General features: G+C 42.9%; 46 protein-coding genes and 2 tRNA genes (2 of these 48 cut by a window edge). 17 read left to right on the forward strand and 31 right to left on the reverse strand.

The window, feature by feature from the left end:
• The 3 genes in view from Q8M62_RS08565 to Q8M62_RS08575 are tightly spaced (at most 9 nt apart) and all read right to left on the reverse strand, a layout consistent with a single transcriptional unit that may run on beyond the window.
• Window positions 1-155, reverse strand: partial view of a DUF1080 domain-containing protein gene (locus Q8M62_RS08565; protein ID WP_304900600.1) — the 5' portion only. Its footprint begins 652 nt before the window's first position; the window shows 155 of its 807 coding nt (coding positions 1-155); the start codon lies at window positions 153-155; the stop codon falls past the left edge of the window.
• Between the two features lie 5 nt (window positions 156-160).
• Complete coding sequence (locus tag Q8M62_RS08570) at window positions 161-919, reverse strand: SDR family NAD(P)-dependent oxidoreductase (protein ID WP_304900599.1); 759 nt, start codon at window positions 917-919, stop codon at window positions 161-163.
• A 9-nt stretch (window positions 920-928) separates the two neighbouring features.
• Window positions 929-1,273, reverse strand: a complete 345-nt coding sequence (locus Q8M62_RS08575) for a nucleotide pyrophosphohydrolase (protein WP_175454289.1) — start codon at window positions 1,271-1,273, stop codon at window positions 929-931.
• 161 nt (window positions 1,274-1,434) lie between these two features.
• Here Q8M62_RS08575 and Q8M62_RS08580 point away from each other — a divergent pair, with 161 nt between their 5' ends.
• Complete coding sequence (locus Q8M62_RS08580; protein WP_304900598.1) at window positions 1,435-2,994, forward strand: M81 family metallopeptidase; 1,560 nt, start codon at window positions 1,435-1,437, stop codon at window positions 2,992-2,994.
• 26 nt (window positions 2,995-3,020) lie between these two features.
• A complete protein-coding gene (locus Q8M62_RS08585; RefSeq protein WP_304900597.1) occupies window positions 3,021-3,392 on the forward strand; it encodes an iron chaperone in 372 nt (123 codons plus the stop codon).
• A 2-nt stretch (window positions 3,393-3,394) separates the two neighbouring features.
• On the opposite strand, the gene Q8M62_RS08590 is transcribed toward Q8M62_RS08585, so the two are convergent.
• The 4 genes from Q8M62_RS08590 to rlmD all read right to left on the reverse strand — a co-directional run bounded on the left by Q8M62_RS08590 (window position 3,395) and on the right by rlmD (window position 8,469).
• On the reverse strand, window positions 3,395-4,663 hold the full coding sequence (locus tag Q8M62_RS08590) for an aminotransferase class V-fold PLP-dependent enzyme (protein WP_304900596.1): 1,269 nt from the start codon (window positions 4,661-4,663) through the stop codon (window positions 3,395-3,397).
• 371 nt (window positions 4,664-5,034) lie between these two features.
• Entirely contained in the window at window positions 5,035-6,525 is a 1,491-nt protein-coding gene (locus Q8M62_RS08595) for an ATP-binding cassette domain-containing protein (protein ID WP_304900595.1), read from the reverse strand.
• 163 nt (window positions 6,526-6,688) lie between these two features.
• Window positions 6,689-7,066: a hypothetical protein gene (locus Q8M62_RS08600; protein WP_304900594.1), complete on the reverse strand. Its 378-nt coding sequence runs from the start codon at window positions 7,064-7,066 to the stop codon at window positions 6,689-6,691.
• On the reverse strand, window positions 7,063-8,469 hold the full coding sequence (gene rlmD, locus Q8M62_RS08605; protein WP_304900593.1) for a 23S rRNA (uracil(1939)-C(5))-methyltransferase RlmD: 1,407 nt from the start codon (window positions 8,467-8,469) through the stop codon (window positions 7,063-7,065). The genes Q8M62_RS08600 and rlmD overlap by 4 nt, the downstream gene beginning before the upstream one ends.
• On the opposite strand from rlmD, the gene Q8M62_RS08610 reads away from it, so the two are divergent.
• From Q8M62_RS08610 to Q8M62_RS08630, 5 genes are all read left to right on the forward strand, one after another.
• On the forward strand, window positions 8,468-8,626 hold the full coding sequence (locus Q8M62_RS08610; RefSeq protein WP_305668078.1) for a hypothetical protein: 159 nt from the start codon (window positions 8,468-8,470) through the stop codon (window positions 8,624-8,626). The genes rlmD and Q8M62_RS08610 overlap by 2 nt on opposite strands.
• A gap of 109 nt (window positions 8,627-8,735) precedes the next feature.
• The gene (locus Q8M62_RS08615; RefSeq protein WP_304900592.1) at window positions 8,736-9,548 is read left to right on the forward strand and encodes an SDR family oxidoreductase; all 813 of its coding nucleotides are present in this window, start codon (window positions 8,736-8,738) and stop codon (window positions 9,546-9,548) included.
• Complete coding sequence (locus tag Q8M62_RS08620) at window positions 9,549-13,436, forward strand: AAA domain-containing protein (protein WP_304900591.1); 3,888 nt, start codon at window positions 9,549-9,551, stop codon at window positions 13,434-13,436.
• A 479-nt stretch (window positions 13,437-13,915) separates the two neighbouring features.
• Window positions 13,916-14,251: a helix-turn-helix domain-containing protein gene (locus Q8M62_RS08625; protein WP_304900590.1), complete on the forward strand. Its 336-nt coding sequence runs from the start codon at window positions 13,916-13,918 to the stop codon at window positions 14,249-14,251.
• Window positions 14,245-15,546, forward strand: a complete 1,302-nt coding sequence (locus Q8M62_RS08630) for a type II toxin-antitoxin system HipA family toxin (RefSeq protein ID WP_305668076.1) — start codon at window positions 14,245-14,247, stop codon at window positions 15,544-15,546. The genes Q8M62_RS08625 and Q8M62_RS08630 overlap by 7 nt, the downstream gene beginning before the upstream one ends.
• 85 nt (window positions 15,547-15,631) lie before the next feature.
• On the opposite strand, the gene Q8M62_RS08635 is transcribed toward Q8M62_RS08630, so the two are convergent.
• Entirely contained in the window at window positions 15,632-16,402 is a 771-nt protein-coding gene (locus Q8M62_RS08635; protein ID WP_304900588.1) for a YdcF family protein, read from the reverse strand.
• A gap of 267 nt (window positions 16,403-16,669) precedes the next feature.
• Here Q8M62_RS08635 and Q8M62_RS08640 point away from each other — a divergent pair, with 267 nt between their 5' ends.
• Together Q8M62_RS08640 and Q8M62_RS08645 are read left to right on the forward strand one after the other, a co-directional pair.
• Complete coding sequence (locus tag Q8M62_RS08640; protein ID WP_304900587.1) at window positions 16,670-19,615, forward strand: FAD-binding and (Fe-S)-binding domain-containing protein; 2,946 nt, start codon at window positions 16,670-16,672, stop codon at window positions 19,613-19,615.
• A gap of 145 nt (window positions 19,616-19,760) precedes the next feature.
• Window positions 19,761-21,635, forward strand: a complete 1,875-nt coding sequence (locus Q8M62_RS08645; protein WP_304900586.1) for a carboxypeptidase regulatory-like domain-containing protein — start codon at window positions 19,761-19,763, stop codon at window positions 21,633-21,635.
• 88 nt (window positions 21,636-21,723) lie between these two features.
• On the opposite strand, the gene Q8M62_RS08650 is transcribed toward Q8M62_RS08645, so the two are convergent.
• The 5 genes from Q8M62_RS08650 to Q8M62_RS08670 all read right to left on the reverse strand — a co-directional run bounded on the left by Q8M62_RS08650 (window position 21,724) and on the right by Q8M62_RS08670 (window position 28,396).
• A complete protein-coding gene (locus tag Q8M62_RS08650) occupies window positions 21,724-22,137 on the reverse strand; it encodes a PIN domain-containing protein (RefSeq protein WP_304900585.1) in 414 nt (137 codons plus the stop codon).
• Window positions 22,121-22,393 (reverse strand): DUF6364 family protein, encoded by a 273-nt coding sequence (locus tag Q8M62_RS08655; protein ID WP_304900584.1) that lies wholly within the window; start codon window positions 22,391-22,393, stop codon window positions 22,121-22,123. The genes Q8M62_RS08650 and Q8M62_RS08655 overlap by 17 nt, the downstream gene beginning before the upstream one ends.
• A gap of 317 nt (window positions 22,394-22,710) precedes the next feature.
• Window positions 22,711-25,230 carry a primosomal protein N' gene (gene priA, locus Q8M62_RS08660; protein ID WP_304900583.1) on the reverse strand — a complete coding sequence of 840 codons (2,520 nt, stop codon included), beginning with the start codon at window positions 25,228-25,230 and terminating at the stop codon, window positions 22,711-22,713.
• Between the two features lie 4 nt (window positions 25,231-25,234).
• Window positions 25,235-27,259 (reverse strand): thioredoxin domain-containing protein, encoded by a 2,025-nt coding sequence (locus tag Q8M62_RS08665; RefSeq protein ID WP_304900582.1) that lies wholly within the window; start codon window positions 27,257-27,259, stop codon window positions 25,235-25,237.
• 159 nt (window positions 27,260-27,418) lie between these two features.
• Window positions 27,419-28,396, reverse strand: coding sequence for a GSCFA domain-containing protein (locus Q8M62_RS08670; RefSeq protein WP_304900581.1), 978 nt, complete (start codon window positions 28,394-28,396; stop codon window positions 27,419-27,421).
• A gap of 576 nt (window positions 28,397-28,972) precedes the next feature.
• On the opposite strand from Q8M62_RS08670, the gene Q8M62_RS08675 reads away from it, so the two are divergent.
• Entirely contained in the window at window positions 28,973-29,461 is a 489-nt protein-coding gene (locus Q8M62_RS08675; RefSeq protein WP_304900580.1) for an RNA polymerase sigma factor, read from the forward strand.
• Window positions 29,462-29,472: 11 nt separating this feature from the next.
• The gene (locus Q8M62_RS08680) at window positions 29,473-30,066 is read left to right on the forward strand and encodes a hypothetical protein (protein ID WP_304900579.1); all 594 of its coding nucleotides are present in this window, start codon (window positions 29,473-29,475) and stop codon (window positions 30,064-30,066) included.
• Window positions 30,067-30,161: 95 nt separating this feature from the next.
• Here the strand turns inward: Q8M62_RS08680 and Q8M62_RS08685 are convergent, their stop codons facing one another.
• From Q8M62_RS08685 to Q8M62_RS08710, 6 genes are all read right to left on the reverse strand, one after another.
• Window positions 30,162-30,590 (reverse strand): DUF1801 domain-containing protein, encoded by a 429-nt coding sequence (locus Q8M62_RS08685; protein ID WP_304900578.1) that lies wholly within the window; start codon window positions 30,588-30,590, stop codon window positions 30,162-30,164.
• Window positions 30,591-30,592: 2 nt separating this feature from the next.
• Window positions 30,593-30,982 carry a VOC family protein gene (locus Q8M62_RS08690; protein WP_304900577.1) on the reverse strand — a complete coding sequence of 130 codons (390 nt, stop codon included), beginning with the start codon at window positions 30,980-30,982 and terminating at the stop codon, window positions 30,593-30,595.
• A 239-nt stretch (window positions 30,983-31,221) separates the two neighbouring features.
• The gene (locus Q8M62_RS08695) at window positions 31,222-31,506 is read right to left on the reverse strand and encodes a hypothetical protein (protein ID WP_304900576.1); all 285 of its coding nucleotides are present in this window, start codon (window positions 31,504-31,506) and stop codon (window positions 31,222-31,224) included.
• A 129-nt stretch (window positions 31,507-31,635) separates the two neighbouring features.
• Window positions 31,636-33,708 carry a prolyl oligopeptidase family serine peptidase gene (locus Q8M62_RS08700; RefSeq protein ID WP_304900575.1) on the reverse strand — a complete coding sequence of 691 codons (2,073 nt, stop codon included), beginning with the start codon at window positions 33,706-33,708 and terminating at the stop codon, window positions 31,636-31,638.
• A gap of 134 nt (window positions 33,709-33,842) precedes the next feature.
• Complete coding sequence (locus Q8M62_RS08705; RefSeq protein ID WP_304900574.1) at window positions 33,843-35,150, reverse strand: D-alanyl-D-alanine carboxypeptidase; 1,308 nt, start codon at window positions 35,148-35,150, stop codon at window positions 33,843-33,845.
• 219 nt (window positions 35,151-35,369) lie between these two features.
• Window positions 35,370-37,583 carry a sodium-translocating pyrophosphatase gene (locus Q8M62_RS08710; protein ID WP_304900573.1) on the reverse strand — a complete coding sequence of 738 codons (2,214 nt, stop codon included), beginning with the start codon at window positions 37,581-37,583 and terminating at the stop codon, window positions 35,370-35,372.
• A 224-nt stretch (window positions 37,584-37,807) separates the two neighbouring features.
• Here Q8M62_RS08710 and Q8M62_RS08715 point away from each other — a divergent pair, with 224 nt between their 5' ends.
• Window positions 37,808-38,098, forward strand: a complete 291-nt coding sequence (locus tag Q8M62_RS08715; protein ID WP_370690548.1) for a hypothetical protein — start codon at window positions 37,808-37,810, stop codon at window positions 38,096-38,098.
• A 112-nt stretch (window positions 38,099-38,210) separates the two neighbouring features.
• Here Q8M62_RS08715 and Q8M62_RS08720 read toward each other — a convergent pair whose 3' ends face one another.
• From Q8M62_RS08720 to Q8M62_RS08750, 7 genes are all read right to left on the reverse strand, one after another.
• Complete coding sequence (locus Q8M62_RS08720) at window positions 38,211-40,856, reverse strand: hypothetical protein (RefSeq protein WP_304900572.1); 2,646 nt, start codon at window positions 40,854-40,856, stop codon at window positions 38,211-38,213.
• 38 nt (window positions 40,857-40,894) lie between these two features.
• Window positions 40,895-41,728 (reverse strand): hypothetical protein, encoded by an 834-nt coding sequence (locus Q8M62_RS08725; RefSeq protein WP_304900571.1) that lies wholly within the window; start codon window positions 41,726-41,728, stop codon window positions 40,895-40,897.
• A 51-nt stretch (window positions 41,729-41,779) separates the two neighbouring features.
• The gene (locus tag Q8M62_RS08730) at window positions 41,780-42,289 is read right to left on the reverse strand and encodes a DUF4402 domain-containing protein (RefSeq protein WP_304900570.1); all 510 of its coding nucleotides are present in this window, start codon (window positions 42,287-42,289) and stop codon (window positions 41,780-41,782) included.
• A gap of 173 nt (window positions 42,290-42,462) precedes the next feature.
• The gene (locus tag Q8M62_RS08735; protein WP_304900569.1) at window positions 42,463-42,909 is read right to left on the reverse strand and encodes a hypothetical protein; all 447 of its coding nucleotides are present in this window, start codon (window positions 42,907-42,909) and stop codon (window positions 42,463-42,465) included.
• Window positions 42,902-43,537, reverse strand: coding sequence for a hypothetical protein (locus Q8M62_RS08740; RefSeq protein ID WP_304900568.1), 636 nt, complete (start codon window positions 43,535-43,537; stop codon window positions 42,902-42,904). The genes Q8M62_RS08735 and Q8M62_RS08740 overlap by 8 nt, the downstream gene beginning before the upstream one ends.
• Window positions 43,537-44,052 carry a hypothetical protein gene (locus Q8M62_RS08745; protein ID WP_304900567.1) on the reverse strand — a complete coding sequence of 172 codons (516 nt, stop codon included), beginning with the start codon at window positions 44,050-44,052 and terminating at the stop codon, window positions 43,537-43,539. Before Q8M62_RS08745 ends, Q8M62_RS08740 begins: the two co-directional genes overlap by 1 nt.
• The gene (locus tag Q8M62_RS08750) at window positions 44,052-49,220 is read right to left on the reverse strand and encodes a T9SS type A sorting domain-containing protein (protein WP_305668077.1); all 5,169 of its coding nucleotides are present in this window, start codon (window positions 49,218-49,220) and stop codon (window positions 44,052-44,054) included. Before Q8M62_RS08750 ends, Q8M62_RS08745 begins: the two co-directional genes overlap by 1 nt.
• A 607-nt stretch (window positions 49,221-49,827) precedes the next feature.
• On the opposite strand from Q8M62_RS08750, the gene Q8M62_RS08755 reads away from it, so the two are divergent.
• The 3 genes from Q8M62_RS08755 (at window position 49,828) to Q8M62_RS08765 (ending at window position 50,764) form a co-directional block, all read left to right on the forward strand.
• Complete coding sequence (locus tag Q8M62_RS08755) at window positions 49,828-50,229, forward strand: DUF4174 domain-containing protein (protein ID WP_304900565.1); 402 nt, start codon at window positions 49,828-49,830, stop codon at window positions 50,227-50,229.
• A 107-nt stretch (window positions 50,230-50,336) separates the two neighbouring features.
• Complete coding sequence (locus tag Q8M62_RS08760) at window positions 50,337-50,573, forward strand: hypothetical protein (RefSeq protein WP_304900564.1); 237 nt, start codon at window positions 50,337-50,339, stop codon at window positions 50,571-50,573.
• 117 nt (window positions 50,574-50,690) lie between these two features.
• Window positions 50,691-50,764 (forward strand) — tRNA-Pro (locus Q8M62_RS08765).
• Window positions 50,765-50,907: 143 nt separating this feature from the next.
• Here Q8M62_RS08765 and Q8M62_RS08770 read toward each other — a convergent pair.
• Window positions 50,908-50,996: transfer RNA gene (locus Q8M62_RS08770), tRNA-Ser, on the reverse strand.
• A 224-nt stretch (window positions 50,997-51,220) separates the two neighbouring features.
• Between Q8M62_RS08770 and Q8M62_RS08775 the strand changes: the two genes are divergently transcribed.
• Window positions 51,221-51,475 carry a hypothetical protein gene (locus tag Q8M62_RS08775; protein ID WP_304900563.1) on the forward strand — a complete coding sequence of 85 codons (255 nt, stop codon included), beginning with the start codon at window positions 51,221-51,223 and terminating at the stop codon, window positions 51,473-51,475.
• 243 nt (window positions 51,476-51,718) lie between these two features.
• Window positions 51,719-53,020: a PAS domain-containing protein gene (locus tag Q8M62_RS08780; protein WP_304900562.1), complete on the forward strand. Its 1,302-nt coding sequence runs from the start codon at window positions 51,719-51,721 to the stop codon at window positions 53,018-53,020.
• A 12-nt stretch (window positions 53,021-53,032) separates the two neighbouring features.
• Here the strand turns inward: Q8M62_RS08780 and Q8M62_RS08785 are convergent, their stop codons facing one another.
• The 4 genes in view from Q8M62_RS08785 to recQ are tightly spaced (at most 40 nt apart) and all read right to left on the reverse strand, a layout consistent with a single transcriptional unit that may run on beyond the window.
• Window positions 53,033-53,488, reverse strand: coding sequence for a gliding motility lipoprotein GldH (locus tag Q8M62_RS08785; RefSeq protein WP_304900561.1), 456 nt, complete (start codon window positions 53,486-53,488; stop codon window positions 53,033-53,035).
• A complete protein-coding gene (locus Q8M62_RS08790; RefSeq protein WP_304900560.1) occupies window positions 53,481-54,941 on the reverse strand; it encodes a regulatory iron-sulfur-containing complex subunit RicT in 1,461 nt (486 codons plus the stop codon). The genes Q8M62_RS08785 and Q8M62_RS08790 overlap by 8 nt, the downstream gene beginning before the upstream one ends.
• Window positions 54,942-54,981: 40 nt before the next feature.
• Complete coding sequence (gene purD, locus Q8M62_RS08795; protein WP_304900559.1) at window positions 54,982-56,271, reverse strand: phosphoribosylamine--glycine ligase; 1,290 nt, start codon at window positions 56,269-56,271, stop codon at window positions 54,982-54,984.
• Between the two features lie 15 nt (window positions 56,272-56,286).
• Window positions 56,287-57,671: the 3' portion of a DNA helicase RecQ gene (recQ, locus tag Q8M62_RS08800; protein WP_304900558.1), read on the reverse strand. Its footprint extends 793 nt past the window's final position; the window shows 1,385 of its 2,178 coding nt (coding positions 794-2,178); its start codon lies off the right edge, out of view; its stop codon occupies window positions 56,287-56,289.

Consider the following 57,671-nt stretch of genomic DNA (forward strand, 5'->3'; position numbering starts at 1 on the left):
CCACGGTGTTGGACAAATGTGTACCAGTTATCTAAGTTTTTACCATTGAACAGGATGACTGTCTTCTTTTTATTTGTCGAAATGGTTTGGACTTGACATCCTGTGAGACAAAAACAAATTATGAGAAAGATGTGGAGGGATGTGCAATTCTTCATGTGTTCTATCTAGTTAAAATCCCACCATCTATGGTAAAAGCCGATCCTGTGATCCATGAAGCTTCTTCTGAAACCAGAAATAAAGCCAATGAAGCAATATCCTCAGGTTTTCCAAGTCGTTTCATGAGGGTGTTATTTGCAGTTTGCTGTACGATGGTATTCGGGTCCTGAAAGGCCTTGGCAGAATCCCAAATCATAGGCGTATCGACAGGTCCGGGGCAGATGGTGTTGACTCGAATTTCCGGGCCATAGTCTAATGCCATTTCCTTCACAAGCGCAACCAAGGCGGCTTTACTTGCGCAGTATGCTGCATGATTTGGAAAAGATTTAAAAGCAGCAATGGAACTGTTGACAAGAATCACTCCTTTTCCCGTTTTTTTCATTTCAGGAATCGCAAAGCGACTCAGATAAAATACCGCACTGAGATTAGTCGCCAGTGTATAATCCCATTCTTCCAAGGAAATATCAGTTACTGACCCGATTCCCAAGTTTCCTGCATTGGTGACAATGATATCCAGTTTGCCAAAGTTTCGGATTGCCTCCTTTACCAATTGCTCATTGGCTTGGGGCTTGGAGATATCACCTGCGACAAAAACAGTTTTTTTTCCAGATAAATTGAGTTCTTTTTCAAGAGCAAGACCTCTTTCGGGATCCCTACCACTTAGAATTACATTCGCTCCTTCACGTACAAAAGCCTCCGCCATGGCCATTCCCATTCCACTTGTCGCTCCGGTGACGATGATGGATTTATCTTCTAACTTCATTTGCTTGATTTATTTTAGTTTTTCATTATCCCGATGACGATTGATATCTCGGATGTTTTTCTTTTCGAAGTTCTTCTTCATAGCTTCAGTCAAATCCACCCCGGTTTGGTTGGCAAGGCAGATTAATACCCAAAGCACATCTGCCATCTCGTCTCCCAAGTCTTTGCCTTTGTCAGATTCTTTGAAGGATTGCTCTCCGTAGGTTCTGGACATGATTCGCGCTAATTCTCCGACTTCTTCCATCAAAATGGTCATGTTGGTGAGTTCGTTGAAGTATCTCACGCCGACAGTTTTGATCCATTGGTCAACTTGGGCTTGAGCTTCGGAGAGGGTGATTTCTGTAGTACTTTCCATCTTTCAGTAATTTGATCTGGAAATTAGAGATTGAGGAAAGGGATTCCAAACAGCCTGTTTTTTTAAACTGGAATTCACTCATGTATTTAAGCTTGAAATTCCCCAATTGAATTTGGTTCAAGCTATTTTCTGAGTTAATTCACAATCCAAAACTTTCTTTCATGAAAAAGCTATTACTCCTTGTTTTACTCTCTGCTTTATTTTTTCGCTGTGCGGAAAAAGAATCTGAAAACAAACTTCCCAGAATTGCGATTGCGGGCCTTGCGATCGAGTCCAGTACCTTCTCGCCAGCCTTAACCCATGAAGAAGCATTCAAGGCACGTGTTGATGAAGACGTGTTTACGTTTTATCCATTTTTGGCTCAGGATTCTATAAATAGAAAGCGTGCAGAGTGGATACCAACCTTGAGAGCGCATGCTTTGCCTGGGGGAATCGTCACTCGCGAAGCTTACGAATCGCTCGTGAATCAGACGTTGGACCGACTCAAAGCGGATCTTCCCTATGACGGACTATTCTTTGACATTCATGGAGCCATGAGTGTGGTAGGTTTGGATGATCCGGAAGGTGATTTTATCATTCGAGTAAGGGAAGTCGTAGGATTTGAGACCATCATTTCTACTTCAATGGATTTGCATGGCAATGTATCAATGGTGCTGGCCGAAAACTCCGACCTGATCACATGTTACAGAATGGCGCCACATGAGGATGCGTTGGAATCCAAAAAACGAGCTGTTGAAAATCTGCTGGATCGCCTGGAAAGCGGAAAAGGAAAACCTGCATTCAAAGCTTGGATTCCTATTCCGATTTTGCTTCCCGGAGAAAAAACGAGCACTCGAATCGAACCCGGAAAAGGACTTTATGCTAAAGTGGATCCCGAAACCAAAAAAGCGGGAGTGATCGATGCGGCAATTTGGATTGGTTATGCATGGGCGGACGAACCTCGTAACCATGCAGTGGTGATGGTAACTGGAGACGATGAAAAGCAAGTGAAAGAAAGTGCAGAATATTTGGCCAAAAGCTTTTGGGATGTGAGGGCTGAATTTGAGTTTGTGGCTCCGGTGGCAACATTAGAGGAAAGTTTGAAACTGGCTTTGGCAAGTGAAAAGCGTCCTTTTATGATTTCCGATATGGGAGATAATCCCACTGCAGGAGGAGCAGGGGATGTGACCTGGACTTTGAATGAGTTGTTAAAAAGACCTGAATTTAAGTCCGAATCTGGACCTGAAATGATCTATGCATCCATTCCAGGCCCAGATTTGGTTGCCATGTCCAAAGTGGCCGGAATTGGAAGTCAAGTCGAAGGCAATGTAGGAGCGATGGTAGATAACCGATATGCTCCGCCTATTTTGCTCAAAGGAAAAGTGCTGTCGATCAAAGAAGGCGATCCGGATGCTAATGTCGAAGTAGTGGTTCAAGTGGGTTCCATAAAAGTCATCGTGACTGAAAAGCGAAAGCCGTATCACAAGGAGAAAGACTTCACAGACTTAAATTTGAATCCGAGGAAAGCAGCTATTGTGGTGGTGAAAATCGGCTATCTAGTTCCTGAGTTATATGATATGCGGGGAGACTGGATCATGGCTCAGACTCCTGGTGGGGTAGATCAGGATTTGGATCGATTGGGTCATAAGCGGATCATTCGCCCGATGTATCCATTGGATAGGGATATGGCCGATCCCGATTTGAGTGTGAGATTTTTGCCTAAATCAGGGGAGCGTAAATAATCGATCTAACCTTAAAAAAAAGAGAAATGATGAATCCCAAACCTGAGTCCGTGGATCAGTACTTGAGTTGGTTTTCCGGAGAAATTCGGGAAAGGCTTGAACTCATGCGGGAGACCTTAAAAAATGCATTACCAGATGCTAAAGAAGTCATCAGCTACCACATGCCGGCATTCAAGACCTCGGAAGTCTTGGTTTACTATGCTGTCGCAAAAAATCATTTGGGCTTTTATCCAACTAATTCAGGGGTCGCCGAATTCAAGAAAGAATTGGAGCCGTATAATACCAGCAAAGGAGCCATCCAATTTCCGTACAGCCAAGCCTTGCCCTTGGGTTTGATTGCTGACATCGCGACTTTTCGATTTATTGAAGTGCAATCAAAGCCGGTAAAAAAGAAATAAAATTAGAGGAGAATCGAAGGAAGGGCTTTTAACAAAAGATCAATCTCTTCCTTTGAATTGTAAATGTGGGTGGAAATACGAATTGCATTGACACCAGCTTCGGGGACTTGGCGAACTCTGAATCCTGATTTACTAAGCGCATTTCCTACTTCCTGGTAACTGTGGTGTTTTGGGCGAAAGGAAACCATTGAAATCCTCGATTGGGATTCTACTGAGGAAAGTAATTCGATTTGATTTCCAAATTGAGCTAACCCATTGAATAAATGTTCATTCAATTCCCGTACTCTGAATTCGATTTTTTTCTTTCCGATTTCCTCGTGAAAAGATAATGCTGCCGAAACCCCCTTCATAAGCGATGTGCTCTGTGTTCCATAATCAAACCGATGTGCAGAATCAACATAACCTGTTAAAGTCGGGGGATCGCTAAACAAATCCCATCCTGTGTCACTTCCACCGCCGATGTGATAGGGCTGAAGATGATCAAGCTTTTCCTCATTGACATAGAGGAAACCTGTCCCACTTGGTCCCAACAACCACTTGTGACAACATCCGGCATAAAAGTCACAGTCCAAATCTTTCAGATCCAAATCAAAGGACCCAGCTCCATGCGCTCCGTCTATTGCCGTGAAGATCCCGCGACTTCGGGCAAATTCCGAGATTTCTTTGATTGGAAAAACAAGTCCTGTTGTGCATGTGACATGAGGAATTGCAATGACTCGGGTATTGCGGGTTACGAGTTTTTTGATCAGATCCAGGTTTTCTGACTGCGTGTTGGCCGGAGTAAAAATTTTAAGGTTTATTCCATGAAGTTTTGCTCGGTTAAGCCAAGGCAAGGCATTTCCCACGTGATCGTGATTAGTGATGATCACTTCGTCTCCTTTGGCTAAAGGGATTCCCCAAGCCATGATATTGATCCCTTCTGTGGTATTGTGGGTCAAGCTCAATTCGGAGGTTTTGACTCCTATAAAAGCCGCCAGTTTTTCTCTTTCGATTTCAGTATTTCCATATTCTCCTGAAGAATTAGTATGCGTCAACGATTCTTCCATGGCTTTTTGAACAGGAAATGGCGCAGGTCCAAAAGTGCCATTGTTGAAGTATATTCTGGTTTTGTTCAGTGGAAATTGAGATCTGATCTGATTCCAGAATTGTTCTCCTTCCAATGATTGATTAATCTTAAACGGCTGAAATGCAAAAGCGGAATTCATTCCAACCACACTGGGAATGGCTAAGCCCGCAAAAAATTTTTGAATAAAAGTTCGCCTGCTTTTCATGTGTTTATAATTTGTTTTTCAGTGGTCAGATGGAATCTTCGCATGAATTATAATCATCCCAGTGTGTGACATTCTTGTCATGCTTGATTTCATGTGTTTATAAATTTTTTTAAAGGTCAAACCTGACTGCTTAGGGTAGATAGGCCTGCCTACCGCCTTTAAGCAGGCTAGTATTCATTGGATTGGGTATTTTGAATTAAATAAATCTAGCAATCAATTCTCATGGAAGAACCAAGAACCTGAATAAAATGTACCAAAATGTGACTACCGCGAGATTTTTGAAAACTCAATAGCGGTAGCTGGTACAATTATTTTCAAAACAACAGTTGTTCGAATGAATTTCTATGGAAGCCAGAATGAAAATCAGATACTTATTTCTGCAGGTTAGTATCTAAATTTAAAATCCTATTCACCTGGTGGGGGATATCTTCCGAATAGTGACTTACATAAATGAGCGTGATGCCCGATAAATCGCAGATTTTCTCAATTGTCTTTCTAAAAATCGCCCGCTGCAAAGCGTCCATTCCCTGAGAAGCTTCGTCCAAAATCAAGAGTTTTGGGTCTTTAATCAATGCTCTCGCCATCAAGGTCCAGCGTTGCTGCTCTAAGGGAATTCGTTGGATTAGTAAATCAGCAAAGGACTCCAATTTGAAAAGCCTCATCCAATCTTGAGCTTTTGAATCTTGTTCAAGAGTTGTCTTTTTGAACAAACCCATGGTGTCAAAAAAACCGGATAGAATGACTTTTCTTACCGTTTGGTTGGCTGGGAAAAATCGAACTAACTCCGGCGCGACAAATCCTATTGGTTTTTTCAGTTCCCAGATACTTTCTCCTGTTCCTCTTTTCCTTCCAAAAAGCCAAAAATTCTGAGAATAAGCCTGAGGATTTTCACCGATTAAAAGGCTAATCAGGGTAGATTTCCCCGATCCATTTTTTCCTTTAATAAGCCATCGCTCGCCAGATTCTACTTTCCAATTAATCCCATTCAGAATGGACTTTTCTCCATATCGGATACTTACATCTTTCATTTCAATCACTATTTCGGAGGAGGGTGAAATTGGGTTGATGAGTTTTTCAAGAAGGGAAAGATCCCAAGGAATTTCGGTATTCTCTTTTTTGATGTTAGGGTAGTTCTCTTTTGTCCAAGTTTCAGAAATTCCGCCTGTATCGAGATTTGCGATATGAGTAATTCCATCTGGAATTTCATGAGCTGAAGTTGTAATCAGGACGTGAATTCCCTGCTCAATAATTGTCTTCAAGAAATCCCCAAAAGCCAATCGGCTTTCTTGATCCAGCCCCGTCATAGGTTGATCCATCAGGTAAATTAGTGGATGGGAGAGAAGTCCCAAAGCCAAGCTCAAACGTCGTGTTTCTCCGTTGGAAAGCTTGAGGATTGATTCATCCAAAAGAGTGGTGAGTCGGAGTAATTCTGAGACATTTTCCAAGTTCCAATATCCTGCACCAGCACTTGAATTTTCTGTCAAATATTCTCGAACTGTCGCAGCTTCATCCGACTCAGAGCTGTTGAATCGTTGCTGAAAATAGAAGTTCTGCAGGTTGGATTTATTTCGGAATCGATACTGTTGCGAGACATAAGCCATCAAGTCTCTAAAGCTGCTGACACTACCCTCCTTGGCTTTATTGCTGGTGTAGGATTCTGAAAAAGGTCTCGAAATTTTTCCTTGCGGCAAATGCGTGCTGCCTCGAAGCGTTTCTAAAAATGCGGTAAGTTCCCGACCTGAATCTCCTATGATTGCCCAATGCTGTCCTTCTTGCCAGGTGAAATTGAGCCGTTGAAAAGTGACTTTTCCAAGATAGTGGACTTGCGCATTTTCAACTTGAAGAAGAGTATTGGAGGTCAAGGAGTTAAGGGTTAGGTGATTTTCTTAAATGTAAGCTTTTGTGCTGATTTTGAAAATGATAAGAGTTCACTTTAGATATGGCTGTAAGTTACTATACTTTACTTACTGAAAATCAATAATAAAAAGGGCTTTACCTTAATGATAGGTAAAGCCTATTTTTGAATTAATCATTTGGATATGGGATGTAGACAAAAGAAGTAAACGCCCCATCCATGACAAATAGACAACAGAATTCGTCAGGGTCTTTGTATGCTTTTTTGAAGTCATCGAGGGCCTCCTCACCGATCAAAGTCCGCTGGACAAACTCATCGACGTAGGTGACGAAGTAATTCCAATCGAGGTCTTTTTCAGCTTTTCCGATGAAGATTTTTCCGATAGGCTGCATGTCTTTTGCAATTGGAAAAATCGGGAAATCTGAAAATCCCCGGGAGCGGATTTGATAAGATGCTTCCTTGAGGACGTCTGAAATTTTGACAAAATCACTGGTGATCGTACCCAAATATTTCCCGCTAAGTTCGGGATCGTTGAAATCTGAAATCATTTTTTCAAGGTTAGGAGAACCACATTTTCGACATGATAAGTTTGGGGAAACATGTCCACAGGCTGGACTTTTTCCACCGAATATTTTTCTCCGAGGAGTGCCAAATCTCGAGCTTGGGTTGCCGGATTACAAGAGACATAGACGATCTTGGGAGCAGCAAGTCTGAGGAGCATTTCCACTACTTTTTCATCCATTCCGGCACGGGGTGGATCGGTGATGATGACGTCCGGAGCGGCATGATTAGAGATGAATTCTTCATTTAAAATATCCTTCATGTCACCTGCGTAAAAGAGCGTATTGTCAATCCCGTTTAGTTGGGAATTGAGTTTGGCATCTTCGATTGCGGCTTCGACGTATTCCACCCCGATGACTTGTTTTGCTTTTTTAGCTACGAAGTTGGCGATAGTCCCTGTACCGGTGTAGAGGTCATAGACCACCTCATCGCCTTGGAGATCGGCAAAATCCCGAGCCACTTTGTACAATTCATAGGCTTGCTCTGAGTTGGTTTGGTAGAAGGATTTTGGTCCGATTCTGAATTTCAGCCCTTCCATTTCTTCCTCGATGTAGGGAAGACCGCTGAAAGTTACCAGTTCCAAGTCGTTGTACGTTTCATTTCCCTTGGTGTTGATGACGTAGATCAAGGCCGTTATTTCCGGAAATCTTGCAATCAAAAACTCCATGACCAGATTAATTGACTCCAGGTCATTTTCTCCAAACTGAACAATAACCATGGTTTGATTGGTCGTGGTAGTCCTGATAATCAAATTGCGGAGAAGGCCTGAATTACCTCTGATGTCGTAAAAACTCAGTTTATTCGCTAGAGCAAAAGTCCGAAGTTCATTTCGAATGTCATTGGAAAGTCCACCTTGAAGGTAGCAGTGCTCGATGTCGATGATTTTGTCAAACATCTTTGGGATATGAAATCCCAGCGCACTTCGCTCAAAATCTTCCTCGGACCGGATCTGCTCCAGCGTCAACCATTTTTTGTTTGAAAAAGTAAAGTCAAGCTTGTTGCGGTAGTATTGGGTTTTGGCTGAACCTAAGATCGGCATCACCTCAGGAATCGGCACTTTGGCGATGCGCTGAAACTGATCCACTACCTGCTGTCGCTTGTAGTCTTTCTGCAGGTCATAGTGGATGTGCTGCCATTTGCAACCTCCACAGGTACCAAAATGTGAGCAGAAAGGCTCTATCCGATCTTTGGAATATTCATGGAAATGAACGACTTCTCCCTCCATAAATGAGCTTTTTCCTTTGGTGATGCGTACATCGACCACATCTCCTGGAGCGACACCGGACACAAAAACCACTTTTCCCTCATGATGGCCAACACATTTACCTTCCGAAGCGATTCGCTCGATCTGCAGGTTGGTGACGACCTTATTTTTCATTTTTCGCGACATGGCCGCAAAATTAGGGAAAAATAGGGATTTGACCTTTGGGGTTTTTGAAACCCTGAAGGCTAAATTAAAAACTCAACAAGGAGTCAGATTATTATATTTAGGAGCAAAAGCCATTGCATTGCGTATTGATTGTCGTGCCAGCGCCGCGTTTGGATAGTTGCCCTTTCTGAATCTTACAGATTCATTATTTGGATTCACATAAGAATAGCTTCCTTAAATCATTCCTTTTCCCTCAATTCCCTATCTTTACAGGCGAAAATGAACCCATGAAACTCAAAGACAAAGTCGTCATTATCACAGGTGCAACTTCCGGAATTGGGGAAGCATGCGCTTTGGTTTTTGGTAAGGAAGGTGCAAAAATCGTCATTACAGGCCGTAACCAAGAAAAGCTTGACTCAAGTTCAAAACAACTGAAGGAGCTGGGGATCGAGGTTTTGCCCATTTTGGCAGATGCTGCATCTGAAAGTGACAACAGATTAATTACCGAAAAAACCCTAGCACTGTTTGGTAGAATTGATATCCTGATCAACAATGCCGGGATATCGATGCGAGCACTTTTTCAGGATGTGGATTTGGAGGTTTTCCGAAAGGTGATCGATACTAATTTTTGGGGGACGGTTTACGCTACCAAATTTTGTCTCCCTGCTATTCTGGAGTCGAATGGATCGATCATTGGGATTTCCTCAATTAACGGCTACCGGGGTACTCCTGCGCGAACTGCTTATACTGCCAGTAAATATGCGATGAACGGATTTTTTGAATCGCTCCGTACGGAAATCATGAATCAGGGCGTTCATGTTATGATTGTAGCGCCGGGTTTTACAGCCTCAAATATCCGTAACAGTGCCCTGACTGCCCATGGAAAAACTCAGGGAGAATCCCCGAGAGATGAGGGTAAAATGATGACTGCGGAAGAGGTGGCAGTCGAAATATTAAAGGCGACATTGAAACGAAAAAGAGATCTGATTTTAACCACGCAGGGAAAATTGGCGGTGTTCCTCAATAAGTGGGTACCAGGAATTATGGATGGAATAGTCTTTCGTGAAATGGCCAAGGAAAAGGATTCTCCTTTGAAATAAATGAGCGATTCCATTTTTCAGACCTACCTCAATCGGCTCACAGACCTGTCTTCCAAAAACAAGTCGCTCTATATGCCAAAGATCGAGGGCTCAGGAATGATTGATATCCGTGATTTCGATTTTTTAAATGGTGAACCGGCCTTCGGAGTGCTTCAAAATCTCATTCAGGGGAAAAGGCAAATTCCCCTCATTCCTGAAATTGACCCCAGGTTAGGCGATACGAATCAACTTTCAAAAAACCTATCCAGACTTGCTTTTAGGGATCAATTACTTCAGGAAGAGACCGGCGAGCTAAGCCTTTTTACAGGATGGCCTTATGTGGAGGGAAAGTTAATCAACGGCCAAATACTAAGAGCTCCGATTCTGCTCCTTCCGGTGAGTTTGAAAAGGGAAAAAGGAAACTGGTACTTATTGGCCGAAAATTCATGGCAATGGAATCCTGCGTTTCTTTTGGCCTATAGGCATGCGATCAGAAGCGAAATCAACACAGAATCACTGGATGAGGCTTTGCAGGGATTTGCCACTGATTCCATAGAATTTCGAACTCAACTTTCAAAAATTATATCTGAAAATTTCGCCCTACAACTCAGTGCGGTAATTTTCGAAGATCAAATTACCCCTTTTCCCAATTCTCAAATCAGCTTGGATCAAAGTGTTTTTGAAGATGGGAAATTAAAACTTAAGACCTACGCGGTCCTGGGTCAATTTGCCCAGAAAGGAAGTTTTCTTTTTAGGGAGTACGAAGAATTGATCTCAGAGCAATCCGAAATCTCACTGGAGGGGCTATTTCAACAGTTCTTTGCGAATGATGAGAATCTACCCATTCCTAGTGAAGAGCAGCTTTTTCCGGTTTTTCCACTAGATGCTTCTCAGGAAAATGTTCTGGTAAAAGTTCGTCAGGGGAAAAGCGTTGTTGTCGAAGGTCCACCTGGCACGGGCAAATCTCAACTGATCGCCAATTTGGTTTCTGATTACATCGCAAGAGGAAAAAAAGTGCTGGTCGTGTCCCAAAAGCGTGCTGCTTTGGATGTGGTCTTTGAGCGAATGGAGAAGGCGGGGTTTGGGGATTTTTTGGGATTGGTGCATGATTTTCGTGCAGATCATAAGCTGCTGTATGAGAAAATCAAAAAGCAGATAGATTCGATAGAACCTTATCAGGAATTAAATCGGGGAATCGATTCGATTCAGTTGGAGCGTGAGATTTCCCGGCTTTCCAGAACGATATCACGACTCTCCGAAAAGTTTGAGAATTTTCGTTCTGAACTTTTCAATCCACAACCTGCCGGAATTCCTGTCAAAGCAATGTATAGAAATGTGGCATTGGATAAGCCGGCATTACGTGAATCCGGTCTTTTGCTCAAATTGGATTACCAACAATCCCTTGATTTTGAAAAGGAGTTCAAGATTTTCCACGGATATTCTAAAAAGTTCAACAACACTTTTTGGGAAAATCGGATATCTTTTTCAGCAGTGGAGCCGGGAGATTTTGGGAGAATCCACCAAAGTTTGCTAGACTTAGATAGGATCAGAAAGTCATTTCCCTCTGGTTTTGAGCAGCGTAGATGGACTGATTTTTTAAGCTCGATTATCCATTCGACAACAGCCTCAGAGCGGCTTTTCCATCTACAAGAAAGCCTGAATCAGCTTCCAAAGGCTAAGATTTCTTTTTCCCTTCTATTTCAAAAAGTAGAAATCAAAAAACTGAATCAGATTCAAAGGTGGATTATCAAAGCCCAAACTGAGCTTTCAAAGTTGAGTTTGGTCAATATGTCTGAGTTGAAAAATCTAGAAATTCTAAATTCTGAATTGGAGATTTTACTTCCAAAATCGAAATCTTTTTTTGGAAAAATCTTTGCCGCTTGGAGTAAAAGTAAGTTTCCGCTAAGCTTTCAGCTTATGGATGGTAATGGACTTAAACTCAATTTTGAATCCCTTTCCCAAATTCAGAAAGAAGCCAAAACCCTTATTCGATTGTTTAACGAATATTCTGACTTGCCTCTTGTTCAGGGTTTTCCGAGGGAGCAATTTTCTCCGGAAAAACTGGACGAACAATTGAAGCAGATTAATCATATTTTGAATTGGGAAAAGCTTTGGAATGATTTTCCCGAGATTCAATACTTGACTTCCTGGGCCAAATTGGAGTTTGTATCGTTTCAATCTCAATTATCAACTCTTGCAGATTGGACGCGGGAATTTCAGAAATCAGTACAAGGCTTGCGGCTGTGGCTTGTTCCAAGTCAAATTATGGCTGGGCTGAGTGATAATTCTAGCCAGTTTTCATTTGGTAATGAATTGATTCTAAATCAGGCTTTCTCGGAGTTAGTAGCGTTTGATCGTTTTCTCAAAAATTGGGAGCCGGAGAAAAGACAATTAGCTGAAGCGCTGGAAAGTCAATTTGCAGATCAGCAGGAGGGAGCAAAAGTCTCTGCATTTCGAAATGGCTGGTATCTCGCCTGGATTGCGGAATTGGAACGTAGAACCCCTTCGCTTGCCGAGGCGGGAAGTTTGAAGTTGGCTCAGGAAATGGATGAACTGAAAACGGCAATTCTGGAAAAGCGGAAAATCTCCCGGCACATGGCTTTACTCCGACTTCGGGAGCAGGTAAGTTCGCAACTTGAGTTTAATCGCCTGGGGAATCGGTTGACTTACCGTGAGCTTTTACATCAAGTCAGTAAAAAACGGCAGCGTTGGTCAATTCGCAAGCTGGTGGAGGAATTGGGAGTGGAGGTTTTTAGAATTTTGCCTTGTTGGCTGGCAAGTCCGGAGACAGTTTCGGCTTTGTTTCCTTTGCATCAGGATTTTGATCTGGTCATTTTTGATGAAGCTTCCCAATGTCCGGTGGAACGGGGTTTACCTGCCATGCTCCGCGGAAAACAGGTGGTTGTTGCGGGTGATTCCAAACAACTTCGACCTTCCGACTTTTATCAGGTCAAATGGGAATCGGACGGGGAAGGCATGGAATATGAAGCTGAGTCACTTCTGGAATTGGCGGGACATTTCTTTGAAAAAAATCAGCTAAAAGGCCATTATCGTTCCGAAGACCCGGCTTTAATTCATTTTTCCAATGCACATTTTTACGAAAATCAATTAGAGACTTTGCCTGATTACCAAACTGTCAAGATTGGAAAATCGCCCTTTTCCTGGGAAAAAACAGAAGGAATCTGGGAAAATCAGATGAATAAAATGGAGGCGGACGCAGTGGTGGAACGGGTGAAAACCATTCGAGAAAGCTATCCTGAGGATTCGATTGGAATCGTGACCGGAAATTATTTCCAAATGGAACTGATCCGGGAGAAGTTGTGGAAAGCAGGTATTCAGGATGGGGAAATTAAAGTTCGGAACATCGAAAATGTGCAGGGAGATGAGTTTGATCAGGTGATTCTTTCTTTGGGATATGCGCCCAATCGTGAAGGGAAGCTGATCACTAACTTTGGTCTTCTAGGTAAGTCAGGAGCTGAAAATCGGCTGAACGTAGCGATCACGCGAGCGCGAAAGATGATGCATGTGATCAATTCGATCGAACCGGAGGATTTCCGTTCCGGACAGCTTCAAAATCCGGGTTTGATATTGCTAAGGGAGTTTTTGGGTTTTGTGAAAGCTCAGTCGAAAGTTCGGAATATTCCGACTCCAGACGTAAAGACCTTGGGTTACGAATCAGACTGGAGTCTAAAAAGCAAACTACTGGAATCGGATGCCGCTTTTTCAAAGGAAATCCCTTCTTCTGTGATGGACTTGTTGAAGATAGATTTTGCTGGTGATCAAACTGCTGTTTTGACGGATGATCAGCGATTTTTTAATTCACCAACAGCCAAATCTGCTTTGGCTTATCATCCTATTTTGCTGGAGGAGAAAGGCTGGATTTGGGAATGGGTGTGGAGCAGGTTTTAGAAGGCTGAATTCATAAGTAAGAAAGTTTACCTGCCGGAAGTAGGCTGAAAAAGTAGGCAGTGGCAGTATGCTTTATAGAAGAAAGAGACGAGATATAATAAACAAGACAGAGGCAAGAACCGAGATGCAAGAGCTGAGATTGTTGAGAGTCAAATATTTTTTATTAAATCCTTTATATATACTTTATTGCACTATAAATCAGTCATTAAATTTTAATTTATTGATTAATGAATGATTTATCATTTATTATTCAATTTTTTCCTGTAATTTTTCTTCTGACTACTTACCTCTTTGGCTGTAGCGAATTGAATCGATTTCTTTGTTTTTTTTACATCGTAATACTTATGTCTTGAAACTAGTGTCTTTGCGTATTTCGATTCTTGGCTCTTGTTTCTTGCATCTAGCCTCTAAAATCTAATTTTGATTGATTTTTCATTCATTAAATTGTATATTTGATCATAATGAATGAATTTTAAGTCATGGATATAGCGCAGTTATCGGATATGGCGATCCTCAGGATGATTGGGGATTTCATCAAAAAGAAGCGAATGGCACTCAATAAGACCCAGGATACTCTGGCTGAGGAGGCGAGCATCAGCAGGTCTACCTTAAGTTTGCTTGAGCGGGGAGAGAAGGTTAATCTCATCACGCTGATTCAGGTGCTTCGGGTTTTGGATGAGTTGCAGATTTTAGAGGCTTTTGAAGTGAGGCAGCAGATCAGTCCGATCGAATACATCAAGCTTCAAAAGAAATACGAGCGTCAGCGGGTCCGCAATACTGATGTGGCTGCCGATAATCCTCCCTCCGAATGGTAATTGCAGCTGAGGTCTGGATTTGGGGTAAATTGGCTGGAGCAGTGCTTTGGGATGAATCTCAACAATTAGCCAGTTTTGAGTTTGACGGTGATTTTTTGAATTCGGGCTGGGATATTGCGCCGATAACCATGCCTTTGAGTCAGGGTAAGCGTCTTCATTCCTTTCCGGAAATCCGGCGTGGGCGAAGTGATTCTTTTGATACTTTCAAAGGACTTCCGGGGCTTTTGGCAGATATGCTTCCTGACAAGTACGGCAATCAACTCATCAATGCATGGTTGGTGCAAAATGGCCGTCCCACGGATAGTCTTAATCCGGTCGAATTGCTTTGTTTTATAGGGAGAAGGGGAGTAGGAGCACTGGAAATCAAGCCTTCATTACGAACCGAGATGGCAATGGCGACAGATTTGGAAATTGACAGTCTGGTAGGCATGGCCAATAAAATCCTGAATTCAAGGGAGGATTTTCGAACGGATCTTTCGAAGGAGGAGGAAGCTGCACTGACGGATATTCTTAAAATAGGCACCTCGGCAGGTGGAGCCCGTGCCAAAGCGGTCATCGCTTTTAATCCCAAAACCGGAGAGGTGAAAAGTGGTCAGGTAGAGGCGCCAAAAGGCTTTTCACACTGGTTGATTAAGTTTGACGGAGTGACAGATACACAGTTTGGGACATCGGTTGGGTATGGTCGTGTGGAAATGGCCTATTACCTGATGGCTCAGGCGGCCGGGATTCAGATGAATGAATGTAGACTCTTGGAGGAAAACGGTCGGGCGCACTTCATGACCAAGCGTTTTGACCGGACGGATGATGGCGGAAAAATCCACATGCAGAGCCTATGCGGATTGAGGCACTTTGACTTCAACCAAGTAGGAGTTTATAGCTATGAGCAGGTATTTGAGACGATGCGAATGCTACGCTTGCCTTATCCTGATGCGGAGCAGCTTTTTGTGCGGATGGTATTTAATGTTTTGGCCAGAAACTGTGACGATCACACCAAAAACTTTGCATTTCTGATGGATCAAAGTGGTAAATGGAGCTTATCACCGGGCTATGATATTTGCCATGCTTACCGACCGGGAAGTATGTGGGTAAGCGCTCAATCGTTGATGGTGAATGGAAAAAGAGAAGGGATTTCTGATGATGATTTTTTGGAAGTGGCCCGAAAGATGAATATCAAAAAACCACTGGAAAAGATTGAATCTGTCAAAAAACCGATACGGCTCTGGAGGGAATTTGCCAATGAGGTTGAGGTGGGGGTGAAACTCCGGGATTCAATTCAGGCTACGCTTTTGGTTTAGTTTTTACTTCCTAAATCCTGTTGTGAATTTTACTCAATTGAAAGAAACCTGTCAATTTTTAAAAGCCTGGCAGGTCTGAAGTCTTCTACATATACCCAGCTACCTTGTACATCGCAATCCCGATCCATTCTTTCACCAATTTATGCCAATAGGTAATTGATTCGGCATCAGGATAGAACAAAGCTGGAATGTCGTATTTGATATCGTGGGAATAGTAATCTGAGGGAAAAGTAGTTGTAGTCAAACCAACTTTATCAAAACAACCCTTTGAACGGTACATGTGAAAAGCTGAGGTGATCAGGATAAATTTCTGATCGGTGGTGATCCCATTTTTCTCTAAAAACACCTTGGTAAACTGTGCATTTTGGGCCGTGTTTTTAGCCTGATCCTCAATCAAAATATCCGATTCCGGGATTCCGGTCATGAGCAGGAATCGCTTGAGGACTTCCGCTTCTGTTTGAGGATTGACAGGATTGAGTCCTTGCCCACCGGTGATCAGGATTTTCTTGATTTTGCCCATGCGGTAGAGTTGAAGCGCATGGGTGATGCGGTCTGCGCCTTTGTTGAAAAAAGTACGATCTGTGGCGGTTTTGCTCAGGTTGGTGACTCCGGTGAGGACGATGCCGATTTCATGGTTTTCGATCTGATCAAAAGACTTGAAATCCGGTTCCCAGGCTAACAGAGCTAGATTGGAAAAGAAAGGATTGGTGATAAAGAGCATAAGCCCGATTCCTGTCCAAAGACATTTTTTTCCCCATTTCCTTCGGATAAAAACGGATCCGCCCACAATTAAAATCAAAATAATGGTCAGCGGCATGGCAAAAAAACTCAGAAACTGGGAGAGATAGAAGAACATTGGAATTTGATTTTGGGCAAAGAAAGAGGGAAAGGGGTAATTTTCAAACTCATCCCGATGAATCGGGACAATGTTCAATTCTCAATTGGATATTCTTTAAACATTGAATTTGATCACTGATAATTGAAAATTTCTTAATTCTCAATTTTCAATAATCAAGTAGACCTTCCTTGAACATTTCTTGAACATTGAGTTTGATCATTGGAAATTGAACATTTTAATTTCAATCTGATTTCTCATATCAGTCGCATACCCTTATTTTTGTCCATGCCCTCAAATCAGCCTAATCTAGTTCCTCATTTAGAAAAACTTGCCACCCAACTGGATGGAAGTCTTCAATTTGATTCTTTAACAAAGACCCTTTACGCCACCGATGCTTCCGTCTATCGGGAGATTCCTCTAGCGGTAGCTTTTCCCAAGTCGGAATCAGATATCCAAAAGCTCATACGCTTCGCCACTGAAAATGGCACTTCCCTGATTCCCCGCACCGCAGGAACTTCCCTTGCCGGGCAATGTGTAGGCAACGGTATCGTAGTCGATGTTTCGAAGCATTTCACTCAAATCCTCGAATTCAACAAGGAAGAACGCTGGGTTCGCGTGCAGCCTGGCGTGGTGCGTGACGAACTCAACCGATTCCTGAAGCCTCACGGTCTCTTTTTCAGCCCGATCACTTCCACTGCCAATCGTGCAATGATCGGCGGGATGGTTGGAAACAATTCCTCCGGGACGACTTCGATTGTCTATGGGGTGACTCGCGACAAAGTAATTTCACTCAATACGATACTCAGCGATGGGAATAAGGTCGTTTTTGGAGAAATCTCTCAGGATGAATTTGACCGAAAGTGCGGACAAAAAGACCTAGAGGGAATGCTCTATCGTCAGGCTTTTGACGAACTCAATGATCCGGAGAATCGCGAAGAGATTCATGCTCAATTTCCAAAGAAATCCATTCACCGCCGAAATACCGGCTATGCGGTGGATGAATTGCTGAAGGCTGAGCTTTTCGGAGGGAAGGAGAAATTCAATTTCTGTAAGCTTCTGACAGGTTCAGAGGGAACTTTGGCTTTCACCACCGAAATCAAAATTAGCCTTGATCCGCTTCCAGATCCGGTGGAAATCGTCGTGGCGGCGCATTTTATCAGCATCCATGAAAGCATGAAATCCGCCCAAGTTGCCATGAAGCATCCGGCAACTGCGGTGGAATTGATGGATAAAATCATTCTCGACTGCACAAAGGAAAACATTGAATACTCAAAAAACCGATACTTCGTCGAGGGCGATCCCATTGCGATTCTGATGATCGAGTTCCGCGGCAAAACCCTCGATGAAGCCATGACAAAAGGGGAGGCCCTAGTAGCCGATCTGAAAGCTGCGGGCTACGGCTACGCGTATCCCATCATCGAACCAGCACGTGTAGCATCTGCTTGGTCTCTTCGAGCAGCTGGCTTGGGTCTTTTGGGAAATATACCGGGCGATCCTAAAGCTGTGGCCTGTATCGAAGACACAGCTGTCGATATCGAAGACTTGGCCGATTACATCGATGAGTTGGATGAAATCCTCAAAGGCTTCAATCAAAATCCGGTGCATTATGCGCACGCAGGTGCAGGAGAAATTCACATGCGTCCGATTTTGGATTTGAAGAAGGCCGAAGATGTGGAGGAGTTTTACCAGATTTCTTTGGCTTCAGCCAAACTGGTGAAAAAATATCAAGGTTCGCTTTCCGGGGAACATGGAGATGGACGTGTTCGGGCCGCATTTATTCCGCTGATGGTGGGAGAGAAGAATTACGAACTTTTCCGCAGGATCAAGTACAAATGGGATCCAAAAAACATCTTCAATCCGGGCAAGATCGTGGATGCCGCCCCGATGAATAAGTTTCTGCGCTATGAACCAGAAATGAAAACTCCCGAGCATAAGACCGTTTTTGACTTTTCAGCAGCAGGTGGAATTCTTCGCTTGGCGGAAAAATGTAATGGTTCCGGTGACTGCCGAAAATTACCGGGATCAGGAGGGACGATGTGTCCTTCCTTTATGGCCACCCGAAATGAGCGGGATACGACTCGTGGTCGGGCGAATACCCTGAGGGAATTTCTGACGATGGACAACAAAGAAAATGCCTTTGACCATCCCGAGATCAAGGAAGCTATGGACCTTTGCCTATCCTGTAAAGGCTGTACCGCCGAGTGTCCATCGAACGTGGACATGTCAAGCATGAAGGCCGAATTCCTGTATCAATACCAAAAAACAAACGGAATTCCCCTTCGATCCAAAGCTTTTGCTTACATCAATGAATTGAATGAATTGGGTTCGATCGTTCCTGGTATTGCCAATTTCTTCCTGAAAAATTCCTTCACGGGTGGTCTGATGAAGTCATTTTTGAATGTCGCCCCTCAGCGGAACCTGCCTGAAATCAGCTCAATCAGCTTAAGAAAGTGGTACAAAAAGAATTATGCGAGTTTGGAGGGACCAGCCAAGCCCATCAAATCGGTTTATTTCTTCGTGGATGAATTCACCAACCACAACGATACCCAAATCGGCATCAAGGCCATTTCTTTGCTGAAAAAGCTGGGCTACGAAGTGAAAGTCGTGGATCATGCGGAAAGTGGACGATCCGCACTTTCAAAGGGTTTACTGGAAAAAGCCAAAAAGCATGCGGAATCCAATGTGCGGATCTTTGACAAACTGATCGATGGCAATACGCCATTGATAGGTTTGGAACCTTCGGCCATTCTTGGTTTTCGAGATGAATATCCACGGATTGTCAGAGCGGACTTGGTAGAAGCTGCGAAAAAGCTCAAGTTTCACGTCAAGCTGATCGATGAGTTTCTGGGGCAGGAAGTAGCTGCCGGGAATATCAAAGCAGAATCTTTCACGGCTCAACCTCAAAAGATTAAACTTCATGGTCATTGTCATCAGAAGGCTTTGTCATCGCTGAATTGGACTCAGAAGCTACTTTCGCTTCCTGTCAATTATTTCGTTGAAACCATCCCAAGTGGTTGCTGCGGGATGGCGGGAAGCTTTGGATATGAAAAAGAGCATTACGAAGTATCTCAGCAAATCGGGGAGTTGGTGCTATTTCCGGCTGTGAGAAATGCTGAGACAGAAACAATCATCGCAGCACCTGGCACTTCTTGTAGACATCAGATTGCTGATGGGACTGGGCGAAAAGCCAAGCATCCGGTGGAGATTTTGTGGGAAGCGCTTAACCTTTGAGTGCGCCGCGGCGTACTCGAAGATTTCCTTGCCTGTAGTTCTCATTACCTCTAAGATTTTGAAATCAACCACCATCAATAAAGCCAGAACAAGTCAGTTTCCGGAATAATGGGCTTTCTGGGGGCTTCAAAAAAAAAACAAGCCAATGAATTTAAAATCCTTCCACTTACTTATTGGATTAGTATGGCTTTTGGCTTCATGTCAAAAAGAAACAGAGCAACCCAATAAAGAACCCGAAAAGGGCTTTTTAAATGGTGTAATTGTAAACCAATTCGGCCAAGCAATTCCTGATGTAAAAATTGACATGGAGATGGGCAACTCCACCTTCACGACGAGTTCCAATGCTAATGGGGAATTTGAGATTGCCGGTATTTTTGTAGGGACACGATCTGTGTCTTTTTCCAAGGATGCTTTTTTGGGACAGACGCTGAAAGTAAGTATCGAAAAAGATAAAATTACCCGATTGGAGATAAATCTATTATCGGGCAAAAATTACCTGTCCGTTTCTGATTCATCTTTTCTGAAACAGTATACTCCACAGGAATGGAGCATTTCCATCCAATCCAACTCCTCTTGGATTGTAGAAAATACCTCTGCGTGGATAAAAGTCGATAAAATTGAAGGAAAGGGAAATGCGGAGATAAAATTTAATCTTGAGTCAAATGATACGCGTGATAAACGAATCGGGAAAGTCACCCTTGTTTCAGGTGATGTAAAAAAGGAAATTTTGATTGAACAAATACCTAAGGCGTTTATCTTTAAGGTGTTGCCGGTTTTAGGATATATGGATGAGAAAGTACTTAATCCGGATTCTGTTAGATTGGAGTTCAATACTCCTGTGAAAATCAAGTCCATTCAGCATAAATTTTTTTTGTGCCACCCTAACTTTCCGTTTCAATTTTTTTATAAGGAGGAGAATAAGCAAGTGACTTTTGAGTATTCATGCGGAGATCCGGGACAGTCCTATGGGTTTACCATCAATTTTGAAGATTATCACGGAAATAGTTATGAGGAAAATTTTGAGGTTGATTTTTTCGAAAAAAAAATAATTTTGGAAGGATACCTACATCGAAAAACGTTTGATAAAGATGGAACCTCGCTATGGATTCAAACCTTAGGTCAGGATTTGTTGTATAGGATTTCGTTGAATGACTTTTCTATAAAGAGTAGACTTGAACTGCCTCATGCTCCCCAGGGCTTTGCCATCAATAATGCAACAAGCGAGATTTATGTGTACTACGTAGAAAGGTCATTTGTTGACGTGTTCGACAAAAACAATTTTTCTTTGAAGAGAAAAATTCAAATGACCCCTATTTTGACTGATCATCCTGAATTTCCTGTTATTTATCCCTATAATCTGGAATTTCTAAATTCAGGAAAGGGGGTAATCAGCCTAGGTGCCAAAGGTTCCAGTGCGGTAAGGTGGTATGTGATTGACAGTAAAAAGAATGATGAAATTACCGTTCATCCGCAGTATGGGGAAAATTTTACTTTGACCATGGTGGATTTTATTCACCACAATTTCGATCATTCCAAGCTCTATTTAATGAGTCCGAATCAATTTACTAGCTATGCGGTTTATGAACAGGAGACGGATAGGATCACAATGAATAAATCAAAATATTTATTCCGTCCTATAAGAATAGTACCGAATAGGAATGACAACAGTTTCATTTTCCTCCAGAACTTTGTACAATCCATTGTTGACCCTATTGCTGGATCTGAAACGAGGAAATTTGATATCCAAGCATTAAACGACAACAGTTCAGATTTTACCTATAACCCCGATAAGCCCCTTTCTACCTATTATTATTTGTTGAAGTATTTGATGTTTTTTGACTATTCGACCGGGGAATTCAGGGAAATGTTCATGAGATTCAACGATATTTCTGAAATAGTGAGTTCTAAGGACGGGAAAAACCTTTTTCTCATCCGGAAAAATGGGACTCTATCTCCGGGAACCAACCATTACAGTACAGAGCTGATAAGAGTTCCAACTTCCTATTTCCCGAAATGGTAGAACTGGGTTTGAAAATTGGTAATTCTGCCTAAATGCTTGAATTATAAGACCTTTGTGTCCTGCTTCTCCGGAAGCAGGATTTTTCCTTTTAAAGCTTTTCCAAAAGCTGAATTGGCGTTAAAACAGGGAGATGAGGTTTGGAGTGCTTTAGAAACTTTTGATCATTTGTAACGATTCCTTCCATTTCAGCATGGCTACAGATAAAATAGTGGATTGCGTCTTCGATATCATCAAATTCTGATTCAATAGCACTTAAAACTTCATATTTGGAACCATCCAAAAAATCAAACCTTCTGGCAATTACCCCGGCAATTTGCTTGGTTACTTCCAGGCCTTTCGCTAGTTCTAGGTAGTAACAACAAGTCTGGAGAACTGAAATGGAAATAAAACCTTGTATTTTCCCTTCTTCGAGTTTTTGCAAGAGTTCGTTCAACTGATCTTGGTTGGGACTTCTTTCCAGAAAAAAATCCAATATCACATTTACATCAAAGAAGATCTTCATAGCCCCACTTTTTAGCTTTGGCTTTGTAGTATTCATCCTTCCAATCCATTCCTTCAGGAAATTCAACCTTGGATTTCGGCAGTGACTTCATGTATTCCACTAATGTCATTCCGTTGGGGAGGGTTGGGCGTGGTTTGATCAAGGTCTCAAAGTGTTCTTGAACCAGGCTTGAGACACTAGTTTCGTGCTGCTCAGCGTATTGTTTGATTTTGTCGAGCAGATTTTCTTCGATGGTGATATTGAGCTTCTTTTTCATAGAATACGTATGAATGCTCTAATGTACGTATAAAGGATTGAAAATGATGTTCTTCTTTCGCTTATTGAAAATGGAAATACAGAGAAAATATTGTAGAGATACAACCTTAGGCTGAAATTGATGAACTGCAACATGCTCATCTAACATTTCCGGAAGCGGGATTTTTTGTACCTCTTCGAGGGTTGAAACCCCGAGAACTTATCAATGGATTTTTAATCCAAAGTACCAAATGGTGAAGATTAAAAATCTTGGGATAGGGCCTCGAAATTGCTCCCGATAGTATCGGGATTTAGAAAATCAAAAATTCCGAGGAGCGGTCAACTAGGATCTACATCTACAATCCATCGCACCGATCGGAACTCAGGTCGAGAATGAAGCTCTTCGAGGATTTTGGCCAGGCTATCTTTAAAAACAGATTGCGTATTGCCGCTTCGATCCAGTTTGATCAGGCTTTCAAACTGATATTGATTCTTGATTCGTGCGATGATCCCTTTTTCCGGGCCGAGGACGATCTTTTTCACCGCAATATTCGCCATCTCACGATGAAGGGCGTGGGCGGCTTTTTCCGAAACTTTAAAATCAGAATGCCTTGTTGTGATTTTCACCAGCTTGACATAAGGAGGATAGTAAAACTTCTTGCGGTCAAACATCTCCTGCCGGAAAAACTCAAAGTAATCGCCTTTGATCACTTTTTCATAGAGGTCATTATCAGGATTTCGACTTTGAATAATCACCTGACCCTGAACTTCTCTTCGACCGGCCCTCCCTGCCACCTGAGTGATCTGCTGATACGCTCGCTCACCGGATCGGAAATCGGGAAAATTCAAGATCCGGTCTCCGTCCCAAATGCCTACTACAGTTACTTTTCCAAAGTCCAAACCTTTGGTAATCATCTGGGTTCCAACCAAAATATCAATCTGCCCAGCTCCAAACTCATCCAACAAACGCTGATACCCATATTTATTTCGAGTCGTGTCGAGATCCATTCTTCCCATTCGAGCTTCGGGGAAAAGCAAACTTAGCGATTCCTCGATTCGCTCAGTCCCCATTCCCATAGTTGTCAATTGCGTACTTCCACATGCAGGGCAGGATTGAGGTACTTTTTCCTTGTATCCACAGTAGTGGCAGCGCATTTCTTCCGCAAACTGATGGTAAGTCAAACTCACATCGCATTGCACGCATTGCCCTGTCCAACCACAATCTTCACACTGGATGTAAGGGGAGTAGCCTCGGCGATTTTGGAAGATTAAAACCTGCTCCTGATTATCTAAAGCTGCTTGGATCTTCTCCCGCATCATGCGGGTGGAGTCCAGTTTAAGCAAGTTTTTTTTTCGATCTCCGGCTAAATCAGCCAAATGATACTGCGGCATCGTGGCATCCCCAAAGCGGTGATTGATTTCCACATAGCCATATTTACCCTGATTGGCATTGAAAAAGGACTCGAAAGATGGAGTTGCCGAACCTAAAAGTGTTTTTGCCTGATGGAAATAAGCCAACATCGTCGCTGCATCCCGGGCATGGAACCTCGGCGCAGGATCAAACTGCTTGTAGCTGGGTTCGTGCTCCTCATCGATGATAATCATCCCCAAACTGTCAAATGGCAAGAATATCGATGAGCGAACCCCCACGACAAAAGAAAATCTCCCACTCAATACGCCATTCCAAACTTCGACTCGTTCATTGTCGGAATATTTGGAATGGTAAACGCCCATTTGGGAACCAAAGACCTTTTTCAGTCGACTCACAATCTGCGTAGTGAGTGCAATCTCAGGCAAAAGCAACAGTACCTGCGAACCGCTGTCCATTACTTCCCGGATGAGTTGGATGTAGATTTCGGTTTTGCCGCTACCTGTTACGCCATGCAATAGAACTGTTTGCTTGCTTTCAAAATGTGTTTTGATCTCTTCGAAAGCTGCCTGTTGAGTTGTTGAAAGTTGTGCTGGTTCTTTCTCCGGTTCTTCCTCAGGAAGTCGATTTACCACGACTTTGAAAGACTCGAAAATCCCGTTTTTGATCAGGGTTTTAAGTGAGCTTTCAGAATCACCTTCCTCTAAAAGCCTGGCTTTATCGACGCCATTTTCATTGAGCTGGGGTTTTTGGAAAACAGGAATGTCGCGTAAATACTTCAGCAAAATGGATTCCTGCTTGGGTTTGCCTTGAACGCCCTCAAAGACAGCCTCCAAAGCAGTTCTATTCGAAGCTATATCACCCGTCAGTCGAATTCTGGTTTCAACTTTTGGAGTATATTTTTCCAAAACTTTCTCGTAAACCAAGATGGCTTCTTTAGCAACAAGACTTTTCAGAATCGGATGAATGGTCTTTACACCAAGGATCTTTTCGCAGTCTTCGTAGCTGATTTCCTCGGTTTTCTCCAAAGCTTCCAGGATTTTTTCTTCCCGGAAGTCTAGTGGGTATTTGCTTTCCTCTCGGTCAAAGTTCGGGTTGAGCTGAATTTTACTTTCGCTCGAAAGCCGCAATCCTGAAGGAACGGCAGCATGCATCACTTCACCGATATGGCAGCAATAATACTCCGCCATCCATACCCAAAAACGGATTTGAAGCGGATTGACGCTGGGTTCGATGTCGAGGACATCTAAAATCGGCTTGGCTTCGTAGGCCTGAGGAGGCTTGTTGTGCACCTTACCGATGATGCCAGTCAGGACTTTCTTCTTTCCAAACTGCACCATCACCCGCGATCCGATTTGAATCTGGGATTTTAGATTTGTCGGAATTTTATAGGTGAACATCCTCGGAATCGGGACGGGCAGGATGATATCGGCGAAATTATTCCCGCTGTCTTTTCCTAAAAATTCATGATCTCCAAACAGGCTTTCCACCAAATCAGGCTAAATATGGTAATTGAGATGCTGCTTCTTCCAATGTACTCACCGGTTTTCGGCATGCGTGATCGAAGCAAACATAAATTAAAGCATTTCCACTTGAATCGGGTGTTTTGCCCTGTAGAATTGGGGCAGTTTGTGTCAAAGTTTCTGACCAGCCAACAATTAGATTCGGAAAATAGGATGTTTGAATTTCCCGGGCTTTTGTTTCAGCGCCTTTTCCCACGATTCCGATTTCGGCGGTTGGCACCAAGCTTTCCAGATAAAAATGTGCCCAATTGCAGAGAAAACCAGGTTCTTTGATGATCAGCTCCTTCATTCCTCCCAGCATTTTGGAGGCGATTTCCGAATATTTTTCTTCATAGGTGAAAAGCGAAAGTCGGTGTAGGTTTCTTGCCATCACAGAGTTGGAGGCAGGAATTACATTGTCAAATAGCTCCTTTTTGTTGGCAATGAGTTTTTCTGCTTTTGGATTGTTGAAAAAGAAAAAACCATCACTTTCATCGTAAAACTCAGCAATGCAAAAATCAGCCAATTGCTGTGCAAAGTCCAGCCACTCTGACTTTCCACTAGCCTCAAATCCCATCAAACTCGCTCGAATCACAGCCGCATAATCTTCCAGAAAGGCTGGAGTATAAGCTGTTTCGTTTTTATAGGTTCGGTGTAAAATCCCATTCACGATCATTTTTTGCTGAATGAAATCCAGGTTATCCATAGCCAAATCAAGCATTCGTTTTTCTCCCGTTGCATAGAAAGACTGAATCAGTCCGGCTGACATCAATCCGTTCCATCCTGCCAAAACTTTATCATCTTTACCGGGATAAATTCGTTGATTTCGGACTCGGAGCAGTTGAGCTTTGACTTGTTTCAGCTTTTCCAAAAGTGCTATTTCGGTCATTCCAAACTCTGCTGCAACTTCGCCATAAGACCGAGTTTGGAACAGAATATTGACCTCCTCTTCCCAATTTCCATTGGGTTTAAGGTTGTAGAGTTTACTCAGCCATGGCATCTCATATGGGACGATTTCAGTCAATTCGGAATAAGTCCAGGTATAAAATTTCCCCTCAACTCCCTCGCTGTCGGCATCTTGGGCTGCATGGAAGCCACCCTCTTCTTGAAGCATTTCAGCTTCCAACCAGTTGACGGTTTCTTGGACTTTTTCCAGAAAAAAGGAATCCTTGCTTGCCTGATATGCTTTTGCGTAAAGTTCAAGCAGCTGTCCGTTGTCATAGAGCATCTTTTCAAAGTGCGGTGCAAACCATTCTCCATCGACAGAATAGCGCGCAAATCCACCCCGAAGCTGATCGTAGATTCCGCCCATTCCGATTTTCCGAAGGGTGAAAAGGACCTTTTCCTGCAAGTTTTCATTTTTGTTGAGCAAGGCATAATCCAGCAAAAAACCCCAAATCGCAGGCATAGGAAACTTAGGAATTCGGTTCATGCCTCCCCACTCCGGATCAAACTGAGCGCTGAGTTTGGCGACGATTTCCACTAAATCATCCGCATCCAAATCTGCGTTTCCAGCCGAAATTCCGTATTTATCGGTTTCTTTTCGATTGAGACTTCTCCCAAAGCCTTCCGCACTTTCCGCTAATTGATCGGCATGTTTTGTGTAAGCGTCAGCGATATTGGCTAGAAGCTGCTTCCATTTAAGATTTGGAAAATAGGTGCCGCCATAAAAGGGTTTTTGATTGGGCATCAGAAAGACATTCAGTGGCCAACCTCCCTGAAGGCCCATTGCCTGCACCGCATCCATGTAAATATTGTCTATATCCGGTCGCTCTTCCCGGTCGATCTTGATGCAGACAAAGTGCTCATTCATCAGGTCGGCGGTGATTTGATCTTCGAAACTTTCCCGCTCCATCACGTGGCACCAATGGCATGCTGAGTAGCCAATCGATACGATGATCGGTTTGTTTTCCAACTCAGCTTTTTTGAGTGCTTCCTGTCCCCAAGGAAACCAATCTACAGGATTATGGGCGTGCTGAAGGAGGTAGGGGGATTGGGAATGTTGGAGACGGTTCATTGGGTTTGGAGGCTGGGATGTCAGGAGGTTGGGAAGCTTAAGTGATCCAAGTTGGAAAGGGTAAGTAGTAAAAGGTGGTTCTATTTCGGTATTGACAGTGAATTGGTGAAATTCCCCCTTTTAAAGGGGGTTAGGGGGATTTTTCTTCAATCAAAGATTTTAAACAACCAATAGCTTGGCTTTTATTTCTTGAATCTCCCTTGAAAAATCAAATTCCCCGTTCAATCGTTCCAGTTTGCCAAGTAAGTTTTGAAGGAATTTTTGATGGGAAGCACTTTCGGGATTGAAAGGTCGGTGGGCCAGTTCGAGTTGGACTTTTTGAATTTCAGCAACTTTGGATTGGGTTTCCGGTGAGAAAACCGTGCTTTTCCACTTCTCCCAGATGTAGTTTTCGGCTTCCTCGGTTGGGTGAATCCGGTCAGTTTTATAGAAGCGATAATCCCGCAGTTCATCCATCATAATTTCATAGGCCGGGAAATAGCTGACAGCCTCCATTCTACGCTCCAAATTGGCGCAGAGGACCCGAAGCATGCTTTTGCTCAGTTGATTTTCGGGGATTCCGTCTTTGATATGCCGAACGGGACTTACCGTCAGGATTATTTTCAGATTGGGATAGACTCTGGAAAAATTATCCAGGACATGCCAAAGACCCATTTCCATGTCTTCAAGTTTGGAAAGTGATTTCTTAAACAGTTTCTGAGGCTGCTTGTGGCAATTGGCCACTCTGCCGAAGGTTTCGTGCTCATAAATCCATGCGGTTCCCAAAGTCAGAATCAAGTGGGTTCCTTGCTCGAGATAGGTTTTGCACAGCTTTAGTCGCTGATCGTAATTTTCTTTCAGTTCGTGGGCTGTCTTTCCAACAACATCTGAATGGGTGGAAAAATGGAGAAAAAGCCCTTCCATTTCCAAGATTCCTTCTTCGTCTAAGGGATCATTGAAAAGCGCATGATCCAGCAAATCAGATAGATTAAGCGGATGAAATATGGTACCGAATGGATTAACCAAAACATCGAATTTGGCATCGAGCATCTTTTGACCTATGGTCTGAGCAAAGCAAGAACCCATGCTCAGGATCTTTGATTTGTGAGCGATTGGAAATGGAGAGGGTTGGATTTCAAAAGACGTATACCAATTCATGACTTGAAGTTAAGGATTCCCAAAAGTTGATTTTCGATTTTTTTTAAAGGTTCCCACAGATTCCCACAGAAAAAGACACAGATTTAAACAGATTTTTTAATAGGTTTTAAAGCTCTTTTTGCAGAAATGTACATTTGATGAATGATTATCAGCTTCTTTTCCAGTCGATTAATTTAACCAATAAAACTAAACTCAAATTCTAAAATTATGGATCTCTTCGCCTTCACGCCGTGGCGTGGTCGCCTGTGCTGAGCGTAGTCGAAGCATCTGTCTCCAGGCTTCCGGCCAATCCATAGAGATATTTGCACCGAGAAAAATGGCTTTCATCTAAATTATCCCTGGTTTTTTTAATTAAAGTTTATTTATATTCTTTTAGCTTCACTTACCCTAATAATGGCAGGATTGAGTTCCAGTTGAAATGTGCTGTGGACTGTCGACAGTCGTCTGTTGACGTGTATCCGCATTATAAATACCCCAAATCTAATTCACATGCATCAGTGCGGATACAAAAAATAAAGTTTGTGTTGCGTGTGATTTTTTAAGCGAAGCAAAGACTAATTGATCAAAAGCTAATTCATGAACCGCGAGGACGAATTCATTTATCTCATCCAACAAAACCAGGGCTTGATCTACAAGATCACCACGATCTATACACGCGATAGGGAAGAGCAGAAGGATTTGTATCAAGAGATCGTCTACCAAACCTGGAAGTCCTTTGATCAATTCAAAAAGGCTTCCAAACCAAGTACCTGGCTTTATCGAGTTGGGATGAATACGGCAATCACGAATCTTAATCGAACCAAGAAAAGGGTAACTGCAGTACCATTGGACGGATTGGATTTGGATTTTGCAGATGATCTGGAGTCTGGATTAGAGAAGCGACTTAAAGCCCTCTATGCCGAAATCCGAAAGTTGGGACTGCTGGACAGGGGGATTGTTTTCCTTTTTCTGGAAGGAAAAAGCCACGATGAAATCGCCGAAATCGTCGGAATCAGCAGTAGCAACGTCGGGACTCGCCTATCTCGAATCAAAGACAAGCTCAGAAAAGGAGTCAAAACTCACTAAATCAACGAAAAATGGAACTCGAAGAAATGAAATTATTATGGACTGATCTCAGTCTGAAAGTGGAAAAACAGGACAAAATTCAGAAAGAACTTCTAATGGAAATCACAAAACAAAAATTCAGAGACAAATTAAACCATATCCGGGTTCCTGAAATTCTTGGTTCATTAGTCTGTGTGGGTTATGCCATGTATTTACTTTCCAGATTTTCAGACTTTGAACTCTGGTATAATCAAGTTTTTGCCCTGATTACTGTTTTTATAATGATTGCCCTTCCCGCAGGGAGTTTGACGGCGTTGAAAGGGATGCGGAATTCACGGATCGATTCAGAAACTCCTTCCGCAATTTTGGAGAAGTTCATCAAAAGCAAAATTCGATTCTGGAATGTCCAACGCTATGGGATGATTCTGGGAGCAATAGTAATGATCATAATTTTACCTCCATTGGCCGAGTTGAAAGGCTCAGATGAAATTATTTCCAATCCTAAGTTTTGGCTGCTTTACGTTCCCGGAGTTTTTACATTAATGTTCTTTTTCTCCAGATGGACTTTGAAAAAGTATCGTGGAGTTATTGATACTTCTGAAAAAATGCTTCAAGAGTTGAAATAAATTCGCTTAGGAAGTTAGCATTTTAAGGCTGGTCAATTGTTGATCAGCCTATTCACCATTTTAAGCAAAGTCACAGCTAGAATGAAGGAAGTTCATCATTTGGGCATTGGATATTTTTCCTTCATAAAGTCATAAGACTTTTTGATCAGATCACGCAGAACTTCCTCATTCAGGTCAGAAAGCTTGTTGAAGTAGATGCAGGAAGCTCCGGTTTTGTGTTTGCCGAGATTAGCCATGAGTTCCTCAAATTTCGTCTCCATGCAGCCAAGCAGGTAAAGTGAAATAGCGGCCTTTCGTGGAGCAAAACCAGCGATGAGAAACTCACCTTTTCTTCCGCTTTCGTAGTGGTATTGGTACTTTCCAAATCCCACGATCGATTCTCCCCACATCACAGCTTTCTCACCGGTAACATCTTCCATGATTTTTTTCAGGGAAAAAGAATCTGCCCGCTTTTGAGGATGTTCGGTGTTGTTGAGGAAATCATCCACTGAAGCGTCGGTTGGTTGGGTTTTATTTTCTGCCATGCTTAAATCTCGTAAAGTTCTATCGGTAAATCGTCCGGATCAGCGAAAAAAGTGAAGCGCTTACCGGTATGTTCGTCTACTCGAATGGGTTCAGGGTTAATTCCTGATTTGACCAAAAAGGCGATAGATTCTTCGATGTTTTCCACTGCGAAAGCAAGGTGCCGCAATCCACACGCTTCAGGTCTTGAAACCCGCTTAGGAGGATCAGGAAATGAGAAAAGCTCGATCAGATAACTTCCGTTTAATTCCAAATCCAATTTATAGGATTGCCGCTCTGCTCGGTAAACTTCTTGGATAATGTTAAACCCTAAAATTTCAGTATAGAACCTTTTTGACCGCTCATAATTGGAGCAAATGATGGCGATGTGGTGGAGGGATGTAAGATTGAGCATTTTGAAAATTGAAAGATTGGGGAATAACTTGAATTCAAGTTTGCAATTTTGCAGACTTACATTTGTCCGCTTGTGGAAAATTTTTTTGTCGCAAAAATGGCCGTATAGAGGGTTCCATACAACAGAGGAAGTTTTTGAATTAAAAATTTGATTTTGAAATCCAAAGTTTTTAGGATCTACTTAAAAACTTAACTTTTGATTCTCCCTTCAAAAATGTCGGTTTTGCTTCAAAAATATTACTACTTTCTCCACTGATTTAAACTTTTTCTTTGTACCATCACAGTTTCAAGATTAGCGTCATCGATCACAGGGCCAGTGAGTAGGAATTTTGAAAATTCCACCTTTGGTTGATCAGCTTCTTTTTTTAGCAATAAATCAAGTTTTTTGGACAATTGAATCTGGTCGTCTAATGAAAGGTTTTTTGCAAGATTCAAAATCTTTGAAATACTTGGTTTCTCGGCTAATTTATAAACGGAAGGATTGGATTCCTTAACCATGTCTATTTGCTTTTTCTTAGTTCCCATGCTATGAATAAATAGAAATTGTTTCTCTTTTTTACTACTTACTTTTCACCATTTACAATCGTTAAACTCGCTTCTCAAATCTTGCTACTTGTGTCTAGCTACCTGATACTTTTTTCTCCCGTCTTCCAGCTAATTTTCCATCAAATGCTTTTTCAGGAAATCTGCCGTGGCCTGATGCACGCGAACCATATTGCTCCATTTCATCCAGTGATGCGTATCTCCGGGGATAAAAATCGATTCATACGATTTGTTCATTTCCTCAAATCTCCGGATCAGATCGGTGGTTTGACTCACGTTGACATTGCGGTCATCGTCGGAATGAATGAATAACACAGGGCTGGTCCAAGTGCCCAAATCAGCCATCGGCGATGACTTCCATGCGATCTCCTTGGCTTTTTCATAATCAGGAGCGACCTCATAGCCATCGGGTAATTCATAACGGCTATCCAAATCATGAACGCCATGAATGTCCACGCCGACTTTGAAAAGTTTGGAGTCCCGCGCCAGGGCCAAGGCGGTTAAATATCCTCCATAGCTGCCTCCGTAGATCCCGATTTTCTCCGGATTCACCTGAGGCAAAGCAGCCAGAAATTCTCCTCCTGCTTCGATGTCCTGATATTCGACAGCTCCCTGATAGTAGCCATTTGCCGGTCGATGAAATTCATAGCCATAGCCGATTCCCAATCGGTAATTGACCGAGAGCACAACAAATCCAAGTTCTGCCAAATATTGATTCAGGGCATAGGCATTGGAGTAGTAATCCATGTAACTCCAGCCCAACAGCATCTGCCGCTGCGGTCCGCCATGAACGAAGACGATGCCCGGCTTTTTGGCCAATCCCCCGTCCTTTTCAAAGAGTTGACCATATACTGTGGTACCGTCAGGAGCGGTGAATTTCACCTGCTTTGGCGTGACTAATTTGGAAACAGGGAAATCAGCCGGGAGAGAATTTTCCTGCAGCAGTCTGGTGGAAGTTCCGTCTTTGATCGCTACCAAATGAGAGCGTTGAGGAGTTGCGGAGAAGAAGGCAAGTGTTCCCTTTGTACCTATTGCAACAGGATATGCCTCGATTCCCGAACCGGAGGTTTCCCAAGTGAGTTTTTTGGAAGTCAGATCAACAGCACCAATATGTCTCCGATCCAAATCCTTTTTATCAGGACCGGAATTGGCTGAAAAGACCAGTTTTTTTCGATCTGAACTTATTTTCACTTGCTCGACCATGAAGTTTCCAGGAGTCAGGATTTGAGTTTTTCCCGAAGGGATATCCAAAGAATAGAGATGTTGCCAGCCGTCTTCATAGGATTGAAAGACCAATTCAGAATTGCCGGAAAAGTCGAAAAATCCGGGGGAAAAGGAGCCTCGAAGCGTTTCAGGAGCTTTCCAAAGTTTCTTTCCTTCACCAGATGCCACATCGGCAATCCAGATTTCCCAGGGAATGTGTCGTGGTTCGAGTAGGGGAAAAGCAGCACCTTCACCTCCTCTATTTCGGATAAAGGCGATTTTGGTTCCGTCTGGGGACCATTTAGGATTAGAATCCCGATGAAAAGATGCCTCCAAAAACTGTATCGGAGTATTCTCATCACGATAAATTCCTAAAAGCTGATGTCCTCCGCGGTTAACTGTAAAAGCAAGGCTATTGCCGTCGGGGGAGAAAACTGCAGAATTCACTGTTCCTTTGATTTGGAAAAGTTGTGCAGGAGCCGTCATTCCAAGAAGATCTGCTGACCAAATTTGGCCACCTTTCAAAAAGACCATCAGGTTTGGCGTTCCTAAGCTGAAGTTATCCCCTTCAATTTCTTGGTCAAACATTCTGGAGAGTATATTGAAAGCATAGATTTCCACTTTTGGAAGTTTGGGGAGATTTTGGGCATTCACAGTCGAGGAAGCATTTCCACCTCCATGATCTCCACCACGAACGAAGACAAGGTATTCACCATCTGGAGAAAATTGGAGGCTACTGATTTCCTGGCCATCATCTTCGTTGAATCCGGTAAGTTTTTCAGGAATGAAATCAGGACCTTTTGCCCAATAGACATTTCGTTTTCCTTCCTCATTCATAGCCCACGCGATGGCTTCCTCGGTGGGAGAGGAGACGAGTTCGGAGGGGAAACTGAACTTCCCGACCTGCTCCATGGTGAAAGATTGGGAGAAAATCGAGTGGGAAACAAATAGAAATAGGAAAAATAGGAGGAGTTGTTTCATTTTTTTGAGTGAAAATTTTGATGTGAATTTCCCTGTTTTTCAAATAATCCAAACATTGTCTGGATTATTTGAAATTAGAATTGATAGGTATTTTGAATTAGTGAGACGCTGACTCACTAAATCAATATTGAAGATTAATATTTATCATGAATAAAATATAGAACCTTTTGTAGTTCAGTTTTCAGGTCGTTGGCAGGAATCGCATAATTATTCATCAGGCAGGAGAAGTGAAGAATCTTTCCGCTCTTGGTGATCAGATAACCACTGAGTGAATTAGCCATGCTTAGACTTCCTGTTTTTGCGTAGATGTATGGCACTTGACCCTCGTCGGCTTTGTACCAATTGCGGATCGTACCGGATTCACCGCCTGCCGGGAAATAGGCCTTGATCTTCTCCAGCGGTACCGCCTCTCGTATTTTTCCTAATAACGCAATGATCGATTTTGGGGTAAACATATTTCTCGACGATAACCCTGACCCATCGTACCAGATCACCTCATCGGGTAACTCGCTCAATAAATTTTCCTTTGCATAACTTATCGCATCTGCCGGACTAAGTGAATTCGTCAGTTGATCAGAAACCAACAGCATCAATTGTTCAGCGAGGAAATTATCGCTGATTTTCATCATCTGCGAATAGATGCTGTCTACCGAATGAGTCTGAAGTTTCATTGGATCGAGTTTCAAATACGATTCATTTTTGATCACCTCAACTCTTTTTCCGAGTAATTCTAAAAGCATCACCGCAGACATTTCTGCCGATGTGATAAATGGAATATCGGTCACAAATGCTTCGTCGACCTTTTCATTGCTGATTTGGTAAGAAAACAGGTTGGAAAAACGTTCTCTTCTAAATTGAAAGCCCTGCCAATTTTCATTGTCCTTTCCTGAGAGACTAGTCCTGAATCGCTCGGGAATTACGGTAATGCGCTGTTCCTCTTTAGCTTTTTCAAACCGAACCACATTCCCGTACATAGGAAATGCTGACCGCTCAGTGGCATAGTATGCATTGTACCAATCCCAAGACCATCCCGGCCCAAAAGCTGCCACTTGATCAAAGTTGTCCAGCAAATAAAGGTCTTTTTTAGAGCTTTTCAGAAACTCCAGCACCTTGTCATTTTTCAAATCCGGATGAAGAAAACTGGGATCTCCGGTACCCCAAAAAATCAAAGAATCTCCCTGCTCCAAATAATTCAAACCATTGACCAAACCATCTCCAAGGATGGAATAGGAGGCATAAAACGTGAACAGTTTGGTATTGGAAGCTGGGATAAAGTATTTGTCTGAGTTGATCGCTACCAGGGGCTTGTCCTTTCCGGGATCGACAAGCATAAAACCCAAGTGGCCTTTGTCAAAGACCTCAGATTTTTTGATTGAAGAATTGATTTTTTGAACCGTGCAGGAGGAAAGGGCGATGAGTAGGCCAAGGAGTATTTTCTTCATAAACGGAAGTTAATTGTTCCCACAGATAATCACAGAAAAATGCACAGATTTTCACAGATTGACCCATTTCTTAAATTTAGAATCCTTGGGTTTAATTGGAATCTGCAAGCGTTCAGACCTGTCAGGTTTTGAAAATCTGACAGGTCTTTTATATCGAAAAATAAAAAAAACCGCCCCTGTTGATCAGAGACGGTTTAGCATTTTGGTTGATTGGTTAAATTATCTCGTAATTGTGATGGTCTCAGTTTCGACTTTTTTGCCATCCACGATTTTGATTTCTTTTTTCACTTCTTTCTTCACGACATTCTCAGCCAATGGGCTGTGGGTTCCTTCGGAAATGTGGGGAGCAATAACAAGGGCGACGATTGACATCAATTTGATCAGGATGTTCATAGATGGTCCAGAGGTGTCTTTGAACGGATCTCCTACGGTGTCACCAGTTACAGAAGCCTTGTGTGGTTCTGACTTTTTGTAGTACATCTCACCGTTGATTTCCACGCCTTTTTCAAATGACTTCTTGGCATTATCCCAAGCTCCACCTGCATTGGATTGGAAAATTCCCATCAACACACCGGAAACTGTCACACCTGCAAGTGTGCCACCCAATACTTCCGGGCCAAATGCAAAGCCAATGATGATTGGGGAAAGCAATGCGATTGCTCCCGGGGCGATCATTTCGCGAATCGATGCTTTGGTGGAGATCTCCACACACTTCTCGTATTCAGGCTTAGCCTTATACTCCATAATGCCGGGAATCTCTCTAAACTGACGTCTCACTTCATTCACCATATCCATCGCAGCACGGCCCACTGCCGCGATACAAAGGGAGGAGAATATAAACGGAATCATACCGCCGACAAAGAGTCCTGCAAGGACAGGCGCTTTGTAAATGTCAATCGCATCGATTTTAGCAATTCCTACGAATGCTGCAAACAATGCCAATGAAGTCAAAGCTGCTGAAGCAATCGCAAAGCCTTTACCTGTAGCTGCAGTAGTATTTCCAACAGCATCCAAGATATCAGTACGACCGCGAACTTCCTCAGGAAGCTGGCTCATTTCGGCAATACCACCCGCATTATCAGCAATTGGCCCGAAAGCATCAATTGCCAACTGCATGGCAGTAGTAGCCATCATACCTGCTGCGGCGATTGCTACTCCATAAAGACCTGCAAATTCATAAGCTCCATAAATACCTCCTGCCAAAACAAGAATTGGAAGAACGGTAGATTCCATTCCTACTGCCAAACCACCGATGATGTTGGTTGCGTGACCGGTTCCTGATTGCTTGATGATTGATAAAACTGGGCGCTTGCCCATAGCTGTGTAATATTCTGTGATGATGGACATCAATGTACCGACCACTAGACCTAAGATGATCGCGTAGAATACATCCATGTTGGTGAATTCATAGCCTCTGATAGAAAGTGTCTCAGGAAGCATGTATTTCACCACGAAGAAAGAGGCTATACCTGTAAATACGATCGATGACCAGTTTCCCATGTTCAAAGCTTTCTGCACGTCGCCTTTTTCATCTTTGATCGTAACGAAAGCCATTCCCATGATGGAAAAAACGATTCCTAAACCTGCCAAAACCATTGGAAGCAAAATCGGAGCGATACCTCCAAAGTTGTCAAGTGATACAATTTCTCTTCCCAGAACCATAGTGGCCAGAATTGTGGCTACATAGGAACCGAACAAATCTGCACCCATTCCGGCAACGTCACCGACATTGTCTCCAACGTTATCTGCGATTGTGGCAGGGTTTCTTACATCATCTTCAGGGATTCCTGCTTCCACTTTTCCTACCAAGTCAGCTCCGACATCGGCAGCCTTGGTATAGATACCTCCGCCCACTCGGGCAAAAAGGGCAATGGACTCAGCTCCAAGTGAGAATCCGGCCAACACTTCCAGGACTTTTTCCATTTCCAGGCCATTAACTCCAGCACCAGTGCTGACCACAAAAACTTGATAAAGGACGATAAACAAGGATCCGAGACCTAAAACTGCCAAACCTGCTACTCCAAGACCCATTACCGAACCACCGGTAAAGGAAACCTTTAATGCATGTTTCAGGCTAGTACGTGCAGCTTGAGTTGTTCTTACATTGGCTTTGGTTGCGATTTTCATCCCGATATAGCCTGCAAAGGCAGAAAGGAACGCGCCAATGATGAAGGATATGGCGATCGTAGGATGTGAGGTCTCCACCAGCATCCCTGACCAGCCTAATACTATGGCGGCAATAACTGCGAAATACGAAAGCACTTTCCACTCCGCTCTCAAAAATGCCATGGCGCCATCGGCTATGTAGCCGGCAAGCTCGACCATGTTTTTGTCTCCGGTGTCTTGTTTGACTACCCAAGCAGATTTGATGGCCATGACAATCAGGCCAACTACCCCAAGTGCGGGGACCATATAAATCAACGCTTCTTCCATATTATCTTTTGATTCGATTTGGGTTTTTGAAAATTAATTGGGCAAATATAGAATTAATCCAATACCAGCCAACTGGAATGAGAAATTGGAGATTTCGCAGATTTTTGAAATCAACCAGAGGTTGCGTAGTTGTTTGAAATTCAGTTCTTTGTCGAAAACCTTACTTTTCCATTGAAATCCTTCTAGTTAAATTTTTAATTTGATTTCTGAAAAAGAGTTGAAATATGAAAAACGAACTGGCATTTACCTTCTTGAAAATGGATCCGGAGAAAGAGTTGTTTGGCCCTGAGCTTTTAGCACTTTGGTATGATGGTAAGGGCGATTGGAAATCTGCACATGATCAGGTAGATCACCTTTCTGGAAAAAGCGCGGCTAGAGTCCATGCCTATCTCCATCGAAAAGAAGGCGATCTATGGAATGCAGATTATTGGTATTCAAAGGCAGGGGAAAAGCGACCAATTTTAAGTTTAGAAGAGGAATGGAGGGACTTGGTGGAGAAGTTCTTAAGGGTGTAAAATGAAGCATCCTGCCTAGATTTCGAATTCTGAGGGGTTATAGCCGTTGGATCACCGCTCCAACTTTCACAACGGTCAATCATTTTTTTATCGGGATCGGTAACTTGAATACCTATTGATCTCCTGCGGGCCTAAGTACGAAAGTCAATCCCTCAAGATAGTCTCCGTCTGCCAATGCTTTAATCTCAAACTCCAATTGACCGGGAATGGAATTCACCTGCATAAATTCCAGTTGTTTTGAGTCAATGCGCAACTTGTATTTTCCGGGTAGAAGGCCATAGGAATAAAAGCTTCCATCGGTAAATGTCCGAATGATCTCCACAGGTTCTGACTCGCCTTCACGTATTAATTCCAGCCTTAATCCTCCCTGTCCTTGAGTCTGTCCATTTTTTTCTATCAACACAAAGCCATCAATAATGCCCGTCTGATACAGAGGGATATCAATTTGTCTGAAACGATTTGGTTCGGCGACAAAGGAAAAACTTTTCAGCTTTGGCGCTAGATTCGGGTTTGGAAGCGCGGTAATATCAATATCGAGGCGATATTTCCAATAACTCTGAAGCTGTGTGATCCTCAGGATTCCGTCTGTTCCGATGAGAATATTTGCCGATCGATCCAGTCGGATTGCTTTGGCAGGAACTATTTCTTCCCCCTCATCAAACAGGCCGTTTTCATTGCTGTCAACAAAAAGTCTCACAGCTGCACCCGAGCGGGTGACCTGATCTCTGTTACTTGGAATGATCATGCCACCGGCAGGGTCATAAGCTAATGAACCGCTGAAACCTTGTTGGAATGCATGTCCATTAGTTCCTTTCGTGTATTGCGTGGAGGATCTCAATGAATTAAAATCATAAAGAAATCCAACTTGGAATCTTGACAGATCGCGGATGAGCTCTCGATCATATCCCAATGTAAAGCGCCCATTTTTGAAGAGGGTCTGGGAAAGCAGGAAACTCACAGATTCTCCTTGCTCGAGAAGAGTGGAATATCGGAATTGCCCACGTAGAAAAAGCCCTCGGACATAAACCGGGATTCCGGGGCTTCGGGGTAGGGTATAAGTCAGTGAACTGGTGAAGAGTCCGAATTGATTCTGACTGGGATTTTCCGGGTCACTGATCAATCCACGAGCGCCACCGCGGTAATTAAAGCGGACCACTACCCGGTTGATTTGGGTGTTGAAATCAAATTGGTAATTGTTTACTCCTAAGCCTGTATTGAACCAGATTCGCTCTCCGGTTACCCGGAAGCCTGAGAATTTGCCGAGGATTTTGAAAGGATAAAAAACGTTGAGGTTTCCGTCCCGTGTTTGTCCCCGGAAATTAAGAGCGGAATTTTGATTGTATTCAGTGAATTGTGCATTGATGGTGGTGTTATCCGAATAGAATACACTCGCATTTGCGCGATAGTAGCGATCAGGAAGTGCGTCCACATTGAGCAGGTATTGCTGATATAGCCGTGCCGAAAGCCCAAAAACCGGATATATGGCCCTTTCCCCAAAAATCGCTCCTTGGTCGGCACCGGCACGGACTGTCAGCGCATTCGTGATTCCGTAGGAAATGTCTGCATGAGAGGTCATGCCGGTTCCCAAGCTGTCAAAAGTAAACTGTGGCAGGCCAGCTTGGATATTAAAGCCTACAAAACCTTTTGGTAAAAAGCTAAATGGAACCTGAATCTGTCGGTCCTGAACGATGACTTCTCCCTGTGGGGTGTAAATTCTTGTACTCAGTCGAACTGTTCCGTAGGTTACGGGGGCGTTGAATCGGTAGTATCCTACCTCATCTGCCCTGGTAAAATCCACCAGTTGCCCCCCAATCAAAAGCTCGACTTCTGAATCGGGAACAGTCGTTCCATCGATGATAAATACATCCAATTCCAAACGGGGAATCACCGGATTATTGGTGACTGAAACACCGACCAGATTGGCGGCATTCGAAAAACTTGTGGTGCTGATTTGCCCTGCACTGATACTGGCCATGCCGACATTTCGTTCGGGGGTCATACCTCCCGGAAGCACATACCTCCAGCGTAGACCTGAAAAGCTGTTTAAGAGGTTGCCGTTGTTCAGGTTCCCGTTAAAACTCCCCTGAAGATCACCTCCAAGCAGTTCCATGCCGGCATTGAGAAACAGCCCGAGGTTATTTCCAACATCGGAAGTGGTGTAGTTGACATTGTAATCCAATACTCCAAGGCTGAGGGCTTTTCTCTCCCGATTATAAATTAGCGGTGCAGCGAGCGTGTCGTTATTGTTTCGTTGTTGAAGCTGTTTTCGGATTCCTTCCCGCTTTTGCCGTTCTTCGATCGGCAGCGTAAATTCTGATTTCATACTCACGCTCAAGGCGTAGGTATTCACGGTGAAGGTGATGCCAAAAATCTTTTTGAAGTAATCCGGGTGAAGAAAAAGGTCCAGTTCACCCAGGTAGTATTTATCCGCTTCGAGGGCTTCGGATTTCCCTTTGATGATGAGTTTATTGGTGACAGGGTCTACGGACCAATTGTCGTTTTTTGTAGGATAGGAACCTTTTAGACCTTTTCCATTTTCCGTTCGTTCGGTGGAAATATAGAGCATACTTAAAACTTCTCCCAAGGGAAGAAAAGCCACATCTCCAAAAAATACCCCGTTCAGGTAAACATTGCCTACTGCCGGGTAATTGAAATTGAGCATCACCTCCCCATCCGGTTCTTGCTGGGCAAAGACAGGTTGGAAGCAAGCCGCAAAAAAAAGCAGCAAGCCAAGAAAGAGTTTAGGGAAGGTCAGCAATTGAAAGGGTGATTGCTATTAATCAATAGTGAGTCGGGTCATTGCTGAATTTTCAAAGTCACTGTCGTACGCACCGCAGGAGACTGAACCAAATCAGTAGAAGGGATGTCTGATCTTCGAGTTTCGTAGGTTAACTCAACATCGTATTCACCAGATGGAAGGTTTTCTGGAAGTTTCAGTTCAACTGAACGCTTTCCGGAGAAATATAAAGCAACAGTTTGCTGCTGTTCAGCCAAGACCTGTCCGGTTTTATTCTTCAGGCTTGCAGTTACACTTCCAAGATAGGGCGAATTCCCCGTTACCTTAAATTCAGGAATGATCCTTACGATGTTACTTGCAATTTCAGTTTCTACTTCTCCAAATTCCAAGCTTGTACTTACCGCTCCCACTTTCTGGAAAGCTGCGATAATTTGATCAAACTTGAAGTTTACCTGAGTTGAAACTCCTTCGGTGTTGGTTTCCTCTACATCTGTAGTTTGGGCATTGGAAGTCACTTTGATTCGGGTAAAGTAAGTCCCTGCACTTAAGGTTCGGTCAGGTCTCACCTGCAATCTCACCGTCTGCTGTTGCTGAGGTGCCAGGATGAAAGTTCGGGGAAAAGCACGTAGCCGATCTCCCATTCCAAATTGCTTTTCACTCAGGCTGTCACCATAAACCATGGTTAGATTACCCATGTCATCATTTCCGGGATAGCCAAACAGGAAACTCACGTTGATTTCCTGAGGTGTGTCGCCCGGATTGGTGACAAAGAGGGTTCCGATGCCATTCTGATCAATAAAGACCGTAGTGGGGGCGAGGGATACTTGCGCCAATGCCGAAAAGGAAAACAGGCAAAAGAACAGTGCGAAAATAGCTGGTAGTCGATGTGTCATAACGCTAAAGTAAAGAAAGCCGACAGGAATTTCCTGTCGGCTTTGATGGAATTAATTGTATTCAACACTAATGTTGAATATACCAGCATAGGTTCCTGTTGCTTGGTTGGTAAGTACTGGAATTGTACCACCTACCCAAAGAAAGTATACATTGTCTACCAATGTTACCGTGTTGCCGGATGTAACTGCGACTGCCGTTGCCTGCGCCGTATTCACAGCAGCACCAACTACTTCAGGAGTCATCACCATAATCTCAGTACCATCGATAGTTTCTGTTAATGTTACCGTGGCATCATATGAAACAGTCACTGCTGAATTAGCACCTCCTAGGTCAAATCTTGCTACGTTTGTAACAGAACCGGTATTTACATTAGTGATTCCGTTGGCATCAAGGACAATGGCCCCAGGAGTGTTGGCAGAAAGATTACCAAAGGCAATTTCATCCTGAGTTACATCCAATGTGATTGTTAAATCAGCCAATACGGTAGCCGAAGCATCTGCAGTTGCAGCTTTCTGTGCATTTGCGGCAAAACCCAAACCTGCTACTAGGCCGAGGGTCAATACGGATTTTAAGATTGTTTTCATTTTGTTGTTTGTTTGTTTAGATAAATAAGAAATTGATAAAAATTAGATTTTGGACTTTTTAATTTGCTTCAGATATCCGGGATATCCTTGGCGTGATTTACTAGAAGACTTTTTCCATAGGCATGATTTTATGGGTTTGTATGTTTTAGTTAAGGGTATTCTATTTTTATTTTAATTCCATTGAGGGTCGGCAGTCCAAGCCAAGCCTGAAGATGAGAGGGTCTGGATTCCATGTTTCGAATTAGCCTCGGAAGATTTTTCATCTGAAGTTCTTGTGATCCGACACCCAGCTTACTCGCTGTTTCGAAATCTGCACTTCCATCATTTAGGAAGTAGGCTTCGGGAGGAGGTAGGATTTCTCTTTCCGGGAATTCCAGATCGAGCAGAAAAGACAGGTTTTCATGTGCCTCAATCCCTATCCAAACCTTCGCTTTGCTGTTTTCCCAAGTGCCTCCTTCCATTGGATCCAATACCTGTGCGCTGAAATTGATTCCTGCGGGGATTTCCAGCCGGATAGCCACAACTTGGGCATGGGCTAGTGTACTCATTGCCGTAAGGAAAACCATCACCGCGATATGTCGGAATGTCTTACTCATTGCTGGTGAAATAGACGTTGATGGTAATATCTCCCAAGTACTGCCCGGCATTGACCGGGCCGATTGGGCCAAGTTCTCCGTGTATAAAAAACCAAGCTGTTGCTTTGGGTCTCACATAGTCTCCAGAAATCGGAATTGGAGGTGGCCCGGGTGTACCTGCCATTCTTCGATTGACGGGGAAAGTCACATTGTAAAATCCCAAAGGGAGCTGTACAGCTCCTGCCTTTGCAGTCATTTCATCGCCTGCTAGCAAATTACTGTAGGCAATTCCCACCCGAAATGGAATTTGCGTCGCCGGATCAGTGCCCGTGCCACCCAGACTAAGGAAAGTAGGCGCATCCACCTCTACGGTCAGGTCAAATCCTTCAGGGGCTTCAATCCGATAGGCTACCGTCTGCATGTCAGAAAGATTAATTGTGACTGCAGGGCTGTTGGCAGATATATTGGACTGCTTTTGATTGAAATTCAAGGTTGGACTGGCCATTACCGGTGTTATGGTGATGTCATCACTCCCGGTCCAAGTGCTGAAGTTGATTCGTTGGGCATAGCCCATCCCGGAGGAAAACAATCCCCCAAGGGCAATGATCAAGACCCCAAACTTTCTTCGATATATTCTTCCGATCGCCATCAGATGTATTCCAATTCGATGATAAATTCCGACAAGTATAGTCCGGGGGTAGCCTGAGACAAATCCAGATTGGCTCCCAGCCATAGGAAAAGCATTCCCTGATCACTGAGTACTACATTCGCTTCACCTACTTGCAAAAGCGTACTTTGGAATTGAGTATCTTCAAAGGCCTCGCTGACGAAATACTGGGCAGCTACCTCTCCCATCCCTTCATTTTGTTCTTTCAATACTTCATTTTGGAGAAAAGTAATTCGCACTTTTCCATTTGGATTTCCGATGATTTTAAACATCCCCGCAAAACCACTAGTGATAGGGGGGACCACAATTTTATTGTCTAGGATGGGAGGGCTTATCAGGTCCAAATTTCGAATAGTCAGCATCTGCAGGTTATCCGTCACCGTAGCTGTAGCCCTAACTGAAAGCGTTGCCTTTCGGGTATCATCGACTTGTGCCAAGGTCACATTACCCACTAATCCGGAGATGAAAAGGAAAAGTAGAAATAGAGTCCGCTTCATCAGTTTTTGATCAGTTTTTGGGTGAATTGTCCGGTGGAAGTGCTCAATCGAATGATATACAGACCGTTTGGCAAGTCGATCGCATTGGGTATCCAGTCTAGTTCCTGAATTCCTGCTCCATAATCTTGGGAAGGGAAGTTTCCGACTCCATTGCCAAGCAAATCGTAAATGCTGATTTCGACTTTTTCGGCCACAGGGAGATAGAATCGAATTTTGGTCTGCTCGCTAAACGGATTCGGAACCGCAGCAAACAGTTTTGGGAAGTCGGGTAAATATTCGATTCGGTCATTCGGGAATGCCCCGATGTAGATGGTGAACGGACGCAGGGGTTTGCCAGAATTTGAAACTCTCGCATTCACCTCACCGCTTTCATAAGGTGACTGAAATACTACAGCTTGGGGAATTTGCAGTGGATCAAGGGATTTTCTTGCGTTTGTAGTTGCGATTTTTGGAGCTTGGAATGTAAAAGAGTACATGGACTCTTTTCGCATATCGATTGCTTTTTGATTGATATGATCCATCAAGACTACATTGACAGCGGCGGGCCATTCGGCAGGGAGTTGCCAGTTCATGAGGTAGGTGCCGGTGATTGCTTGTCCTCCTTTTGAAGCAGCCAAGTGGAGGGGGATTACTTTTTCCTCTCCATTGAGGGCGGGTTGATTATTGATGACCAAGGGACTTTTGGATTTCAGTGAGCCATAAGTGTAGAGCAGCAGCCAGTCCTCGGCGAGCGATTCGAGCTGATAAGCGTCTTTAGGGTCGGCGCCGATTTTGCCGTCATTTTCAAAAGAAATAAAGGATTCAGCCTCGAGTCCTTCGCCTGCGACATTCAGGTTGATTGTCAGATTTTTTTCCTTCTGTTTTCTGCCATAGAAGGCAGTCGAAGCCAGAGTTTTGGCTTCATTTCCACTTAACTGTAAAACAGGACTCGGCGCATTCGCTTTCACCCAAAATGCCTGAAAGGGAGCGATTCGTCCGCTGCCAAGCGTACCAGTTGTTCCGTTCCAAGTAAGGAAACTTGAAGTGGCGGGATTCCATACATAGATTGATTGATCAAGATTAGCCTTGTTCCATCCTGTGGAGGAATAGAAATCAATTACGCTTGCGGTTGGATTGGAAATCAGATTAAATCCTTCATCTGCCTGATTCACTTCTATTAGTGCAACTGTCTGAGCAACCAGATTTGTGTCCCTTGCCGTAAAAGTCACCCCGAAATTAAAATCCCCAGAAGCCAGGTTTACTTCTGTCCCTGTGAGCGCGATAGTTTTCGGAAGTCCATCCGTATAGCTTCCTCCACCAGGTTTGGTGGCGCCATTGAAGATGTAGAAATAATGTCCTCTTCCTGCGGGTGCTGCTGCGCTCAAGTTACTTGGCTGTCTCCATCCTTGTAGGGTGGTTCCTTTGTCCGTCTCATCCCACCACAGCAGGTTGGGCTGTAAGCTTGGATTAGTCGAGCCTGTGAATCCCTGGGTTTCTAGGCCGTTGGTCAAGTTAGCATAGGTGGTATTGACAGGGCTTCCGATCATTCTCCAGCCTTTTGCACCGGTGAAAGTTTGCTGTATTTCCAAAGTTGGGGTGGAAGTGCTTCTATTGACATAGAGAGCTCCGGGGCTTAGGATAAGTTTTCCAGTTCCGGTGCTGAATGAACCGGAACTTAGAATCTCCATGGTTTTCCCTGTGTTGAGTGTCAGGGTATTGCTGCCACTTAAGATGACTGCTGTGGAAACCGGAGTAATATTTTCGGCTACGGTCAGGGTAGAGTTGATGGTTTTTGTACCGGTACCGGTGAAGGAAATGTTTGCAAAGCTGCCAGCACCAATGGCTGCGGAAGGGGTTCCCGTAAAGTCTACTGTACTGCTAGTACCTGAGGTGAAAGTTCCCAGGTTGTTCCAATTGCCATGAACAGACAGGGTGAAGGTGCCTGAAATTGTAAGACTGGCGCCAGTTTGGATGCTGATGTTTCGGGCCACTGCACCATTGGTATTGATGAGGGGTTGGAAAGGTGCTGAGGAGATGATCAGTACATCTGTGGCCGCTGTTGGGATTCCCCCGCACCAGTTAGAAGCAGTAAACCAGTCGGTAGAAGTGCCGCCAATCCATGTACCGTTTAAGCAGGATAAAGTGCTGGTTGTGACATTGAGTATTCCTGTGTCAAGGGTCCCAAAATACTGAGCGTTGGGAAAAGTTGCCGCCGATCCAGTACTGCCGAAAGTTCCAACTGGTTGACCATTTCCACCTAGGGTTAGCGTATTTGTGGTACGATTGGAGCTACCGAGCCTTGCCACGGCGGTTCCATTTATGGATAGATTTTCGAGAATATTTTGGTTTCCTGTGAAGAATTTATCTCCTCCGCCTTTTAATTCCAGTTTGTTATAGGTGATCGCAGGTAAATTTTGGGAACTTGGGCTACTGAAGATAACTAGGGATGTGCCCGGTGCCAATGTTCCTGATCCAGTTTTTTCAAAAACTCCGGAAGCGATTTCAATTGGACCTTCCGATTCGGGCCCTAAGGTGGTGGTGCCTGAATTCAGTTGTACACTTAAGTTTTGGTAAACTCCGCTAACTATTTTTTGCCCTCCTGACAGGTTATTATAAAATACCAAGAAACTCCAAGTCCGATTCAAGGGGATTGGTGTGGCTGAAGTACTTTGGGTACTGAGCGTTCCGGTGCCGGAAGTGCTCAGGGTATTTCCGGAAAGCTGAAAACTACCCATGTTTAAGTTGATAGTGGCCGGGATAGTCAAACTCCCACTTACCGAGAAGGAACTGCCTGCAGTCAGGGTTTGGCTTGCATTTAGTGCCACAGAAATATTGTTTAATCCAGAACCGGAGACTTCTCCTCCGGTGGTTTTACTTGCTCCCTGATAGCTGAGGTTGTAGGGGTTTGAACCCTGTATGGTTCCGGTTATTGCTCCACTGCTGCGAATAATCGCGGCGTTGGAATTCATGCTCAGGTTTGTGCCTGCAGCCATTGTTCCTGAGCTTAAGGTTAAGGTGCCGTTGATTGAAATTGCTGAGCTGAGGGTCAACCCTGCTGAATTATTCAGGGAAACGGAAATGAAAGAATTGGTAGAGGATCCGGAAATAGTCTGTGCTGTAGATCCATTGAAAGCGATTGTACTAGTCCCGGAAATGAAGGAACCATTGTTTGTCCAGTTGCCTAAGAGGGTATGAGTCCCGCTTCCGGCATTGAAATTATTCGATATAAGAATGTTGCCGTTTACTGTCAGATTTCCGGAGGCAGTTTTGGCTCCGGCTCCGGAGAAAGTCAGGTTGTTAAACGTGCTGGCTTGGATGCTTGCAGGGTTGTTTCCATTGAAATTGACGGTGGAGGTTCCGGGAGTGAATGTTCCGGTCCGTGTCCAGTCTCCGCCAACGGTATGTGTGAATGAACCCGCATTGAAATTATTGGAGATCAGCACATTTCCGGTGATAGTTAAGTTTCCGGAGGCAGTTTTGGCTCCGGCTCCGGAGAAAGTCAGGTTATTAAACGTACTGGCTTGGATGCTTGCAGGGTTGGTTCCATTAAAATTTATAGTGGAGGTTCCGGGTGTGAAGGTTCCCGTCCGTGTCCAGTCCCCGCTAACGGTATGTGTGAATGAACCCGCATTGAAATTATTGGAGATCAGTACATTTCCGGTGATAGTCAAGTTTCCAGAGGCAGTTTTGGCTCCGGCTCCGGAGAAAGTCAGGTTGTTAAACGTGCTGGCTTGGATGCTTGCAGGGTTGGCTCCATTGAAATTGATGGTGGAGGTTCCCGCATTGAAGGTTCCTGACCGTGTCCAATTGCCTCCTACGTTGTGGCTGAAGTTCCCCGCGGTGAAAGTGGTACCGGTACCTATTTCTACATTTCCGCCTATGGTAAGGGCAGCTACTGCTGAGGTCGAGGCGGTGCCGGTGATGATAAAGTTACCAGCAATGGAGGTAGTTCCTGTCTGGAAAGTTTTGGTGCCAGAGGAGCTAAGGCTGAGGTTGCAGTAATTGACTCCCTTAATTGTTTGTGCCGTTCCATTGAAGTTTACAGTATTCAAACAATTGGTGGAAGCATCAAGATTGCTTATTGTCGATGTACCGCCTAGGTTAAGTGTCGAGTTCTCTCCCTGAGTTAGTGAACCTGTACCACCTAAGGAAGAAGAAACATTAAGTGTGCCTGTGTTGGTATAGCTTCCAGTTATAGCTGTATTTGAAATGGAGATTATTCCATTCAAAGTTTTGCTGATCCCAGTTAGGTTGTATAGTCCTCCCCCTGATGAAAAAGTCCCATTATTGGTTAAACTTCCAGCGATAGTATAGGCGGGAGATGCACCGTTTTCTGTCCAAGTCCCTCCAGTGTTGATAGTCAAATCTCCACCAATACTTTTGGATTCTCCTGGAGAAATGACCGTTCCTGAGATGATTGCATTGCCACTAAGAGTTAGAGAAGGGGTATTACTGGATAAAGTCAGTGTATTGCCCGCACTAATTATCATATCGCCAACAATTTCGATTCCTCCAAAAACATTAGAGGTGGCAGTCGTAGTGTTATTTCCTGACATTGTAAAATCCCCATCGATGGTTTTTACACCAGAAATCCCTTTTGGACCACTCCCTGATAAAATTAAATTGTGATAATTATCTGTCGAACCAGTAAAGACTGTTTGATCAGCTCCATTGTATTCAATAGTAGAATTTGGGCCAATGGAAAAAGTGGTCCAACCCGTTGAGATCGGAGATCCAGACCCAGATAATCTTAGTGTTCCTTGAATAGATGCAGATTTGTTTCTATTTCCGGTACCTGCGGATAAGCTGGTGCAATTAACAGTGGATTCACTTGAAATTTCAAATGATATTTCTCGGGAGGATTGCGATCCTCCTGGTGCAGTTGCATTCACTTCGATTTCAAAAAAGGTGGCAATACCGGTGCCTTGAATTGTGGAAATCTGACTAGTATTAGTGTTGTTATTTCTAACTTGTAAATTTCCAAAAGACCGATTTACATCCATGTTCAAAACAGATCCACTATTCATTATGATGCTATTGCCTGGTGTAATAGTCGAAGCGTTTACCGTTTGACCAGCATTTATGGTAGTCTGCCCTACACTCACGCCATACCATAACACCAAAAGCCCGACGAGCAGGAGATGTTTGATTTTCAGGTTGTACGCGGACTCGGGCGAAAGATTAAGCATTAATGGTGGTAATCATAGAATTCATTATTCAACAAAAAATTCTTTTTATATATATAAAATACATTTATAGATATCTTTTATTTAATAACTATCTCAAGGTTGTATGCTGTAATGAATTTTCAGGCAATGAATTGATTTTAAGGATTTCAGGTTTTAAAACACAAAAACCGAACCAAGTGTAAAAAAATGTAAATTATCTGAAAGAAACAACTTGAATTGGGGTTTTATTTCTCCTCAAAAATCTTATTTTGAAAAAACCGTATCCGGATAAGTTTATGTAGTAGGCAATGAGGGGACTTGAGTTTGATTCAGTAAGCCTTTCTGTGTTCGCAGAAGATGGGTTTGTAAAAAGTAACAGGAATTAAAATTAAAGTCAGATAAAAATACTTAAGCCCTGTATTCACGATTGCAAGTGTTTATTATTCTTCTCGTATCGTATAAGAACTGATTTTATATTGTAAGTATTTGTTAATAAAAGAGTTAATTGATAATTTAATAGAATAAATTATACCTTCGAAACTGAAGAGACATCAACCGATGTGGGTATAACTCAATCGCTAACAGGTAGAGATTTAAAACTGTTTTTAATTTGTAATGTTCTCAAGCTATGAATTGGTTGATCGTTTTTGCTTTTATGTCATTATTTCAAAAGGATTGTCTTCCAGAGGATTTGCTTTGGAAGCATCGGATTTTAATCTACACTGGAGAAGGAGGTTTTGCTGCTTGGCTTTCAGAAGATTTGGCCAAGGATTTAACCACAAGGAAGCTGTTATATTTTCAATTCAGGGAAAGCAAGCTAATAAATTCAAATTTCAAGGAACCCATTCAATCAGAGGCCTTTTTGAGAAAATTGAAGCTTGATCCAACTGTTAAAGAAAAGTGGGTTTTAATAGGGCTGGACGGCGGTATTAAAAATTCGGGTTTCGGATCGCCTTCACCCGCGGCGATTTTTAGAATTATTGATGCTATGCCCATGCGGCAATCCGAAATTAGGTCCGGAGATAAGTAGTAATATTCAGTGAATTTTTTTTCAAAAACATGCGAAAAATACCCTATATAGGGTATGTTACAAGAGTTTTTAGCATCGTATTTTTGACGAAATTGAAAATTAGCTTTATGAAATTCTTTTATCTATCCTCCAAGCCAAATGACCTTGGCCATTTTGAAATTCACGAAAAAGAGTGTCCCCAGATTCCCGATGCGATTGACCGAGATTATCTCGGGCCATTCAATAATGGGCGAGAGGCATTGAGAAAGGCTTTACTTATGAATCCCGGATCGGTTTGTTGTGAACATTGCTGCCAAACTAATTTTGAGGCCATGTTTAGCCAGTCTAAGAAAAACCAAGCCTAACAAGCTCAATCAACTTATCCGATCTTATTGAAAACCAGATGCTTTATTTTGAGGACTTAAAAAATAATTTTTAAAGCTTTCTAAAATCTTTGAAAATTGTAAATTCGAACCCAAAATCGGGGTGTGGCGCAGTCCGGTAGCGTACACGTCTGGGGGGCGTGTGGTCGCAGGTTCAAATCCTGTCACCCCGACAGTATAGGATTTTAAACAAAATCAAAACTCTGTAAATATCTGATTTACAGAGTTTTTTTATAAGAATAATCTTAAATTCATTTCTATTCTAAATCAAAAAAAAAGTCCCTAATCTGAAAGATTTGGGACTTTTTCAAAATTGCAGAGGGTGGGGGATTCGAACCCCCGGTACAGTTTAACCCGTACGACAGTTTAGCAAACTGTTGGTTTCAGCCACTCACCCAACCCTCTAATCCGGTTAGCTCTTTGGCTTAAGTGATGCAAATATAATCCAATTGAAAAGATTTAAACAAGTGCTGAAGGCTAAACAACCATTCTTTCACTAAAATCAAATTAATGCCCTGAAAATCACTTCAATATTTCTTGATTTTTTTTAAAATAATTGAAAAATACCCAGTACTGGGTATTTTTTTGACAGATACTAAAGCTAATTTTATCGAAACATAACTTTCAAAATGATTATTCAAACTATTAATTGTGATTTTTTGATTGAGGAAAGCGGCCGAACCAATGGCTGTATTTCGGTATATTCTGATTCCCTGGATGAAATCCAGAGACTTTTTGGTTCCTTGGAAATAGAGCGTTTCGATCGTACCGACTGGAAATATAAAGTATGCACCTGCAAACAGGATTTGGCCAACGCTTTGATACTGATGGTAAAGGAAATTAATTATTCCGATTTTACTCAGTCTAGATTCCAACAGGTATAGGTGCTTATTATTTACCATTTCGGGTATTTGATTTAAAACTTAAAAAAAAATTCTTTCGCCTTTCTTATTCTTTTTTGGGATGAAAAACATTTTTTAATTCAGTAGCATCTTTTTAGTGTCTTGATAAGAATTATCTACTGATTTATTGAGAAATGAGATATATAATTCCATCAATAGCCCCTTTTTTTTAATAAAATTTTTTACTCAAATTTCGGATAGTCATTCATTTATCGACCGAAAGTTTTGATCAGCACAGACAGTATCGAAAGCCTTATTCCTGAATTCCTGATGGATTCAAATCACTTTTTTCTCGTTGTCGCAGACATTGAGGGTAAGGTGGTGAAGGTTAATAGGGGTTTTGAGCGAATAAATTCTAACCCGATCAATTTTCAATTTTCTGATTTTCTTTCTCCAAATTCAGAGCAGGAATTTTCTTACTCCTTAGAATTGATGTTGGGATCGCCAAAAATTAGAAGGCATTTGATGCTTGATCATCCTGCATTAAGAAATGAAGGTTTCTCACAGATTTGGTGGGAGTTTTCAGTAGTGACCACACAAGAGATGGATGTTTCCGGGATTATTGGGATTGGTGTGGGAATGCCGTTCCTCGAACAGGAAATGCCTTGGAATAATCTTGTGGACGTTCTTGGTTTTGGTGAGATAGTTTTAGACCAGGAATTTAAGGTCTTGTCTTGGGATGATCGGATTTTAGAATGGTTTGACCCTAAAGCTGAAAATTGGGAAGGAAAGGAAATATCCAAAACTCTTTTTTTCAAGGATTTGAATCAGTTTAATCATTTGCTCTCTCAAATTTCCTCGGGAGACAAGCCAATGTGCTTTTTGATTAACACAGATTATCCGGGTAAATCTTCTTTTGCGGCCTTGGTAACCCTTTCGCCTAAAGGATTTCATCTTTTTTTGATGCCAAAGGCAATTCCTTTTTATTCTATACCTGAAAAACCTTTAATTCAGAACCAAATGCTTGCGCTATTTACCGGTTCTGTATTTGTTCTAAATGATGCCGGAAAACTTATCCAACAAAACGAATCTGCGAAAAATCTGGGGAGAATTTGGAAAGGAAGGGCCTACTCCGAGGGGTTTGCCTTAAGTTTTCCAAACCAAGCCAACCGCTTTTCCAAGCTTTTAAGGGCTATAGAGGATGCGAAAAAAGGACAAACCGCAGAATTGGAAATTAAGTTGTTGATGCCTAATCAAGAATTTGCTTTTTGGAATGTAACCATTAAACCTATTTTTTCTGACATAAAAATAGTTGAAGGCGTTTTAATTCAGGTAGTTGATACCACTCCAATCAAGTCTCAATTGGTAGTCCTGAACAGGGAAAATGACCGACTTCGAGACCTGGCCTTGAGTCCATCTCATATTTTGAGGGGGCCACTTTCTTCAATGATGGGAATACTTGAATTGATGGATTTCAAGCAGTTGGATAGCGAAAATCAAAAGTTATTCGGTTACCTTAAGCCATTGACAAAGGAGTTGGATCAGATTATTCGGCAGCATGCAAAAAAAATGAGCACCTTTAATTAAGGTGCTCATTTTTTATTTAAGGATTTTGAGTCCAATAGCTTCTATTCCCGGAAGATTATCCTGTCTCATGTACTGTAAAAAGATCAATCTTTTGGTTTTTTCTGGCAGATCAAAAGGCAAGGTGTCATAAAAAGTGAAAGTGTTTCCAAAGCCTGTTCCTTTTGGTTTTCCATTTTTCGAATCAAATAAAGGAATATTAACCAATTTATTATCCAAGACTAATCCTAAGGAATCCGCACTTATAATACGAACATAGAAGTTAGAAAAAGGATAGGTTTCATTGAAGCGAACACCTATGAGCTTTTTACCGCTAATTTGATCCAAGTCCATTAAATCAAACGCTACACTGTCTTTTTCGTGCCATGAATTAGACTCGAAGGAATGAAATTCTTCAAATAACCGGCTTTCTGTGCAGGAAAAAAGGAATGGCAACAGTGCCAATGAAAGTAGTTTACGCCACTTATTCATTGCCACCATTGTTTGGTCCCTGATTTCTTCGAGGAGGAAACTTCCGATTGCCTTCGGCTTTATTTTCGATCGGTTTATTGATTTGATTTTGAGGTTTTGGGCTAGTTTCCTGATTCGAATTCGGCTTGGGCTTGTTGCGGTTTTTATTTCGTTTTTTTCTTGCTTCATTTCCCTCTTTAGATTCTGTTCGAGGAACTGCCTGTGTTTCCGGAGTTTTTTGTTTTTGAGCATTCCCAAGCGGACTAGTTCCCTTGCCTGAAGACTGAGGTGCTTGAGATTTTTGTGAATTTGGTATCACGGCCTGGGTAGTCTTGGAATTATCTCCGTTGGGCTGACCTTCCAAACGGCCTTTATTTCTGGGCTTTTTCTTTTTCTTTTTGGTGAATTTTTTATCCAATAGTTCTAATTCTCGAGTAGACTGTGCAGCCAAATCTACTACATCGGAAGAATTGTCAACTTTTAAGTTAAAGACTTTTATCCCTTGTTCGTTTAATCCCTGAATCTCTTTGACACGCTCGCAAGTGATGCTGTGCCAATCATTGTCGTTATTATAGCTAAACCACATTAACTTACGGAAGATGTCTGTTTTTTGAAGCTTTGCGGGTCCCGATTCGGTTAAGAGTGGTTTTTCGACCTGAGGAATGTCTTTGATGGCATCCATGTAGGTGTCTAATTCATAGTTTAGGCAGCATTTCAATCTTCCACACTGACCGCTGAGTTTGCCGGGATTAAGTGAAAGGTTCTGATACCTGGCAGCGGAGGTGGTTACATTCTTGAAATCCACCAACCAAGTAGAACAGCATAGTTCCCGTCCACAAACACCCACACCTCCAAGCCTACCAGCCTCCTGACGAAGTGAAATCTGTCGCATTTCTACCCGGATTTTGAACTCTCCGGCAAGTGATTTGATTAATTCACGAAAGTCTACGCGATCTTCAGCAGAATAGTAAAACGTTGCTTTGGAATTGTCCGCTTGATATTCTACATCAGACATTTTCATCTGAAGTTTAAACTCTTCTACAATTTGTCTACAGCGATAAAGTGTTGGAATTTCCCGATTCCGAGCTTCCTCCCACTTTTCCATGTCTTTTTGATTGGCTATGCGATAGATACGGGTGATGTTATCATCGTCTCGAACTTTTCGCTTTTGCATTTGCAGTCGGACCAATTCTCCCTGTAGCGAAACGTAACCAATATGATGGCCACTCGGCACATCCACGACTACGGGATCACCCGTATTCAACGCGAGATAATCTACGTTACGGAAATACTCTTTCCTTCCGCCTTTGAATTTGATTTCAACAATGTCAAAGTTATCTACTTGAGGGATTCCCATATGGGAAAGCCAGTCAAACGAGTTCATTTTATTGCAATCGCTCGTGCCGCAGCTGCCATTATTTTGGCATCCACCGGTACCTCCTGAGGAGGTGGAGCAGGTACTACATCCAGCCATAGTATATATTCAGGGCTTTCGCCTCGATTAGTTTTTAGATTTAATTCATCAATTTTAAGATATCTTGTCCGATATCTTTTCGGTAGTAGGCTTTTTCCCAGCTTATTTTTTCTACCGTGTTAAAAGCATTTTCCAATGCGGTTTCCAAATTTTCTCCGAGCCCTGTCACAGCAATTACGCGTCCCCCTTGATTGACTAATTTTCCTTCCGGGTTCTCTGATGTGCCGGCATGGAAAATGATGCTAGCGCTAGGATCTGTAGGCAATGAAATTGGAAATCCCTTTTCATAAGTACCGGGATAACCTCCGCTGACCATTACCACCGTCGTAGCATAGTCTGGAGATATCTTCAGGTCGTATGCTGCTAAAGTACCCGTGGCAATACCTTTCAAAAGTTCGACAAAATCACTTTCAATTCTTGGCAATACAGCCTCGGTTTCCGGATCGCCCATCCGGACGTTATATTCTATCACTGAAGGTTCCCCACCATCATTCATCAACCCTATGAATAGGAAACCTTTGTAATCTATTTTTTCTTTTTCTAATCCAGCTATGGTCGGTTTGACGATTTTGTCCTCAACCTTTTTTAGGAATTCTTCGGTAGCGAAAACCACGGGACTTACAGCTCCCATACCTCCGGTATTTAATCCGGTATCGCCTTCTCCGATCCGTTTGTAATCTTTCGCCTCCGGCAAAATCTTATAGCTTTTTCCGTCTGTGGCTACGAAGACCGATAATTCAATTCCATTGAGAAATTCTTCAACGACAACTTTTGACGAAGCATCGCCAAATTTAGCCTCAAGAAGCATTTCTTTTAATGATTCTTTTGCTTCTGCCAAACTCAGACAGATCAATACACCTTTTCCCGCAGCTAGTCCGTCTGCCTTCAACACTATTGGTAGCTTTTGATTTTCTAAATAGGCCAATCCCGCATCTATCTGTGCTGCAGTAAAGGTTTCGTAGGCTGCTGTAGGTACATTATTTCGCTGCATGAAACGTTTGGAGAAATCCTTACTCCCCTCCAGTGTGGCCCCCAACTGTGAAGGACCAACAATTGGAAGATTTGCTGTATTCGGTTTAGATCTGAGAAAGTCCACCAATCCTTTTACCAAAGGCTCTTCCGGTCCTACGACGACCATGTCAATGGAATTATCCAGGATAAACTGATGGATTCCACTGAAATCAATAACAGAAAGTGCAATATTTTTGGCGATGCTAGCTGTACCTGCATTACCAGGTGCTACATAGAGCTGTCCGCATTGAGGACTTTGTACAATCTTCCAAGCAAAGGCATGCTCTCTGCCTCCGCTTCCCAATAAGAGTATATTCATTGACTCGTTTCGTTTTTAATTGGCATGCTCTGAGATGAACTTGATTCGATATACCCGCAGTTCGTCTTCTGCAAAGTCTTCATCGCCCAGCTCTTCCAATGCTGCTTTTATATGATCGCTTTCTGCATTCATAAAATAATCATGGAGGATGTCTTCCCGCTCGTCGTCCATGATGTGATGAATGTAGTAATCGATATTTAATTTAGTTCCGCTATAGATGATTTGCTCAATTTCTTGAAGCAATTCAACCATGGTGATGTTGAGATTCTCTGCGATCTCATCCAAGTCGATCTTGCGGTCAATCTGTTGGATTATTGAAATTTTAACTTTGGATCGGGCTCCTGCGGTTTTCACCACTACCTCAGCGGCGGTTTCGATCTCATTCTCCTCCACATAGGTAGCGATAAGTTTCAGAAAAGGTGCCCCAAATTTGACAACTTTTCCCATTCCTACACCATTGATCTGTGCCAGTTCTTCCTTTGTTGTGGGGTAGATTGTGGCCATTTCTTCCAAAGAAGGATCTTGGAATATGATGTAAGGCGGTAGGTTTTTAGTTTTAGCTACGCGCTTTCGTTCTGCCTTAAGTAATTCGAAGAGCTTCTCATCGTAGGCGGGTCCTGAACTGATTTGCATCTCCTGGGTTTCTTCCTCCGATTCTTTTTCGAAATCATGATCTTTAAAAAGATCTACTGAATAGGGGGAATCAATGAAATCCAAGCCTTTTTGGGTGATACGAAGAATTCCATAGTTTTCAATGTCTTTTTCCAACAGCGCAGTAATCATCGCCTGACGGATGACAGAAGTCCAATGCTTTTCGGACTCCTCTTTCCCTTTTCCAAATACATCGAGCGTATCATGCTTGTAACTTTCGATGTATTCGTCCATTTCGCCTCGAATCACTTTGACCAAATGTTCTAGGCTGAACCGCTCCTTTGTTTTTTGAACGGCCTCCAAGGCAACAAGAAGGAAGTCCATGCCTTCAAAGGTTTCCCTTGCCCGCTTGCAATTATCACAGAATCCGCAGTCCTCATTGAGCGTTTCTCCGAAATAATTTAAAATAAACTTCCTCCGACAAACTCCTGTTTCAGAAAAGGCCGCCATTTCACCGAGCAGAATCTTGGCGTTTTCACGCTCTGTGACCGCTTTGTCTTTGTTGAATTTATCCAACTTGACAATGTCCTCGTAGCGATAGAACATCAGGCAATGGCCTTCCAATCCATCCCGTCCTGCTCTACCCGTTTCTTGATAGTAGCCCTCCAGCGATTTGGGCACATCGTAATGAATTACATAGCGCACATCCGGCTTGTCAATTCCCATCCCGAATGCAATGGTTGCCACGATGACATCCAACTCTTCATTGAGAAAATCATCTTGGGTTTTGATGCGAATGGATGAATCTA

Source organism: Algoriphagus sp. (assembly GCF_030694375.1).
In the GTDB taxonomy this organism is placed as follows: domain Bacteria; phylum Bacteroidota; class Bacteroidia; order Cytophagales; family Cyclobacteriaceae; genus Algoriphagus.

Coding starts and splice junctions, on each gene's coding strand:
- Q8M62_RS08705 (WP_304900574.1), bottom strand. CDS start 35,150: ATGAAGAAAATACTCCTTGGCCTACTCATCGCCCTTTCCTCCTGCACG.
- Q8M62_RS08790 (WP_304900560.1), bottom strand. CDS start 54,941: ATGGCTGGATGTAGTACCTGCTCCACCTCCTCAGGAGGTACCGGTGGA.
- Q8M62_RS08775 (WP_304900563.1), top strand. CDS start 51,221: ATGATTATTCAAACTATTAATTGTGATTTTTTGATTGAGGAAAGCGGC.
- Q8M62_RS08645 (WP_304900586.1), top strand. CDS start 19,761: ATGAATTTAAAATCCTTCCACTTACTTATTGGATTAGTATGGCTTTTG.
- Q8M62_RS08640 (WP_304900587.1), top strand. CDS start 16,670: ATGCCCTCAAATCAGCCTAATCTAGTTCCTCATTTAGAAAAACTTGCC.
- Q8M62_RS08615 (WP_304900592.1), top strand. CDS start 8,736: ATGAAACTCAAAGACAAAGTCGTCATTATCACAGGTGCAACTTCCGGA.
- purD (WP_304900559.1), bottom strand. CDS start 56,271: ATGAATATACTCTTATTGGGAAGCGGAGGCAGAGAGCATGCCTTTGCT.
- rlmD (WP_304900593.1), bottom strand. CDS start 8,469: ATGTCGCGAAAAATGAAAAATAAGGTCGTCACCAACCTGCAGATCGAG.
- Q8M62_RS08630 (WP_305668076.1), top strand. CDS start 14,245: ATGGTAATTGCAGCTGAGGTCTGGATTTGGGGTAAATTGGCTGGAGCA.
- Q8M62_RS08590 (WP_304900596.1), bottom strand. CDS start 4,663: ATGAAAAGCAGGCGAACTTTTATTCAAAAATTTTTTGCGGGCTTAGCC.
- Q8M62_RS08625 (WP_304900590.1), top strand. CDS start 13,916: ATGGATATAGCGCAGTTATCGGATATGGCGATCCTCAGGATGATTGGG.
- Q8M62_RS08620 (WP_304900591.1), top strand. CDS start 9,549: ATGAGCGATTCCATTTTTCAGACCTACCTCAATCGGCTCACAGACCTG.
- Q8M62_RS08575 (WP_175454289.1), bottom strand. CDS start 1,273: ATGGAAAGTACTACAGAAATCACCCTCTCCGAAGCTCAAGCCCAAGTT.
- Q8M62_RS08745 (WP_304900567.1), bottom strand. CDS start 44,052: ATGAAGCGGACTCTATTTCTACTTTTCCTTTTCATCTCCGGATTAGTG.
- Q8M62_RS08755 (WP_304900565.1), top strand. CDS start 49,828: ATGAATTGGTTGATCGTTTTTGCTTTTATGTCATTATTTCAAAAGGAT.
- Q8M62_RS08690 (WP_304900577.1), bottom strand. CDS start 30,982: ATGCTCAATCTTACATCCCTCCACCACATCGCCATCATTTGCTCCAAT.
- Q8M62_RS08735 (WP_304900569.1), bottom strand. CDS start 42,909: ATGAGTAAGACATTCCGACATATCGCGGTGATGGTTTTCCTTACGGCA.
- Q8M62_RS08635 (WP_304900588.1), bottom strand. CDS start 16,402: ATGTTCTTCTATCTCTCCCAGTTTCTGAGTTTTTTTGCCATGCCGCTG.
- Q8M62_RS08580 (WP_304900598.1), top strand. CDS start 1,435: ATGAAAAAGCTATTACTCCTTGTTTTACTCTCTGCTTTATTTTTTCGC.
- Q8M62_RS08725 (WP_304900571.1), bottom strand. CDS start 41,728: ATGACACATCGACTACCAGCTATTTTCGCACTGTTCTTTTGCCTGTTT.
- Q8M62_RS08675 (WP_304900580.1), top strand. CDS start 28,973: ATGAACCGCGAGGACGAATTCATTTATCTCATCCAACAAAACCAGGGC.
- Q8M62_RS08750 (WP_305668077.1), bottom strand. CDS start 49,220: ATGCTTAATCTTTCGCCCGAGTCCGCGTACAACCTGAAAATCAAACAT.
- Q8M62_RS08610 (WP_305668078.1), top strand. CDS start 8,468: ATGGCCGCAAAATTAGGGAAAAATAGGGATTTGACCTTTGGGGTTTTT.
- Q8M62_RS08695 (WP_304900576.1), bottom strand. CDS start 31,506: ATGGGAACTAAGAAAAAGCAAATAGACATGGTTAAGGAATCCAATCCT.
- Q8M62_RS08760 (WP_304900564.1), top strand. CDS start 50,337: ATGAAATTCTTTTATCTATCCTCCAAGCCAAATGACCTTGGCCATTTT.
- Q8M62_RS08570 (WP_304900599.1), bottom strand. CDS start 919: ATGAAGTTAGAAGATAAATCCATCATCGTCACCGGAGCGACAAGTGGA.
- Q8M62_RS08670 (WP_304900581.1), bottom strand. CDS start 28,396: ATGAATTGGTATACGTCTTTTGAAATCCAACCCTCTCCATTTCCAATC.
- Q8M62_RS08665 (WP_304900582.1), bottom strand. CDS start 27,259: ATGAACCGTCTCCAACATTCCCAATCCCCCTACCTCCTTCAGCACGCC.
- Q8M62_RS08655 (WP_304900584.1), bottom strand. CDS start 22,393: ATGAAAAAGAAGCTCAATATCACCATCGAAGAAAATCTGCTCGACAAA.
- Q8M62_RS08585 (WP_304900597.1), top strand. CDS start 3,021: ATGATGAATCCCAAACCTGAGTCCGTGGATCAGTACTTGAGTTGGTTT.
- Q8M62_RS08740 (WP_304900568.1), bottom strand. CDS start 43,537: ATGGCGATCGGAAGAATATATCGAAGAAAGTTTGGGGTCTTGATCATT.
- Q8M62_RS08700 (WP_304900575.1), bottom strand. CDS start 33,708: ATGAAACAACTCCTCCTATTTTTCCTATTTCTATTTGTTTCCCACTCG.
- Q8M62_RS08785 (WP_304900561.1), bottom strand. CDS start 53,488: ATGAATAAGTGGCGTAAACTACTTTCATTGGCACTGTTGCCATTCCTT.
- Q8M62_RS08600 (WP_304900594.1), bottom strand. CDS start 7,066: ATGATTTCAGATTTCAACGATCCCGAACTTAGCGGGAAATATTTGGGT.
- Q8M62_RS08680 (WP_304900579.1), top strand. CDS start 29,473: ATGGAACTCGAAGAAATGAAATTATTATGGACTGATCTCAGTCTGAAA.
- Q8M62_RS08685 (WP_304900578.1), bottom strand. CDS start 30,590: ATGGCAGAAAATAAAACCCAACCAACCGACGCTTCAGTGGATGATTTC.
- Q8M62_RS08650 (WP_304900585.1), bottom strand. CDS start 22,137: ATGAAGATCTTCTTTGATGTAAATGTGATATTGGATTTTTTTCTGGAA.
- Q8M62_RS08715 (WP_370690548.1), top strand. CDS start 37,808: ATGAAAAACGAACTGGCATTTACCTTCTTGAAAATGGATCCGGAGAAA.
- Q8M62_RS08710 (WP_304900573.1), bottom strand. CDS start 37,583: ATGGAAGAAGCGTTGATTTATATGGTCCCCGCACTTGGGGTAGTTGGC.